A 55,034-nucleotide genomic window follows, 5' to 3' on the forward strand; every position below is an offset into this window, starting at 1 on the left:
TGCCGGGTTCGTGACGGGCAGCGTCACCAAGAACTGCGTCGTGCTGGTCGCAGAAGATCCGATGAGCCAGTCCGGCAAGGCGAAGACTGCCCGAGCCCACGGCATCCCGATCGTGACGGAGGCCGAGTTCATCACGGCGTTCGACGCGTTCATCCTGCAGCACGGCCTGGCAGCTGGATGAAACGCCCCGGTCCACAAGGCCGATCCGCGAACGTGACTTGTGCCAGGGTTAACGAACCCGGATATGAGTTCCTCACGCCGCTACAGACGTACCCGCTGAGGACGGTTCAGGAGATCGCACTATGAAGACCGATGTCGTCAAGCCTCAGGAGATCTTCTTCAATCCGACGCGGCTGCTCGTGCCTCTGTTTCAGCGGCCCTACGTGTGGTCGAAGGAGACTCAGTGGCAACCGCTCTGGGAAGACATCGTTCGGCTTATCGAGGTCATCTCGAAGCATGATGACGCGGCGACGCACTTCTTGGGAGCGATCGTCACTCAGCAGGTGCAGACCGGGTTAGGGAGCCTGCCCGCAGCGAACGTCATCGATGGGCAGCAGAGGCTGACGACGTTGCAGCTCCTTCTCGATGCCCTGCACGCCGAACTGGAGAGCCGCGGCTGGAAGGCGCTTGCGGGGCGGGTTCGTCCTCTCGTCGAGAATCCGGCCGACAGCTGCGAGACCGACGACGAGCGCTACAAGCTGTGGCCGACGAACAGGGACCGGGATGCCTTCACCGACGTGATGTCGGCGCCGACGCCGGTCGACTATGCGAATTTGCCGGCCTCGCGGCTGAGGGATGCCCACAGATTCTTTGCCGAGTCGATCGCCGAATGGCTCGGCCAGGGCGATGATGCTGAGGAGCGCGCGAGGGTGCTCGTGGCCGCCATCAAGGATCGGCTCGAGATCGCGAGCATCTCCCTCGACCGGAATGAAGATGCCCAGGCGATCTTCGAGACTCTGAACGCACGCGGGACGCCGCTCTCGGCCGCCGACCTCATCAAGAACTTCATCTTCCAGCAGGTCCCCGCTGCGGATGCGGAGCAGGCCTACACGTCGAACTGGGCGGAGTTCGAAACACCGTGGTGGGAGGCCGAGGTCACGCGCGGCCGTGTCACCCACACCAGGGCATCGTTGTTCCTCTGGCAGTGGCTGATCGCGCGCACCCTCACCGAGTTCCCCATCCGTGAAGTGTTCACGCAGTTCAAGCACTACGTGAACACGGTCGCGAAGGATGTCGTCGCGGTGCTCCCGCGGATCAGAGCAGCGGCTGATCGATACCGGGCGGTCATTGAGGGAGCTGAGCAGCCGAACGGCCAGCTCACCCGGCCGCAGCTTTTCGAATATCGGGTGGCCACCCTCGACTCCGAGGTCGCACGACCTGTTCTGATCTGGCTCGATGAACCCGAGCAGGCGGGCATTTCGTCGAATGAGCGAACTCGGTTCCTCGACATCCTGGAGAGTTGGTTCGTGCGCCGTGCCCTGGTCAAGGCATCGTCGAAGGGATCGAATCGGTTCGTCGTCGATCTGTTGGTGCACCTGAGCGAGCAGTCGAGCGAAGAGGTCGCGGACGCCCTGCAAGGATTCCTGGTAGCCAACGAATCCTCCGGCGGCTACTGGCCCGGCGATGACCAGGTCCGGGAAGCGCTCACGGGTGCCACGGCGTACTGGACCTACGTTCGCGCCCGGCTCCGCATGGTTCTCGAGGCGCTGGAGGACGACAAGCGCGGGTACCCCGACGGCAGGCGACTCGCAATGGGGCCGATCGTCCGAGGAAGGGCGACGATCGAGCACCTGATGCCGCAGGAGTGGCGCAAGCACTGGGACGCGGATCTCGATGAGGAACAACAGGCGCTGCGGCGACGAGCCGTGCAGCAGCAGGGCAATCTGACTATCGTCACACAGGCGCTCAACAGCCGCGTGTCGAATGGGTCCTGGGAGAAGAAGCGCGAGCACTTCCTACACTCCGATGACGTGCTGATCACCAAGGAAGCGCTGGCGATCGCGGGCGACGGCGAGTGGAGCGAAGTGACCATCGAGGCACGTACGGCCCAGATGATCGAGCAGATCACGCGTTTGTGGCCGGTGCCGGCAGGACACATCGGCGTGATCGCCGACCGTGCGGCGAAGAAGACTCCCTCGGTCACAGTGGATCTCGCCCAGCTGGTGTCATCCGGTTGGCTCACGGTGGGTGAGAGGCTGGTCTCGCGGAAGCGTGACGACGCGAGGACCGCCGCAGTCGCGCAGGACGGACGGATCTTCATCGGCGATGCGTCATACGAGACGCCCTCTGCCGCAGGCAAGGCCATCCTCGGAAGAGGCGTCAACGGATGGTGGTTCTGGCGGGTATCGGCCACGGGAAAGTCGCTCTATGAAATCCGTGATGAGTATGTGGCGGGCCTCGGTGAAGCCGAGACCGACTCGGACGAGGACCTGGTCGACGACGCATCCTTCGCGGAGGTCGGAGAGTGACCCCTACTCACGACCTCCCCACCCTCGCCACCCGTTGGCTCACAGCCCTCGACGCCGTGCTCCCCGCTGCGCGCGCCCTGCGCCGCGAGCTGCACGCCGACCCGCACGTGTCCGGTCACGAGGCCCCGACGCGCGACCGTCTGGTCGCGGCGATGAGCGACGTCACCTCGTTCACGCCGATGACGGATGCTGGGGCCGTGGGCCGCATCGGCCCGGCCGAAGGCCCGGCGATCGCGCTCCGCGCCGAACTCGACGCGCTGCCGGTGGCGGAGCAGACCGGGGCATCCTTCGCGTCGACCAACGGCACGATGCACGCCTGCGGACACGACGTGCATCAGGCCGCCCTCGTCGCACTGATGCGCGCCGCGCATCGTGTCGACCTTCCGTTCGGCCTGGTCGGACTGCTCCAGCCGCGGGAAGAGACGTCTCCTCCCGGCGCGCAGGAGATGGTCGAGGCCGGTGTCATCGAGCAGTACGGCATCGCCCACGTCATCGGAGCCCACGTGCACCCTGGCGTGACGCCCGGCGCGGTCGCAGCCGCCGGAGGCTTCGTCAACGCCGCAGCCGACGAGATCGACATCCGCATCGAGGGGCGAGGTGGGCACGGCGCCTACCCTCACCTCGCCAGTGATGCGGTCGCCGCGATCGCGCACATCGCCATCGGCATCCAAGAGGTCGTCCGCCGCACGATCACGCCGGTGCGTCCGGCGCTGATCACCGTCGGCACGATGAACGCGGGGCATGGCGTCGCCAACGTTCTTCCGGCACAGGCGCATATCCGGGCGACGATGCGCACCACGGACGTCCGCGATCGCACGGCCCTCTTCGAAGCGGTGCGCACCATGGCTGAGCGCACCGCTGAGGCGTACGGCACGACCGCGACGGCAACCCTCATTGACGGACAGCCGGCGCTCATCAACGATCACGACCTGGCACTCGGCATCAGCGGATGGCTCACGAGGCTCGGCATCCCCGGCGACGAGCCGATGCGCTCGCTCGGCGCCGACGACTTCGCCTACTTCTGCGAGGCGGTCCCCTCCGCCATGCTGTTCGTCGGCGTCGAGACCGCGGGGGAGGAGCCGCAGCCCACCCTGCACCACCCCCGGTTCCTACCTGACGAGAGCGCCGTCGACGTCACCGCGCACGCTCTGCTGGCCGGGTGTCTCGCCGCGGCCGAAAGGCTGCTGGCCGCCGAATAGGCGCTCACGCCTTCGGCGCGAGCACCAGCAGTTCCCCGACCTCGCACTCCAGCGCATCGCAGATCGCGCGCAGGGTCGAATAGCGGATGGCCCGCGCTCGGTCGTTCTTGAGCACCGACAGGTTCACCACGCTCACACCTACCCGCGCGCTCAGTTCGGTGAGCGTCATCCCGCGCGCTGCAAGCAGCTCGTCGAGGCGGCAGTGGATGCCGGTGTCCTCGTCATCCATCTCTGCGGGGCTCATACCAGCCCCTCCGTCTCTTTCTGCAGCCGTCGACCGTGCTGCAGAACCGCCGAGAAGGCGAACAGCGCGATCACGACCCCGAGCGGCCAGAACTCGAACGGCACGTAGGCCGTCGCCCCAGGAAAGACCAGGATCACAGCGGCGAGCAGCAGCATCACGGCCACCGCTCCGAGGTGGAACATGCTCATACGAGCCCCTCCGTCTCGCGCTGCAGTCGGTAGCCGTGCCGGAACACGGCGGCGAGCGCCGTCAGGACGAGTGCAGCGGCAAACGGCCAGACTTGCACACTCAACTCGAACATCGGCGGCCCGTACGCGTCGTCCTTCCCGAGGGCCGCACGCGCGGCGAGCGTCTGTCCGATCGGCGCCAGCAGATCGTGCAGGATGCCGAGCACGAGAACGATGATCGCGAGTATCCCGAGTGTCCGCGCCACTCGTGGGTCGAAGGGTTCACCTGCCTCGGCACGCCTGGCGATCTGCCATACGGCAACGCCGGGCACAGCCATCAGGATGAGACCGATCAGCGCTGTGAGGAGTAGCAGCGAGCGGAGCCCGGAAGGAAGCCCGGCGATCTGCAGGGTGGTGCCGTCGGACCAATTGCAGATCACCGTCGCCGTGTCGACGGCAGGGGCGCTGCCGTCACAAGGACCGAACTCCGACGGCCGAGAATCGGTGACGTTCGCACTGACGTCCACAATCGGCGCGAACAGGTTCTGATACCCGACGAAGATCACCCCGATGCCGCACAGCACGACCCATCCGAATGACACGGACGAGGCGATCGTGAGGGCGATCGCTCGGTTCCCGGATCTCCTTGCCCCGACTCCGACGACCGATGCGATGAAGCCGAGGATGACCAGCACGAGCAGGATCTGTGACAGCCCGGCCGCGAGGTCTTCAGTGCCGACGGTGAACATCAGACGAGCCCCTCCGTGTCCTTCTCGAGTGCCGCTCCGCGACGGAATGCGTATGTGATCAGGCTCAGCGCCGCGAAGATCGCGAACCCCATCCAATAGCTCAGCGGCGTCGATCCGCCCACCTCGCCGAGACCGACGGCGGAACGCACCCCGCGCCCGATCGCCGAGTCGAGCAAATAGCAGGCCACGGTGCCCAGCAGGACGATCGTGGCCATCCAGGTGAGCATCCGGATGGCCCGGCGGGAGAAGGTGCGACCGCGGGAGATCTCGGCAGTCAGCACGAAGTAACAGGCGATCGCGGCGATGCCTGCGAGCGCCGCGACGACGACGGTCATGACCATCAACGAGACGAGCCCCGCACTGGCATCCGTCACCTCCACGATCCCCTGCGTGACCTGCACGGACGCTCCGGACGGTGCCGAAGGGGAGTCGTAGCTCTCCGGAAGCGCCACTTGCCAGACGATGCCCGCTGGACCGAATGCGATCATCAACCTGGTCACGGCGACCGAAAGCACCCCCACGACTGCCAGCGCCGCGATGATCCCGGTCCACACGAGATTGGCCCCGCGGAACGACCGCTCGACAATGCTCATACCAGCCCCTCCGTCTCGCGCTGCAGCCGCGCCCCATGCCGGAAGATCGCCGCCATCGCGAAGCATCCGAGTGACACGAGCAACGGCCAGTACTCGAGTGAGAGATAGAACGGCACGCCCTCGTCGCTGCCGCCCGGCAGCTGCTGCACGGCGAGGTTCATCGCTAGCTGCTGCAGGATGCTGCCGATCAGACCTGCCCCGAGGACGATGAGGCCCGAGACGCCGAAGGTGCGCGCGACAGTGGGGTGGAAGGGTTCGCCTCCGATGGCCTGCGTCGCGGCGACGGCGATCGCCCATCCGATCGCGAGCGCGGCCGCGGCGACGAAGAGTGTTCCTGCCATGAGAGCCATGTGCACGCCGAGGGAGGCGCCGTAGACGGTGTTGTCGCAGAGGTAGACCGGGCCGGAGGGGGGTGCTGAGGGGGCCTCGCAGGCTGCGCCGCCGGTCGGCAGCTGATCGATCGACATGAGCACCGGATCCTGCAGCTCGATGAAGTCGGCGGAGAACGCTCTCACCACGGTGAGTATGGCCCCCAGCGACCACATGATCAGCCACAGCCGAGCCAGGATCAGTGTCGCCTTCACCGCGACCATCGTGTCGCCGCGCCGTCGCCCCCATACCGTGACGATCAGCACGATCGCTCCGATGACCGCCAGCACCAGCAGGACCACCGAGAGCGTTCCTGGCAGATCGCCTCCGCCGAAGGTCGTCAGCATCAGACGAGCCCCTCTGTCTCGCGCTGCAACCGGCGCCCCACCTCGAACGCGCTGACGATCAGCGCGAGCGCGATTCCCCAGCCGATCGGCGCAGGATCGAGCTGGTATAGCAGCGCCCAGAAGCTGCCGGTGACGGATGCCGGAAGGCTGTCGACGACCTGCGCCCGTGCTATCGCCCCGAGGAAGGGCCCGATCATCCCGGCGACGATCAGCGCGATGGCGGCAGTGGCCAGCACGGGCGCCATCGACCTGCGGAACGCGCGCTGCCGGATCAGCGACAGCCCCAGCCACCACAGCGACATGCACACGATCACCGTCGCGAGCGCCGGCAGAGCCTGCTCGCCGAACAGCAGCCATCGGGTACCGGCATCCAGCGTCTCGAACGACACGACCGACTCGGTGTACTCGGCAGATGCCACGCCCGCGACACCCGCGAGGGAGTCCATCGACGCATCATGCACCGGCAGCAAGACCGGAACGGGCGATCCGAAGATCTCGATCGACGCGTTGATCGCGCCCGTCAGCGCGGCGACGGCGATGCTCACGGCGCCGGTGGCGACCAGCCCGAGCGTGACGGCCTCGGCCATCGAGGGCCTTCCGGTGCGAGTGTTCATGATCAACTCCATAACGACTATCGTTGTTATCGACTTTCGTTAACATAACGACTCTCGATATGCGCGTCAACAGGTGCTCGGCTATGCCTACGGCGAACACGGGCTTACGGGCATCCGCTGGTCGTTACTCTCGGAGTACCGGCATCAGCAGGGGAGTAACCAGCATGTTCGAGAGATTCACGGACCGAGCCCGTCGAGTGGTCGTCCTCGCCCAAGAAGAGGCGAAGATGCTCAACCACAACTACATCGGCACCGAGCACATCCTGCTCGGTCTCATCCACGAGGGCGAGGGCGTCGCCGCCAAGGCTCTGGAGAGCCTCGGCATCTCGCTCGAATCCGTGCGCGAGCAGGTGCAGGACATCATCGGTCAGGGCCAGCAGCAGCCCACCGGTCACATCCCGTTCACCCCGCGTGCGAAGAAGGTTCTCGAGCTCAGCCTCCGCGAGGCTCTGCAGCTCGGGCACAACTACATCGGCACCGAGCACATCCTTCTCGGCCTCATCCGTGAGGGCGAGGGCGTCGCCGCTCAGGTGCTCGTCAAGCTCGGCGCCGACCTGAACAAGGTGCGCCAGCAGGTCATCCAGCTGCTCTCCGGCGCCCCGGGCCGCGAGCCCACCGCCGTCGGCGCCCCGGCGCACGAGAGCCAGCAGGCGCAAGGCGGCTCGCAGGTGCTCGACCAGTTCGGTCGCAACCTCACCCAGGCCGCGCGCGACAACAAACTCGACCCGGTGATCGGGCGCGAGAAGGAGATCGAGCGGGTCATGCAGATCCTCTCCCGCCGCTCCAAGAACAACCCGGTCCTGATCGGTGAACCCGGCGTCGGCAAGACCGCCGTCGTCGAGGGCCTCGCCCAGGCGATCGTCAAGGGCGACGTGCCCGAGACGCTGAAGGACAAGCAGCTCTACTCGCTCGACCTCGGCTCGCTGATCGCCGGCTCCCGCTACCGCGGTGACTTCGAGGAGCGCCTGAAGAAGGTCACCAAGGAGATCCGCACCCGCGGCGACATCATCGTCTTCATCGACGAGATCCACACCCTGGTCGGCGCGGGCGCTGCGGAGGGCGCGATCGACGCTGCCAGCATCCTCAAGCCGTTGCTCGCCCGCGGCGAGCTGCAGACCATCGGCGCGACCACGCTCGACGAGTACCGCAAGTACTTCGAGAAGGATGCCGCGCTCGAGCGCCGCTTCCAGCCGATCCAGGTGCAGGAGCCGAGCCTGCCGCACGCGATCAACATCCTGAAGGGCCTGCGGGACCGTTACGAGGCGCACCACAAGGTGCAGATCACCGACGGCGCCATCGTCGCCGCGGCGAACCTCGCAGACCGGTACGTCGCCGACCGCTTCCTGCCCGACAAGGCCATCGACCTGATCGACGAGGCCGGCGCCCGCCTGCGCCTGTCGATCCTGTCCAGTCCGCCCGAGCTGCGCGAGTTCGACGACAAGATCGCCGCCGTGCGCGAGGCCAAGGAGCTGGCGTCCGAGGAGCAGGACTTCGAGAAGGCCGCGTCGCTGCGCGACCAGGAGAAGGAGCTGCTCGGTGAGCGGCTGCGCCTCGAGAAGCAGTGGCGCTCGGGCGACGTGGCCACCAAGGCCGTCGTCGACGAGGGCCTGATCGCCGAGGTGCTCGCCCAGGCCACCGGCATCCCGGTGTTCAAGCTCACCGAGGAGGAGTCCTCGCGTCTCGTCTTCATGGAGAAGGCGCTGCACCAGCGCGTCATCGGACAGGAGGAGGCCATCGCGGCCCTCTCCCGCACGATCCGCCGCCAGCGCGCCGGCCTGAAGGACCCGAAGCGCCCCTCCGGCTCGTTCATCTTCGCCGGCCCCACCGGCGTCGGAAAGACCGAGCTGGCCAAGGCGCTCGCCGAGTTCCTGTTCGATGACGAGGCCGCGCTGATCTCGCTCGACATGTCCGAGTTCGGTGAGAAGCACACCGTCTCGCGGCTGTTCGGTGCCCCTCCCGGGTTCGTCGGCTTCGAAGAGGGTGGCCAGCTCACCGAGAAGGTGCGCCGCAAGCCGTTCAGCGTGGTGCTCTTCGACGAGATCGAGAAGGCCCACCCCGACATCTTCAACTCCCTGCTGCAGATCCTCGAAGAGGGTCGCCTGACCGACGGTCAGGGCCGCGTGGTCGACTTCAAGAACACCGTGATCATCATGACGACGAACCTCGGTTCGTCGGCGATCGCCGGTGGTCCGGTCGGCTTCCAGGTCGAGGGCAACTCGCAGACGACCTACGAGCGGATGAAGGGCAAGGTCGACGAGGAGCTCAAGCGCCACTTCAAGCCCGAGTTCCTGAACCGTGTCGACGACATCATCGTCTTCCCGCAGCTGGACAAGAGCGAGCTGCGCCAGATCGTCGGCCTGTTCACCAAGCAGCTCGGTGACCGCCTGCTCGACCGCGACATGACGGTGGAGCTGTCGGACGCCGCAAAGGACAAGCTCATCGAGATCGGCTTCGACCCGTCGCTCGGTGCACGTCCGCTGCGCCGCGCCATGCAGCGTGAGATCGAGGACATGCTGTCCGAGAAGATCCTGCACGGTGAGCTGAACCCCGGGGACCACGTGAAGGTGGACGCCGTCGACGGCAAGTTCACCTTCGACGCCGCTCCGCGCGGCGAGAAGGTCTCGGTCGGCGTCAACACCGGTGGCGGCATCACCGCCACGCCGGACCTGGCGGCCAGCTGAACTGACTGACGAAAGAGGACGGATGCTGCGGCATCCGTCCTCTTTCGCATATCCGGGGCTTTCGCAAATGATTGCCTGAGGCAACTAAACGGCGTAGAATGCCGGTATGAGCAGTCCGGAGCAGACCCTGCTGGCGTCGCTCACCCACCTGATGGCACGGTGGTCGTCCGCCGGCACACAGGCGGCCGTCGCCGCTGATGCAGGCGTGCAGATCGACCCCGTCGACCTGCCGCCGCTGTACATGCTCGGACTGGAGGGTCCTGCGCGCGCGAGCGATCTCGCCGCGGCTCTGCGCATCTCGCGCCCCACCGCGACCAAACAGCTGAACAGGCTCGCCGCCGCCGGGTACATCGAACGCGTCCCCGATCCCGATGACCGCAGAGCCAGCATCGTGCGCCTGTCCGCCCGGGGCGTGGAGGTGCACGCGCGCCTCGTCGATCAGGGCGTCGTGATGGTCTCCGCCGCGCTGGCCGGATGGCCGCAGGCCGACGCCGCAGCCTTCGCCGCACAGCTCGCACGATTCGTCGGCGCCCTGGGCGCTTCCGACTCCGGGCACGAACCCGTGCCCGGCCCAGCGCGATCCGCATCCGGATCGCAGAACGGAGAATGAACATGACCCGCACCTACGTCGTGACCGGCTCCGCCTCCGGCATCGGCGCGACCACCGCGCAGCTGCTGCGCGACCGCGGAGACCGTGTGATCGGCATCGACCTGCGCGGCGCCGACATCGAGGCCGACCTGTCGACGAAGCAGGGACGAGCGGATGCCGCGGCCGCGGCGATCGAACTCGCAGGCGGCACCATCGACGCCGTGATCGCCTGCGCCGGCATCTCGGCCCCGATCGCGAAGACGATCTCGGTGAACTACTTCGGTGTCACCGAACTGCTCGAGGCGCTGCTTCCCGCGCTGGCGAAGTCGGATGCGCCGCGCGCCGCCGTCGTGTCGTCGATGGCCTCTCTGCAGCCGAACTCGTCCGACATGGTCGAGGCCGCGCTTGCCGGAGACGAGGCGAAGGCGGTCGGGATCGCCGAGGGCCTCGCGGCACAGGGCCCCGAGATCGGGTACGCCGTGTATCCCTCTTCCAAGCGCGCGCTCGCGCGCTGGGTGCGCCGCGAGTCGATCACCCCGGCCTGGGCCGGCAACCACATCCCGCTGAACGCCGTCGCGCCGGGCACTGTGGTCACCCCGATGACCGCGCCGCTGCTCGCCACCGAGGAGGGGCGCGCGATGGTGGATGCCGCCGTGCCGATGCCGCTGAACAGCCACCAGCCGCCGGAGTCGATCGCGAACCTGCTGATCTGGCTGACCAGCGTCGAGAACACGCACATGGCGGGCCAGGTCATCTACGACGACGGCGGAGCGGATGCCACGCTGCGCGGCGACGACATCTGGTCCTGGAACGACCCGAGCTGATCCGGACGTGAGTGCGCATCTTCGGAGCGCACACCTTGAAACGCCGGGCGGATGCCGCATCCGCCCGGCGTTTCGTCTGCGGCATCCGAACTTCCGCACGGCGTACCCTGGATCCGTGAGTGATTACGCGGTCCGGTCGGCGCGCAGCGGCGACATCCTCGGCATCCATCGCCTGCTCGAGCCGCTCGTCGACCAGCGCATCCTTCTGGGCAAGGACCTCGCCGTGCTCTACGGCGCAGTGCAGGAGTTCGTCGTCGCCGAGGCCGACGGTGAACTCATCGGCTGCGGCGCACTGCATGTCATGTGGGAGGACCTCGGTGAGATCCGCACGCTGCTGGTCCGCGACGACTGGCTGCACCACGGCATCGGTCGCGGCCTGGTCGAGCAGCTCGAGGGGAAAGCCCGAGCGCTCGGGTTGTCGCGGCTGTTCTGCCTCACCTTCGAGACCGAGTTCTTCGCGCGGCGGGGCTTCGAACCCATCGGTGAGCAGGTCGTCGACGCCGACGTGTACTCGCAGCTGCTGCGCTCGGGCGATGCCGGTGTCGAGGAGTTCCTCGACCTCGCGCACGTGAAGCCCAACACGCTCGGCAACACGCGGATGCTGAAGCGGCTGAACTAGCCTGTAAGCATGCCTCGCCAATCCGCCGCCGTGTACCGGCGACGGCGCCTCGTCGTCATCACGCTGGTGCTCGTGCTGGTCCTCGCGATCGGCGGGGGAGTGTGGCTCGCGGTCGCGCAGCCATGGTCCGATCAGGCGGACGCCCCGGTGAAGACCGCCCCAGCGACCTCCCCGACGAAGAAGGGCGAGTCGCCTTCGGCGTCGCCGTCCGAGGATGCCCCGAAGGTCGAGCCCACGCCGAGCGACACGCCCGTCATCAGCGCCTGCACGGCGGCTGACGTCACCGTCGACGCGGTCACGGACGCCACGACCTATGCTGCAGGCAAGAATCCGCAGCTCTCGATCCGCCTGAAGAACACCGGCGCCAAGGACTGCACGATCAACGTCGGCTCCACGACGCAGAAGCTCACCGTCTCCAGCGGGAACGACGTCTGGTGGCGGTCCACGGACTGCCAGAAGGACCCCAGTGACATGATCGTCACGCTGAAGGCCGGGCAGACGGTGAACAGCGTGAAGCCTGTGGTCTGGGACCGCACCCGCTCGTCGGTGAAGACCTGCGGCGAGAAGAACCGCCCGCACGCCCCCGGCGGCGGGGCCTCGTACCACGTGACGGTGTCGATCGGCGGGTTCGACAGCGCCCAGACCGAGCAGATCCTGCTGTACTGATCGACTCGGGACTCCGTCCAGAAAGTACTCAAGATGGGGTGACGGCATCCGATGTTTGGGATACCATTAACCGTGGTCTTGAGATTCATTCAAGCCGGACATGCCATCCCCAGTGGCGTCGACATAAGTGTCCCCAGCGCTTCGACATCGGCTTGATCAAGACCGCGAGGGCCCTCTCGAGTACCCCAGTCCCCAATGGAGGATTCGAGAGGGCCCCACTTCTTCGTGCCGACGCCCTCGCCCATAAGCTGGATGCATGGCGAAGAAGGGTCGGAAGAAGCCGGCGCCCGAGGAGTTCCGCTCCGAGGCGCTCGCGCAGGCGCTCGAGAAGCAGGACATGGCCGCAGTGGCCCTCGCGCTGCGCAACGGCACGACGATCGTGCCGTTGATCAAGCCCGGTGCCAGGGACAACCCCCTCGACGGTGGCGAGGTGTGGACCTACCGCGACCCGAGCACGGGCGAGATCGCGCTGCTGCTGTTCAGCGACGCCCGCAACAAGCCCGTGAATCTGCCGCCCGGCGTCGGCATCTACTCGGCGGCCTGGCTGAAGGCGTTCCTGACCACGCATCGCGAGCGCATCACGACAGTGTTCCTCGACATCGCCGGTCCGCATCCCATGCAGGCTCCGCCCGAGGAGCTGCTCAAGGCGCTGAACGCATGACCTCGTACCGTGCGGTGTTCGACGCGGAGGTCACGTTCTCGAACGGCGGCGGCCTGCAGGCGCAGGGGTTCCGCGTCGACCTGCCGGGGCCTGACGCCACGCCAGAGCTGATCGGCGAACTGTTCGTCGCCTCGCTCGACCTGCTCATGACGGAGACGGTGAGCGTGCACGGCGTGCGCATCATCGAGGAGGAGCACAAGGGCACGCGTGGCGGACCGAGCGATCCGCGGGGCTGACGGCGTCAGAATGCGGGGATGTCGTCCTCGCTGCGGCGGGATGCCGCTCGTGAGCGGACGTCGGTCAGAGCGGCGCGCAGCGACTTCGATCTGTCATCGATGACCTGCTCGTAGCCCAGGCGCGCGGCCTCCGAGCGCCGCTGCGCGGCCTGTGTGACCGGGCGCACCTCTCCCGCGAGCGACAGCTCGCCGACGGCGGTGACGGTCCGCGGCACGGAGAACTGCTGGATCGACCCGGCCACGGCGATCGCTATCGCGAGGTCTGCGGCAGGCTCGGTGAAGCGCACTCCGCCGACCGTCGACACGTACACGTCGACCTCGCCGGCCTTGATGCCCGCGCGCCGCTCCAGGATCGCGAGCACCATCGCCACGCGTGAGGAGTCGAGGCCGTGCACGACACGACGCGGATTCGGGCCCTTCGCGGCGATGGTCAGCGCCTGCACCTCGACCGGCAGCGCACGGCGCCCCTCGAGCGAGATGGCCACGCAAGTGCCGGGTTCGGCCGCGCCCTGCGACAGGAAGAGGCCACTCGGGTCGGGGACCTCCGCGATGCCGGCGCCGGTCATCTCGAAACATCCGACCTCGTCTGTCGGACCGAACCGGTTCTTCAGGGCGCGGATGAACCGCAGCGACGTCTGCCGGTCGCCCTCGAAGTGACAGACGACGTCGACGAGGTGCTCCAGCATCCGCGGACCGGCGACCTGGCCGTCCTTCGTGACGTGCCCGACGATGACGATCGGCAGGTCGCGTTCCTTGGCGATGCGGATCAGAGTGGATGCCACCTCGCGCACCTGACCGGGCATGCCCGCCGCGCCGTCTGACAGCGACGATGACACGGTCTGCACGGAGTCGACGATCACCAGCTGCGGCTGCACCTCGTCGATGTGGCCGAGGATCGTCGCGAGATCGGTCTCGCTGGCCAGGTAGAGCTCGTCGTGCAGTGCACCGGTGCGCTCGGCGCGCAGCCGCACCTGCGCTGCGGACTCCTCGGCGCTGGCGTACAGCACGCGACGGCCGCCACGGGCAGCACGCGCGGCGACCTCGAGCAGCAGCGTCGACTTGCCCACGCCCGGCTCGCCGCTGAGCAGGATCGCCGCGCCGGGGACGATGCCGCCACCCAGCACCCGGTCGAACTCGCCGACGCCGCTGGACCTGCGCGGAGCATCCGTCGTCGTGATCTGCGTGATCGGGCGCGCAGCGCGCGACGCCGTCGGTGCGACGGCGTCGATCCGGCGCAGGATGCCGGTCTGCGCGGCCTGCTCGACCACAGTGCCCCACTGCTGGCACTCACCGCAGCGGCCCACCCACTTCGCCGTCGTCCACCCGCATTCCGTGCATGAGAAAGCAGGGGGAGCGGAGCGCTTGGATGCCATGTCGTAAGGCTATCCGGGGCATCGGACATGTCGGGGATCCGGGTCCTGAGCGAGGAGCGCAGCGACGAGACGAAGGGCGGAAGTCGGTCCGGGGGAGCGCGACGGGATGAGCGGGCCCGGGGTGCGGGACGGGATGAGCGGGTCCGGGGTGCGGGACGGGATGAGTGGGTCCGGGGTGCGGGACGGGATGATCCCTTCGCTCTCGCGGTGGGACCCTCCGTCAGGAGGGCCGGGCGAGCCCGCCCCTCCTGGCGGCCCCTCCCAAGGTTCGCTCCGGGATCATCCCGTCCCGCTGATGCGTCGGGGAAGGCGCGTGGCATCTGGGGAGGAAGGTATTGGGCGGGGGCTTCTGGAGCGCGAGAGCGTCTGGGCCGGGGGAACTGCGATCGCGAGATCAGGGTGATCTCGGGCGGTGTGCAACGATCGGGGGGAATCCGGGAATGACTGGGGTATGAACGACACCGAACTCGATGACCTGCTCGCGCGAGCGGCGCAGCCGCTGCCGATCGCGGCCGACAACCTCGCGGCGGCCGTCGCCGACGACATCGCGCGCGGGACTCGGGCGAGGCGGCGCAGGCGTTGGCTCATCCCGGTGGTGATCGCCGGAGCGTTCGCGCTCACCGCGGGTGCGAGCCTGACGGCGATCCAGCTCGCGGAGTGGCAGGGCGTGTCGATGCCCGAGGGGCACGTGCGCAGCACGGTGCCGATCCCGCTGGAATGGGTGACCGAGGACGGGCACGCCGAGCGGTGCGGTGCGTGGATCGAACTCAGCGACGCCGAGCCGGGCGACCAGGCGGCGCTGGACGACGCGATCCGGGCCCACGACTGGGCGGGCTTCGGGCAGCGACTGTACGATACCGGCGCTCCGGTCGCGGACGACCCCGACGGGTCGGGGCGGACCGATTCTCAACTCGGGCCGGAACTGCGCGCGTTCGCCGAGCAGGCGATCCCCGGTGTGGGCTGGATGGCAGAGGGCGCCGGCCGCACCGCCGTCGCCGCGTACGGGTTCCGCTGCACGACGGACGTGCCGTGAGCGACGACGTTCTGCGCGCCCGGGTCGCCGCGGCCACGCGCGTCCACGCGCCGGCTCTCTTGGCCTCACTCACGCGCCGCGTCGAGCAGCCTCAGGATGCCGCGGACCTGCTGTCCGACACCCTGCTGATCGTCTGGCGCAAGGCCGACCGGATGCCGGCATCCGATGGTGAGGTCCGCCCGTGGATGTTCGGGATCGCGCAGCGTGTGCTGCAGCATCACTGGCGCAGCCGCGCCCGGCGCAGCGCTGTCGTCGAGCGGCTGCGCGAGCAGCTGACAACGCAGTCGGGCTTCTCCGAGGGGCCGGACTTCGACGACCTGCACGCAGCCCTCCGCGAGCTGGATCCGGTCGATCATGAGATCATCGCGCTCGTGCACTGGGACGGCTTCTCGCTCATCGAGGTCGCGGGCATCCTGCGCATGAACGAGAGCACCGTGCGCAGCCGGCACCACCGCGCGCGTGCGCGCCTGCGTGGCATCCTCGCCCGCGAGCCGGCGACGCAGCACAGCACTCGCGCTTGACGGGTTTCTGCAGCTGAGTTCCGCACGAGACCTCGACCTCTTCGTGAGACCCGTGGGCAGAACATGGGTCTCACGGAGAACTCGGGGTCTCGCAGGGAACTCGCGTGGATCTCGCGGTCGGATACCGCGGGCGACCAACCGCCCCGCCTACTTCTTCTTGCCTACGTCCTTCAGCATGCCGGCGACGACCAGCGCGAACGCGCCGACCAGCACCAGGAACCACAGGCCCAGCTGGTACGAGTTCGTCTCGGCGTTGTACGTGGCGCCCATCACCAGCGGCGGGAAGTAGCCGCCCAGACCGCCCGCCGCGGCGACGACGCCGCTGACTGAACCGACCTTGTCCTTCGGCGTGGACGGTCCGATCCAGGCGAACACGGCGCCCATCCCGAGGCCCATGGCTGCCGCCATGAAGATGAACGTGGCACCCGTGACGATGCCCTCCGGCGGCTGCTGGCCCACCACGTACGCGAGGGTGACGATCCCCGCCAGCGAGGTCAGCGCGACCACCTTCGGTCCGAACCGGTCGGCCAGCACGCCGCCGATCGGCCGGGCGATCACCGCGGCGACGGCGAACAGCGCTGTGCGGGTGCCGGCGCCCACAGCGTCGACCTCGTCCGGGTAGATCGTGGTGAGGTACTTCGGCAGGAAGGTCGAGAACGCCACGAAGCCGCCGAACACGATGCCGTAGAGGAACGACATCTCCCAGGTCACCGGGAGTTTCAGCGCGCCGATCACCTTCGGGATCAGCTTCGCGTCGTTGGGCTGCCAGACCGGCGACTCGCGCAGGAAGAACCAGCTCAGCACGGCCATCACGAGCAGCAGCGCCGCGATGAGCAGGTGGGTGGGGAAGTAGCCGATCGCCTCGGCGAGGCGCGGGGTGAAGAACGCCGACACCGCCGTGCCGATCATGCCCATGCCGAACACGCCGTTCGCGAAACCCCTCCGCTCCGGCGGGAACCATGCACTCGAGAACGGCACGCCGACCGCGAAGATCGTGCCGGCGACGCCAAGGTAGAAGCCGGCGAGCAGCAGCAGCGGGAAGCTCTTGATCGATCCGGCCAGCGCTACCAGCAGCACCGCGGGGATCGACAGCAGCAACACGAACGTGAACATCTTGCGTCCGCCGAACCGGTCGGTCATCGCACCGACGACGATGCGGCCGAGAGCGCCGACGAGCACCGGGGTGGCGAGCATCAACGAGATCTGTCCCTCATCGAGACCCATCTGGGTGGCATAGGACTTCTGCAGCGGAGCGATCGCCATCCACGCCCAGAACCCGACGGTGGAGGCGAGCGTGGCGAGAATCACCTGGGTGAATCCGCCCTTGAGTGATGTGTCGGTGGACGGCGTCGCCGAGGATTGCACGCTCATCGAGGGGTCCCTTCCCGAGGTCTTGTGCCAGAGAGTAGCGGGGCGCGGCGGCGGGCACCACCACTTGCGCCGTGTCTAACCGAGGTGAAAGTTCGGGATGGGAATAAACCCGGCGAGCCCTTGCCCCGGTCCAGGGCCGCGGGCAGGATGCTGAGTACAGCGTGACCTCCCCGGGAGAAGGAGCAGCGATGACCCCCGCCATCCGCACTGAGAGCGAGCCGGCGACAGATGGGCCGCTCGCCGACGCCCTGTTGAACATGGGCCGGTTCCTCCGGCCGGGAGAGGTCTCGGAGGACTTGCGGGCGGTGTTCCTCGAGGGCGGCAGGTCGGGTGATGTGTTCTATCGAGATCGCTGGTCGCACGACAAGGTGGTGCGCTCCACGCACGGCGTGAACTGCACCGGGTCGTGTTCGTGGAAGGTGTACGTCAAGGACGGCATCATCACGTGGGAGGCGCAGCAGACCGACTATCCGAGCGTCGGCCCCGACTCCCCGGAGTACGAGCCTCGCGGCTGCCCTCGAGGCGCAGCGTTCAGCTGGTACACCTACTCGCCGACCAGGGTTCGGTATCCCTACATCCGCGACACGCTCGCCCAGCTGTACCGGCAGGCCAAGGCGCAGCATCCGGATCCTGTCGACGCCTGGGCGTCGATCGTCGAGGACCCGGAGCAGGCGCGCAAGTACAAGCGCGTCCGTGGCAAGGGCGGTCTCGTCCGCACCACGTGGGACGAGGTCATGGAGATCGCCGCCGCCGCGCACGTGCACACGGTCAAGAAGTACGGTCCCGACCGTGTCGCGGGCTTCTCGCCGATCCCGGCCATGTCGATGGTCTCGCACGGCGCGGGCTCGCGGTTCATGAACCTGATCGGCGGCACCATGCTGTCGTTCTATGACTGGTACGCCGACCTGCCGGTCGCAAGTCCCCAGGTGTTCGGCGACCAGACGGATGTCCCGGAGTCGGCTGACTGGTGGAATGCCGGCTACCTGATGATGTGGGGCTCGAACGTGCCGGTCACCCGCACGCCGGACGCGCACTTCATGACCGAGGCCCGCTACCGCGGCCAGAAGGTCGTCTCGGTCTCGCCGGACTACACCGACAACACGAAGTTCGCCGACGAGTGGATGGCGCCGCATCCCGGCACGGATGCCGCTCTCGCGCTGGCCATGGGCCACGTCATCCTGCGTGAGCACTTCGTCGAGAAGCGCACCGAGCGCTTCCAGGACTACATGCGCCGGTACACCGACGCGCCGTTCCTGGTGGAGCTCGAGGAGCGCGACGGCGGTCTGGTGCCGGGCAAATTCGTCACGGCCTCCGACCTCGGCGGCGAGGCCGCCGCGCAGTCGCGCGCCGATTTCAAGCCGGTGCTGATGGATGCCGCGGGCACTGCGGTGGTGCCGAACGGATCGCTCGGCCACCGCTTCAGCCCCGAGGACGAGGGACGCTGGAACCTCGACCTCGGCGACGTCGTGCCGCCGCTGTCGGTGACCGATCTGGCCGACTGGACGGGGGATGCCGCGGAGGTGCGGCTGCCCCGGTTCGATCTCGACCCGGAACCCGGGCAGGAGCACGCCGGCGGTTCCGGCGTGGTCGTCCGCGGCGTCCCGACCCGCCGGATCGCGGGCAAGACGGTCACCACGGTGTTCGACCTGATGCTCGCGCAGTACGGCGTGGGCCGTGAGGGCATCCCCGGCGACTGGCCGACGGGCTACGACGATGCGAACAGCCCCGGCACGCCGGCCTGGCAGGAGGAGCACACCTCGGTGCCCGCCGCGCAGGCGATCCGCGTGGCCCGCGAGTTCGCCGACAACGCCGACCGCTCCGGCGGCCGCTCGATGATCCTGATGGGTGCGGGAACCAACCACTGGTTCCACTCCGACACCATCTACCGCACCTTCCTCGCGCTGACCACGATGACCGGATGCCAGGGCGTGAACGGCGGCGGCTGGGCGCACTACGTCGGCCAGGAGAAGGTGCGTCCGATCACCGGCTACCAGCAGTACGCGGCCGCCGCCGACTGGGGCCGCCCGCCGCGGCACACCATCGGCACGGCGTTCTTCTACCTCGCCACCGACCAGTGGCGCTACGACGGACTGCCCGCCGACCAGCTGGCATCCCCGCTCGGAACCGGGCGTTTCGCAGACAAGACCACCGCCGACTGCCTGGTGGAGTCCGTGCAACGCGGCTGGATGCCGAGCTACCCCACCTTCGACCGCAACCCGCTCGACCTGGTCGACGAGGCGGAGGCAGCGGGCAAGGAGCCGGCCCAGCATGTCGTGGACAGCCTGAACGAGGGCTCGCTGCGTTTCGCCGTGGAGGATCCGGATGCCCCGGAGAACTTCCCGCGCATCATGAACATCTGGCGGGCGAACGTGCTCGGCTCGTCCGGTAAGGGCAACGAGTACTTCCTCAAGCATCTGCTCGGCACGGATGCCGCAGTCCGGGCGTCCGAGGCGGGGCCCGACTCCCGTCCGGTGAACATGACGTGGCGCGACAAGGCGCCCGAGGGCAAGCTCGACCTGCTGATGACGGCGGACTTCCGCATGACCAGCACCACGCTGTTCAGCGACATCGTGCTGCCGGCCGCTACCTGGTACGAGAAGTACGACCTGTCGTCGACGGACATGCATCCGTTCATCCACGCGTTCAACCCGGCCATCGCGCCGCCGTGGCAGACGAAGACCGACTTCGAGTACTTCCGCCTGCTGGCCGAGAAGTTCAGCGAGCTGGCGCGCACGCATCTCGGTGTGCGCAAGGACATCGTCGCGGCACCGCTGCAGCACGACACCCCCGACGTGATGGCCACGCCGCACGGCCGGGTGGAGGACCTGCCCCGGGTGCCGGGAGTGACGATGCCGAAGCTGGTCGTCGTCGAGCGCGACTACCCGAACCTCGCCGAGAAGTGGAAGTCGCTGGGTCCGCTGACCGAGAAGCTCGGTATGACCACCAAGGGCATCACCTATCACGCCGAGCCCGAGATCGAACGGCTGAAGCGCGTGAACGGCACAGTGGATTCCGGGCCGTACACCGGTTCGGTGCGACTGGACAGCGATCAGCGCGCCTGCGAGATGATCCTGGCGTTCTCGGGCACCAGCAACGGACGCCTGGCCGTGCAGGGGTTCAAGGCGCTGGAGAAGCACACCGGCCAGAAGATGGCCTTCCTCGCCGACGAGCACGAGGGCACCCACCTGACCTTCCAGGACGTGTCGGTGCAGCCGCGCAGCGTCATCACATCGCCGGAGTGGTCGGGTTCCGAGCACGGAGGTCGGCGCTACACGGCGTTCGCGATCAACGTCGAGCACCTCAAGCCCTGGCACACGCTCACCGGCCGGCAGCACTTCTACCTCGACCACGACTGGATGGATGAGCTGGGCGAGGCGCTGCCGATCTACCGGCCGCCACTGGACATGCACCGGCTGTTCGGCGACGTGGAGCCCGGCAAGAGCACCCACACCGAGGTGCACGTGCGCTACCTGACGCCGCACTCGAAGTGGTCGATCCACTCCGAGTACCAGGACAACCTGTTCATGCTGTCGCTCTCGCGCGGCGGCCCCACGATCTGGATGAGTCCGCAGGACGCCGCCAAGATCGGGGTGCGCGACAACGACTGGATCGAGTCGTACAACCGCAACGGCGTCGTGGTCGCGCGGGCGAACGTGTCGCACCGAATGCCGGAGGGCACGGTGTACATGTACCACGCGAAGGACCGCACGGTGGATGTGCCCATCAGTGAGATGAGCGGCCAGCGCGGCGGCATCCACAACTCGCTGACGAGGATCCTGCTCAAGCCGAGCCACCTCATCGGCGGGTACGCGCAGCTGGCCTGGGCGTTCAACTACCTCGGACCCACCGGCAACCAGCGTGACGAGGTGACGACCATCCGTCGCCGCAACCAGGAGGTGCAGTACCGATGAAGGTCATGGCGCAGATGTCGATGGTGATGAACCTCGACAAGTGCATCGGATGCCACACCTGCTCCGTCACCTGCAAGCAGGCCTGGACGAACCGAACCGGCGTCGAGTACGTGTGGTTCAACAACGTCGAGACGCGGCCCGGCCTCGGCTACCCGCGCGGGTACGAGGACCAGGACAAGTGGCAGGGCGGCTGGGTGCGCGACAAGCGCGGTCGGCTGCGGCTGCGCTCCGGCGGGCGCCTCGCGAAGATCGCCCGCATCTTCTCGAACCCGAAGCTGCCGGGCATGGACGACTACTACGAGCCGTGGACGTATGACTACGACATGCTCGTGAACGCCCCCAGCGGTGAGCAGCACACCCCGGTGGCCCGGCCGAAGAGCCTGATCACCGGCAAGGACATGAAGATCGAGTGGTCGGCGAACTGGGACGACGACCTCGGCGGGTCGGTCGAGACCATGCAGGACGACCCGATCCTGAAGAAGATGAGCCAGGAGGTCTCGGCCGAGTTCGAGAAGGCCTTCATGTTCTACCTTCCTCGTATCTGCGAGCACTGCCTGAATCCGTCCTGCGTTGCATCCTGCCCGTCCGGCGCGATGTACAAGCGGGCCGAGGACGGCATCGTGCTCGTCGATCAGGACGCCTGCCGCGGGTGGCGGATGTGCGTGAGCGGATGCCCCTACAAGAAGGTCTACTTCAACCACAAGACCGGCAAGGCCGAGAAGTGCACCATGTGCTATCCGCGCATCGAAGTGGGCCTGCCGACAGTGTGCTCCGAGACCTGCGTGGGCCGGCTGCGCTACCTGGGCCTGGTGCTGTACGACGCGGACCGCGTGGCGGAGGCGGCGTCGACCGAGAACGAGCACGACCTGCTCGAGGCGCAGCGTTCGGTGCTGCTCGATCCGAACGACCCGGCGGTCATCGAGGCCGCTCGGCGGGACGGCATCGCCGAAGACTGGATCACCGCCGCCCAGCGCAGCCCGATCTGGAAGCTCATCCAGAAGTACAAGGTCGCGCTGCCGCTGCATCCCGAGTACCGCACCATGCCGATGGTCTGGTACATCCCGCCGCTGTCGCCTGTGGTCGACGTGGTCACCGGGTCGGGCAACGACGGGGAAGACGCGCGCACGCTGTTCGCCGCGATCGAGAAGCTGCGCATCCCGATCGAGTACCTCGCAGAGCTGTTCACCGCGGGAGACGTCGCGCCGGTCGACTCCGCGCTGCGCAAACTGGCAGCCATGCGGTCGTACATGCGCGGGATCAGCATCGACGACGTGCGCGAGGAGTCCATCGCCGAGGCGGTCGGCATGACCGGGCCCGAGATCGAGGAGATGTACCGGCTGCTCGCGATCGCGAAGTACGAGGAGCGCTACGTCATCCCCGCCGCGCACGCCGAGCAGGCGCACGAGCTGGAGGAGATGGCCTGCTCGCTCGACTACGACGGCGGGCCCGGCATGGGCGGTGCGAGCAGCGGCCTCTTCGGCGCCGCCAGCGGCCAGGCCGTTCCGGTCGCGGTGGAGAACTTCCACGTGCTCGCTGATCGGCAGACCGCCGACCGGCCGTCGTCCGGAGGCAGGGTCAACCTGCTGAACTGGGACGGCAACGGGCATCCGGACGGGCTGTTCCCGCCGGATGACTCCCCGGGTCCTGAGCGAGGAGCGCAGCGACGAGACGAAGGGCGCCCATGAGCACCGTCCTCCCTCCCCGCGTAACACCGAGACGCCGGATGCCGGAGCAGGCACTCACTCCGGTCTCGCTGACCGGCGCGCAGCGCCGCACCGTGCACATGCTCGCCTCGCTGCTGCTCGACTACCCGGATGCTGCGTGGTTCGCGAGGCTCGGTGAGCTGCGCGGGCACGCCGCCGGTCTCCCGGCGGCGGTCGCCGCACCGCTGACGGACTTCATCGACCGGGCATCCGAAGCCGGGGCATCCGTCTGGCAGCGCGACTACGTGAACACGTTCGACCTCAAGCGGAAGTGCTCGCTCTATCTCAGCTACTTCGCGACCGGTGACACGCGCCGGCGCGGCACCGCGCTGGTGACCTTCCTCGACGCGTACCGTGCGGCGGGCTGGGAGTTCGACGCGGCCGAGCTTCCCGACTACCTGCCCGCAGTGCTGGAGTTCTCGGCGCGCTCGGACTCCGAGGTGGCGAGCGCCCTGCTCACCGCGCATCGCGAGGGCATCGAGGTGCTGCGCGCCGCGCTCGAGGGCATGGACAGCCCATGGGCGCTGGTGGTGCGCGCGGTGACGCTGTCGCTGCCGCAGGTGGACCAGCGCACCCAGGAGCGGGTGCTCGCGCTCGTGAACGAGGGCCCGCCGACCGAGACGGTCGGCCTCAGTCTGCCGATGCCTGTATTCCGGACGGGGGAGTGATCGTGACCACTGTGCAGATCCTGCTGTGGGTCGTGCTGCCGTACGTGTGCGCCGCGGTGTTCATCCTCGGCCACATCTGGCGCTACCGGTACGACAAGTTCGGCTGGACGACGCGTTCATCGCAGACCTACGAGAACAAGCTGCTGCAGTGGGGCTCGCCGATGTTCCACCTCGGGATCCTCATGGTGATCGCCGGGCATGCGGTCGGTCTGCTGATCCCGCGCGAGTGGCTGTACGCCATCGGGATCAACGAGGAGATGTACCACATCGGTGCGACGGTGCTCGGGACGGCTGCCGCGCTGCTCACGCTCGCGGGGCTGGCGATCCTGATCTTCCGACGGCGTACGGTGGCGGCGGTGTTCCTCGCCACCACGACCATGGACAAGGTGATGTACGTCTTCCTCGGAGCGACGCTGCTGTTCGGCACCGCCGCGACCGTCGTGCACCAGGTGTTCGGCGGCGGGTTCGCGTACCGCGAGACGATCTCGCCGTGGATCAGACAGATGATCATCTTCCGGCCCGATCCCGAACTGATGGTCGGCGTTCCGCTGCTGTTCCAGCTGCACGTGATCACGGCGTGCCTGCTGTTCGCGCTGTGGCCGTTCACTCGCCTGGTGCACGTGTTCTCGGCGCCGGTCGGATACCTGTTCCGGCCGTACATCGTGTACCGCTCACGCGACGAGCAGCGCGGAAGCCGGGCCCCGAAGCGCGGCTGGGACCCGGTGGCGGCTCCGGATCCGGCGCGGCTGCGCCGCCCGTGACGATCTCCCCGGGTCCTGAGCGAGCGAAGCGAGACGAAGGGCGCCTTCTGTCTTCGGGTCTTGGGCGAGGATCGCAGCGTGGAGACGCGGGGCGCCGCTTCTCTTCGAGTCCTGAGCGAGCGAAGCGTCGAGACGTGGGGCGCCGTCTGTCCTCGAGTCCTGAGCGAGCGAAGCGTCGAGACGTGGCGCGCTGTCTGTCCTCGGGTCTTGAGGGAGGATCACGGCGTGGAGACGTGGGACGCCGGTTCTCCTCGGGTCCTGAGCGCCCTTCGTCTCTTCGTCTCGCTGCGCTCGCTCAGCACGGCGCTCGTCGCTGCGCTCCTCGCTCAGGATCCGCGAAGCGAGACGAAGGGCGCCCCCGATGACACTCCGATCCGTGGAGGAGCAGCTTGCCCGTGTGCTCGCGGCTGTGCGGCCGCCGGCGGTCGAGCAGATGCCGCTGGACCAGGCATCCGGCCGTGTGCTCGCCGAGCCGGCGTCCGCGCGCAGCGCCGTCCCGCCGTTCGACAACTCCGCGATGGACGGCTTCGCCGTGCGGTTCGAGGATGTCGCGCACGCGGCGGCCGAGCATCCGGTGAGTCTTCGCGTCGTGGCCGACCTGCCGGCGGGCAGTGCACTCGACCCGGCGATCGGACCCGGTGAGGCCGCGCGGATCATGACCGGCGCGCCGGTGCCGACCGACGCCGACGCGATCATCCCGTTAGAGGACACCGCGGGCGGACTGGCCGACTCCTTGGCAACCGCCGTCGTGCTGTCTGCGCCCCGGCGACCCGGCGTGCACGTGCGCGCAGCAGGAGAGGACGCCGCCGCAGGGAGCCAAGTGCTGCCCGCCGGCATCCGACTCGGCGCCCGGCAGTTGTCCGCATTGGCCTCCGCGGGGATCGCGCAGGTCGTGGTCGCGCGGCGTCCGCGGGTGTTGGCCGTGGCGACCGGCAGCGAGCTCGTGCCGCCAGGGCAGCCGCTGACCCGCGGCACGATCCCGGAGTCGAACAGCCTGCTGATCGCGGGGCTGGTCGCCGAGACCGGGGCCGAGGTCATCGGGAGGCGGGTCGTCGACGACTCCGGTGACGGGCCGGCCGAGGCCGTCGCGCTCGCCGCGGATCTGGCTGCAGACCTGGTGATCTTCTCCGGTGGTGTCAGTGCCGGCGCCTACGAGGTCGTGCGGCAGAGCCTCGGCAACGCGATGGAGTTCACGAAGGTCGCCATGCAGCCCGGCAAACCCCAGGGCTTCGGCGTGACGGATGCCGGGCTGCTGCTGTTCGGGCTGCCGGGCAACCCGGTGAGCGCGGCGGTGTCGTTCGAGGTGTTCGTGCGGCCTGCGCTTCTGCGAATGCAGCTCGTGCCCGAGGATCCGCGGGCCGTGTGGCGGCTGCCCGCGGGCGAGCGGTGGCGCTCTGCGCCGGGGCGGCGGCAGTACCTGCCCGCGGTGATCGACCGCAGTGATCCGGCGCGGCCGGTCGTGCGGCCGGCCGGCCGCGGGGGCTCGGGATCGCACCTGGTCGTGGGGCTCGGAGGGGCGGAGGCCTACGCGATCGTGCCGGAGGCGGTGACGTCGGTCGAGGCGGGCGACCTCGTCGACGTGGTGCTTCTCGACCCCGGCCCCTGAGCGCCCTTCAGCACGACGCTCGCTTCGCGGATCCTGAGCGAGGAGCGCAGCGACGAGCGCCGTGCTGAGCGAGCGCAGCGAGACGAAGTGACGAAGGGCGCTCAGGACCCGCGAGAGGAAGGGCACATTTCGTCCGCCATCGAAACGATTCCGCCCCAGGATGAAGGCATGACGACACACACGTACTCCTCAGAATTGGACTGGACCGGCAGCACCGGCGGGGGCTACCGGACATATGGACGCGCGCACGCGGTGGGTCTCGGAGAGGCGGGCTCGCTGACGGTGAGTGCCGATCCGGCGTTCCGCGGCGACGCCGCACTGCCCAACCCCGAGCAGCTGCTGCTCGCGGCGGCGAGCTCGTGCCAGCTGCTGTCGTTCCTCGCGGTGGCCGCACTCGCGAAGGTCGACATCGTGGGCTACACCGACGAGGCGGAGGCCATCACGCCCGCCGACGCCGTGCCGATGCGGATCACCGAGATCACCCTGCACGTGGCGGTGACGGGGCGAGGCACGGATGAGTGGACGGTGCGCGAGCTGCTCGAGACCGCGCATGAGCAGTGCTGCATCGCGAACACGCTCGCGACGCCGGTCAGACTGGTCGCTGACGTGGAGATCGCCGAGACGGCGGAGGTGGCGGCATGACCATGTACGACATCAGCGTTCCCGCGCCCGACGGTGCGACGTCGCTCGCCCGGATCGGCGCGGTCCTGGGCGATGCCGGGATCTCGCTCGAGGGAGGAGGCATGTGGTCAGACGTCGCGCACTACCTCGTCGCCGAGGGGGATGCCGCTGTGCAGACTCTCCAGTCCGCCGGCATCCGTGGCGTGGAGCTGCGTCCGACGGTGATCGTGCCGCTCGATGCTGACATCCCGGGCGAGCTGGGCAGGATCATGACCCGCCTGGCGAATGCACGGGTGCGCCTGTTCGCGCAGTACAGCGACCATGGCAACCACAAGGTGCTGGTCGTGGACGACCCCGACGCGGCGAGGGCGGCGCTGGCGTGATGAGCGAGGTGCGGCTTCCGCTCGACGAGCTCGGGCGCGTGCTCGGCGAGCCAGCACGGCTGCGCATCCTGCACGAGCTGTTCGGTGGCACGCCGCTTCCCGCGGGTGCGCTGGCGACGCGGCTGGGGCTCGCGCCGTCGACGGTGAGCGCGCATCTCTCGAAGCTGCAGGCCGCCGGGCTGATCAGAGTCGAGCAGCAGGGGAGGGCGCGACTGGCCAGCCTCGCCGACCCCGCCGTCGCGACCGCGGTCGAGGCGCTGCTGCAGCTGTCCGGCGAGGCGAAGGTGAACTCCGCGACCACCTTCGACCGGCGCGAGGCGATGCGTGAGGCGCGCTCCTGCTACGACCACCTGGCCGGTCGTGCCGGGGTGTTCATTGCAGAACTCGCCGTGGAGCGCTCCTGGATCGCGGATGCGGAAGGCGCATGGATCCTGCCCGCCGGCGAGGATGTGACCGTCATCGGCGACGCCCTCGGGCTGGCACTGGGCTGGCAGCGCTCGCCGCGGCCCGCGGTGCGCTCGTGCGCGGACTGGACCGAGCGGGTGCCGCACATCGCCGGGAGGCTCGGGCCCAGCATCCTCGACGCGATGATCGACGACGGCTGGCTGCGCCGCCGCCGCGACGACCGCGCCCTGACGATCACGGCCCGCGGTCGGGAGCGCTTCGCGGCGCTGGGGCACACGGGGATGTGAGGTCCCCGGTCGTTGCGCGGGTGAGGAACGAGGGCGACGAAACGTTCCTGCCGGGCGTGCGCCATCTCGGAGATCAGCAGAATCGCGGATGCTGCAGGCGGAATGTCTCCGGAATTTCGCGGATCTCCGGGGTGTTGCCGCCGCGTGCGCGGTGAGCGAGCGGCGCGGGTCGTGGGGCCGTCGCTGCAAGATCTCGGAGATCTGCGGGGTTGGCGGATGCTGCGGGCCGGTTGTCTCCGGGAGTTCGCGGATCTCCGGGGTGCTGCTGCCGCGTGCGCGGTGAGCGAGCCGCGCGGGTTGCGGGCCGTCGCGCTGCAAGATCTCGGAGATCTGCAGAATCGCGGATGCTGCGGGTCGGTTGTCTCCGGGAATTCGCGGATCTCCGGGGTGCTGCTGCCGCGTGCGCGGTGAGCGAGCGGCGCAGGTTGCGGGGCCGTCGCTGCAAGATCTTGGAGATCTGCAGAATCGCGGATGCCGCAGGCGGAATGTCCCCGCTGAGCCCCGGCGTAGGCTGTCGCCGTGCCGCTCGCGATCTTCGACCTGGATGGGACGCTCGTCGATCAGGAGGGCGCGGCCCGCATCTGGGCGGAGCAGTTCGCCCAGGAATGGTCGCTCGGACCGGATGCCTGTGACGTGATCTCCGCCGCACTCGCGGAACGCCGTCCGAAGGGCGAGGTCTTCGCCGCACTGGTCCAGCGCTTCGCGCTGCCTGTCGCCGCGGACGAGGTCTGGGTCGGCTATCGCACGCAGATGCCGGAACTGGTCCGCTGCACCGATGAGGACCGTGCGGCTCTCGTCGATCTCCGCGCCGCCGGCTGGACCATCGGCATCGCGACCAACGGCATGGTCGACAACCAGGCGGGGAAGATCCGCGCGACCGGGCTCTCAGAGCTGGTCGACGGCTGGGTCGTGTCATCCGAGATCGGCGTCCGCAAGCCGGAGCCCGGGATCTTCCGGGAGCTTGCGCGACGCCTCGAGGCGCCGCTGGACGGCTGGATGATCGGAGACAGCATCGAGATGGATGTCGTCGGCGGTCAGAGCGTCGGCCTTCAGACGGTCTGGATCACGACGGCATCGGAGCAGGAACCAGTCCGGGCCGTCGCCGAGCCAGTGCCGACGTTCACCGCCGCGACGGTGGCCGACGCCGTCCGCCGGATCCTCGCCTGACGCGTCGCACCCCGGTCGTTGAGCGAGCGAAGCGAGACGAGAGGCTGTGGCCTGTCAGCGGATGTTGCGCGTTTCGTCACTTCGACTCGCTCCGCTCGCTCAGTACGACGCTCGCTCGTTCCTCGCTCGCTCAACGACCGGAGGCACCGGATGCTGGCATCGGCGGAGCCGTCCGGCAATAGTGGAGGCATGAGCGACCAGGATCCAGCGAGCCTCAGCGCGGTCGTGCTGGTCGGAGGACGCGCCTCGCGCATGGGCGGCGGCGACAAGCCGCTCCTCGACGTCGGCGGCACCACCCTGTTCGCGCGCACCGTGGGTGCGCTGCAGGATGCCGGCTGCCGTCCGATCGTCGCTGTGGGGCCCGAGCTCGACGCATGCGCTCCGGTGCTGTGGGTGCGTGAGGAGCCGCCGTTCGGCGGTCCTGTCGCGGCGCTCGCCGCGGCTCTCGACGGAGCGGATGCGGGGGAGTGGGTGGCGCTGCTCGCCGGTGACCTGCCGCGGGCCCACGAGGCCGTGCCGCTGCTGGTCGCGCATATCCCTGAGCGCTCCGATGGGGTGGTGTTCGTCGCGGACGGGCATCCGCAGTGGCTCGCCGGGGTGTACCGCACGGCGACTCTGCGGCGGCAGGTCGCGGAGCTCGGTGACCGCGTCGCCGGGGCATCCTGCCGCGCCCTGCTCGGCGAGCTCGACCTGGTTCTGCTGCCCGATGACGACGGGCTGACCGCCGACGTCGACACCCCTGAGGATCTGGCGCGAGCGCGCGGACGAGCCGGCGCGATAGCGTCGCAGATGACCGAGGAGACCACGCATGACTGACAAGAAGAACCCCCTGCCGCCCGAGGCACTCGAGGAATGGGCGTCCGCCCTGCGTGAGCGCTTCGACCTCTCCGCCGAGGACGTGCCGATCGCGCTGATCCTCGATCTGGCTCGCGACGTCGCGAACGGCGTCGCCCGCCCGGCCGCACCGTTCAGCGCCTTCGTGGTAGGTCTGGTCGCCGGCCGACAGGGCGGTTCCCCCGATGACATCCGAGCGGCCGTCGCCGCCGTGGTCGACCTCGCCGGCACCTGGCCGGAGCGCGACTCCTGATCTTTCCGCAGCTCCCGTCTCACCGGTTGCGGGTGTTGCCCGCCTGCAACCCGCAACGGTTGAGACCGGAGCCTGGGGCTGCCAGACGGCGTGGAGTCAGTGATCCGAGCCGTCGAGCTGTGCGATCACGTGCGCGGCGACGGAGAGGATCACGGGCATGCCGTCGCGCACGCCGCCGGGTGAGCCGGGCAGGTTGACGATGAGCGCGCCGCCGGCGACGCCGGCCAGCCCGCGCGTGAGCAGGGCGACAGGCTTCCGTGCCGCGCCGACGCGGCGCAGCTCCTCCGGGATGCCCGGCAACTCGCGCTCCAGTACCCGAGCGGTGCCCTCAGGAGTGGCATCCCGCGGCGCGACGCCGGTGCCTCCGCTGGTCACGATCAGCCGGGCGCCGTCGGCGACGGCCGCCTGGAGCGCCGCCTCCACTGCGTCGGCTCCGTCGGGAACGATGCTCGCGTCGTCGCAGGCGAAGCCCGCCGCGCGCAGCGCCTCGACCGCCACCGGGCCCGACCCGTCGGGCCGCAGGCCCGCCGCCGAACGGTCCGACACCGTAATCACCGCAGCCTGGAGCATGGCCCCAGCTTAGGGCCGGCCTTCTGAGCGGTATCCGCCAGTGCGGGGTGCATCCGCCGGTCCGAGCGACTGGTCCACGCACCCCGCGCCATTATTCACGGCCCCTTCTCCCGAGCCGTTCAGGACGCTGGGTCATACTGTTGGCATGGTGACCGCCAGGCCCGTCTGCGGGCCGATCTCGAGTTATTCACGGGTGCAGATCCTGCACCTGGTCCAGACGCGACCCGATCGCACGATCGCCGAGATCTGCGAGGAGACCGGCCTTCACCCGAACACGGTGCGTGAGCATCTGCAGCGTCTCGACGAGGGCGGCTACATCATCCAGAAGACCGAGCACCGCACCGTCCGCGGGCGCCCGCGCACGCTGTACAGCGCTGCGACCGGCGCCCCCGGTGCCTCCAGCCCGGTCGCCCGCGAGAAGGTCAATGAGGCCGCCCGCCGCGGCGACCTGATGCGCCGCGTGCTGCACACGGATGCCTCGGAGCTGGGGCGCGAGGCCACCTATCAGCTCGATGCGCTGGTGGAGCATCTCGAGGAGAGCGGCTTCGACCCGATCATCGACGAGCGCGGGATGACCGTCGAGCTCACGCCCTGCCCTCACGCCGCGGCATCGCCGGAGAACCGGCCGCTGCTGTGCCAGGTGCACCTCGGGCTGATGCAGGGCGTGCTCACCCAGGCCGGCGGACCGATCGCCGCCGAGTGCGTCCGTGCGGCGGCGAATCCCGCTGAGTGCACCGTACAGCTGCGGGTCGCGGCCGCCTAAGAGCAGGCGATTCCGCGAGAACAGGATGGATGCCCGGCATCCGTCCTGTCTAGGGTGGGCCACCTGCGCTGAGTGACGCGGTCAGACCTCGGCGGCCAGCAGCTCGGCCAGTTCGGCTGCGATCGCGGCGCGCAGGGCGTCGTGCCGGGCATCCAGAGCATGCGCCGGGTCGCTCCAGTGCGAACTGTCGTACAGCCAGACGGGCTTGTGGATGATGTCGGCGGGCTCCCACTCGTACCGCGGCCAGATGTGCGCGTGCACGAAGGCGTCCGTGTTGCCGAGGATCTCGATGTTCATCCGCCGGAATGCCGGGTCGTGCGCGCGGCAGGCGCGCTCCACGGCGGTCGCCAGCAGATCGACGTCGGCCAGGTACTGCACGCGCTCCGCACGCGGCAGTTCGGCCAGGGCGGTCGCCGAGGGGTTCCTGCTGAGCAGCACGCTGTACCCCGGCAGGAACTGCACATCGCCCATGACCGCATAGCCCGCCGTGGTCTCGCCGAGCACCGTCGGGTTCTCCCCGCGCGCAGCCGATCCGATCCTGTCCTCGCGCCATTCCATGCAACGACCTTACGGGGAGCTCGTCCGATCCGTAGCGTGGGGAGCATGACGAGAACAGATGAGGCGACCGCGACGATCGGCGCATCCTCGGTGCGCGTCTACAAGGCGCTGACCGATCCTGCAGCTCTGGAGCGCTGGCTTCCACCGGACGGGATGACCGGGCACGTCGAGCAGTACGACCTGCGCGAGGGCGGCGCCAGCCGCATCGTGCTGAGCTACGACGGTGACGAGACGGGCAAGACCGGTGACGGGACGGATGTCGTGGCGGGCACCTTCGTCGAGGTCGCTCCCGGGGTCCGCGTGGTGCAGGACTTCGATTTCGTCTCCGACGACCCCGCCTTCGCGGGGACGATGCGGATGACCTGGGAGGTCACTGCCCGTGGCGCGGCATCCGAGGTCGTCTTCCGTGCCGAGAACGTGCCCTCCGGCATCTCCGCGGAGGACCACAGAGCCGGCCTGGAGGCGTCACTTCGGAATCTGGCCGAGTACGTCGGCGGATAATGGAGGCATGACCCAGCCCCATGGCGCGCTGCTCGTCGGCAGCGTGAACTACGACGACGCCGAGAAGACGATCCGCACCGCCGCCGAGATGCTGGGCGGACTGCTCCGCCGCATCCCCGACGGCGAGGTCGGCAAGAGGTTCCACTGGATCATGTTCCAGCCCGATGTGCTGGGCGAGGCCGAAGGCATCGAACGGGTCGGCGAGAACCCGATCCCGTTCAAGGCGGGCATCGACGCGCGTCCTCTCCGCCTCGCCGACGGCGTGGATGCTGCCGTCATCGAACTCCCGCCGCTCGGCTACGCCGACGCCGCCCTGGAGTCGTACGAGGTCTTCCGCAGCCTGCGCGATGAGGGCGCCGTCGCCCAGGACGTGCGCTTCCAGGTGTCGCTGCCCACACCGCTGGCCGTCGTCTCGTCGTACTTCTCGGGCGATGACCGTGCCGCCATCGAGCCGGTCTACGCCGACGCGATGCTGCGCGAGCTCGACGAGATCCTCGCCGCGATCCCGCACGAAGACCTCGCGATCCAGTGGGACGTGGCCAGCGAGATGGGCATCATCGAGCGCGCGTCCGGCTACGGCAAGGTCATGGACGCCTGGTGGCCGGGCGATCCGTTCGACGGAGTGGTCTCGCGCCTGGTCGCGCTGATCGATGCCGTCCCCGCCGACGTCGAGGTCGGCGTGCACCTCTGCTACGGCGACGCAGGCGAGAAGCACTTCATCGAGCCGACGGATGCCGGGAACCTGGTGCGCTACGCGAACGCCGTGATCGCCGCCGCGGGCCGCGACCTCACCTGGTTGCATCTTCCGGTGCCGATCGATCGCGATGACGCGGCCTACTTCGCCCCGCTCGCGGGCCTCACCCCGGTGAACGAGCTGTACCTGGGCCTGGTGCACCGTGAGGACGGCGCCGAGGGTGCACGGCGGCGCATCGCCGCGGCGTCCGCCTTCGTGCCGGAATTCGGTGTCGCGACCGAGTGCGGAATCGGCCGCGCGCCGGCCGGCAGCACCGAGGGCATCCTGCAGACCCACGCGGACGTCGCCGCGGGCTGGTGACACGGGCCGCGGCGGTCGCGCGCGGTACCATATGCCACATGACCGACTATCGCCGTGGTGACCTGTGAGCGGCTTCGCCACCCTGCTGTCGCCGGCCGAGAGCCTGCGCGAGCAGGTCGAGGGGCAGCTGTCCTCCCGCATCGTCTCGGGTGAGATCCCCCCGGGCGAGGTGCTCACGGTGCCCACTCTGGCCGGCGAATTCGGCGTCAGCGCGACCCCGGTGCGCGAGGCGATGCTGAATCTCGCCCGCCGCGGATTCCTGCGCCCGATCCGCAACCGCGGATTCGAGGTCACCGAGGTTTCGCCCGAAGAGCTGCGTCACCTCAGCGAGGTGCGGATGCTGCTCGAGGCGCCGCCGATGGTCGTCGTCGCCGGCAACCTCGGCGACGAGACGGTCGCCGAGCTGCGCGTCATCGCCGACCGGATCGTCACCGCGGCACGCGAGGCCCGCTTCGACGAGTATCTGGCGGCCGACACCGAGTTCCACCTGCGCATCCTGGAGTGCACCGGAAACCCCAAGCTGGTCGAGACCGTGCGCGAACTGCGGCAGCAGACCCGTCTGGTCGGTCTCGTGCAGCTCGCCGAGTCCGACGCGCTGATCGCGACCTCGCTCGAGCATGCCCAACTGGTCGACCTGCTCGTCGCGGGCAAGGGACAGGATGCCGAGGCTCTGATGCGCCGGCACATCCGCCACGTGGGCGGGCTGTGGAGCGGCCAGGACGAGGGCTGAGCCGCGTCGTTTCCGGCTAGCTCTCCGACGCGAGATGTCCGGTGCGAGAGGGACTCGACGTTCCGCTCGAACTAGAGTAATATGTCACACGGTACAGCTAGACCGAGCGCGGAGGAGGCGAACGGATGCGGGTCATCGTGATCGGTGCGGGCGCCGTCGGCGCGGCCTGCGCCCTCGCGCTCACCGAAGCAGGAGCCGAGGTGATCGTGCTCGACCGCACCGGCGTCGCCGGCGAGACCTCGAGCCGCTGCGAGGGCAACATCCTCGTGTCCGACAAGGAGCCCGGAGCCGAGGCGCTGATGGCGATCGAGGCGAACCGCGCCTGGCGCGAGCTCGCCGAGCGGCTCGACTCCGACCGCGTGCCTGGTCAGCCCGCGACCGAGTTCGAGGCCAAAGGGGGCATCGTCGTGGCTTTCGCCGGTGGGGCATCCGCTCTTGAGGGTTTCGCCGAAGGACAGCGCGGCATCGGCATCCGTGCCGAGATGCTGGACGAGGCGGCTCTGCGTGCCGCCGAACCGCACCTCTCGCCCGAGGTCGCCCTCGGCGTGCACTACCCGGATGACGCGCAGGTGCAGCCCAGCCTCGCGACGCAGGCGATGCTCGCCCGCGCCCGGCACCTCGGCGCGCAGTTCCGCATCACCGAGGTCACCGGCGGACTCGTCGACGGCGACCGCGTGCGCGGCGTGCTCACGCCCGAGGGGCGGATCGACGCGGATGCCGTGGTCAACTGTGCCGGGCCGTGGTCGGGCGACGCCGCGGCGCTGTTCGACTCGGAGCTCGACATCCGTCCGCGCCGTGGCACGATCCTGGTCACGGTGCCGATGTCGCAGCGGGTGTTCCACAAGGTCTACGACGCCGACTACGTCGGCGCAGTCGGGTCGGGGGATGCCGCACTGCAGACCTCGACGGTCGTGGAGTCCACGCCGGGCGGCACCGTGCTGATCGGATCGAGCCGCGAGCGCGTCGGCTTCTCGGGTGAGGGGCTGCTGGAGCCGCTGGCCGAGATCGCCGACAAGGCGGCCCGGCTGTTCCCGTTCCTGCGCGACACCATGCTGCTGCGCACCTACTACGGCTTCCGGCCCTACGCGCCCGACCACCTCCCTGCGATCGGTGCGGATGCCCGCATCGCCGGGCTGTTCCACGCCGCGGGCCACGAGGGCGCGGGCATCGGCCTCGCGCCGACCACCGGCGCGCTCATCGCGCACGCCGTGCTCGGCACGCCCGCGCCGCTCGACCCGACGCCGTTCCTCCCCGGTCGGCCCACACTGCAGGGGGCTCCGGCATGACCGTGCAGATCAGCTTCGACGGCGAGCAGCTCGAGGGGCGCGACGGGCAGAGCATCGGCGGCGTCCTGCTGGCGAACGGCCACCGCACCTGGCGCGACGCGCAGGGCGGTGAGCGGGGCATCTTCTGCGGCATCGGCGTCTGCCAGGACTGCGTCGTCACCGTGAACGGCGTTGAGGGCGTCCGGGCCTGCCAGCGCACCGCCTGCGCAGGCGACATCGTCGAACGGGAGGCGCGGGCATGACGCGCATCGTCGTCATCGGTGCGGGCCCCGCGGGGCTCGCCGCCGCAGCATCCGCCGCCGACGCAGGCGCCGACGTCGTGCTCGTCGACGAGGGCGAGCGCGTCGGCGGGCAGTTCTGGCGCCACCATCCCGCCTTCACCGACCCGCGGATGCAGCATCAGCTGGCTCGTTTCGGCGCGCTGCAGGAGAGCCTCGCCGATGTGCGCGTGCTGTCGTCGACGAGCGTCTGGCGTGTGGAAGCAGGCGAGCCGCTGCGCGTGCACACCCTCACCGGCCCGGTCGACGACGCGCAGCGCCGTGCCGAGACCCTCGAAGCGGATGCCGTGGTGCTGGCGACGGGTGCGCATGACCGGGTGCTCCCTGTGCCGGGCTGGACACTGCCGGGAGTGACCTCCGCCGGTGCCGTGCAGGCGCTCGCCAAGCGCGACGGAGTGGCTCTCGGCACCAGGATGGTCGTCGCCGGTGCGGGTCCCTTCCTGCTGCCCGTCGCACAGAGCGCCGCACTGCTCGGCGTCGAGGTCGTCGAGGTGGTCGAGGCCGCCACCACCGGCACGCTCGTCAAAGGTTGGGGCCGCAAGCCCTGGGAGCTCACGGCCGCCGCGGGCAAGGCAGGCGAGCTGGGCTCGTACGCTGCATCCCTGCTGCGCGGCCGCACGCCGTACCGGCTCGGCAGCGGGGTCACGCGCATCCACGGCACCACCTCGGTCGAGGCCGTCACGATCTCGCGCATCGACAGCGACTGGCGTCCGATCGCGGGCACGGAGCGCATCGTCGAGTGCGATTCGGTCGCCCTCGGGCACGGCTTCACGCCGCGCCTCGAGGCCGCCATCCAGTTCGGCTGCGAGATCACCTCCGAGCGCTTCGTGAAGGTCGACGGGCAGCAGCTCACCAGCATCCCCGGCGTGCACGCGGCCGGCGAGATCACCGGCATCGGGGGAGCGGATGCTGCACTCGCCGAAGGCGCGATCGCCGGACTCGCCGCCGCCGGGGTCCCTGGCGCCGACCTGCGCTACTGCAAGCCGCTCGCCGCGCGCCGGCGGATGCGGGCGTTCGCACAGCGTCTGCGGACCCATGAGATCCGCCCCGGCTGGACCGCCTGGCTCGACGACGACACCGTCGTGTGCCGCTGCGAGGCGGCGACCGCGGCATCCCTCCGCGAGTACGCGGATGCGTCGAGCAGGGGCATGCGGCTCGCCACCCGTGCCGGCCTCGGCCCCTGCCAGGGCCGCACCTGCGGACGAAGCGTCGAGGACATCATCGGCGCAGCATCCGGTTTCGACCGCAGACCCGTCCTCTCCTCGGTGCGCATCGGCGAACTCGCCGCGCACCGGCACACCCACGAATGAAAGAGAACAGCATGACCGAGAAGAGCATGGACCTGGGTGGCGTCGTCGTCGCCACGACCCTCGCGTTCAAGGAGGACTCGTCGGCACCGGCCGGCCTGGCCGTCGACTACGACAAGTTCGGCGAGCACGTCGACTTCCTGATGTCGAACGGATGCCGCGGCGTCGGCCCGAACGGCTCGCTGGGCGAGTACTCCTCGCTGACCGAGGACGAGCGCCGCAAGGTGATCCAGGTCGCCGTGGAGGCCGTCGACGGCCGCGGCATCGTGATCGCCGGCGCGCACGGCGTGGGCAGCCACCAGGCCCGCCAGTGGGCCGAGTACGCCCGTGAGGACGGCGCCGACGGCGTGCTGCTGCTGCCGCCGACGCTGTACCGCGCCAACGAGGGCGAGGTCATCGCGCACTACGAGGAGGTCGCGAAGGCCGGCCTGCCGATCATGGCCTACAACAACCCGTTCGACACCAAGGTCGACCTGGTGCCCTCGCTGGTCGCCAAGCTCGCCGAGATCCCCGAGGTCGTCGCGATCAAGGAGTTCTCCGGCGACGTGCGCCGCGTGTACGAGATCAAGGAGCTCTGCGACATCGACATCATCGCCGGTGCCGACGACGTGCTCTTCGAGCTCATGGTCAACGGCGCCGTCGGCTGGTTCGCCGGCTACCCGAACGCATTCCCGCGTGAGGCCGTCGAGCTGTACAACCTGCTCACCGACGGCAAGTGGCACGAGGCGAAGGCGCTCTACGAGCAGCTGGTGGCCGTGTTCCGCTGGGATTCGCGCACTGAGTTCGTGCAGGCCATCAAGCTGTCGATGGACATCTGCGGCAACTCCTACGGCGGCCCGACCCGCCCGCCGCGTGGACCGCTGAGCGACGAGCAGCGGGCCCAGGTCACCGCCGACACCGAGCGCGCCCTGGCGGCGCTCGCTGCCCGTTCGGCCGTGCTCGCCTGACGCGTGTGATGATTCAGGGAGGGGATGCCGCAGTCCGGCATCCCCTCCCTCCCCACTTTTCACTTGGAGGCTGCTGATGCGCGCTCGCCGCACCATCCAGGCCGTCGACTCCCACACAGAGGGGATGCCGACGCGCGTCGTCACCGGGGGCGTCGGACGCATCCCCGGCGCGACGATGAACGACCGTCGCCTGTACGCGATGGAACATCTCGACGGGCTGCGCGGGTTCCTCATGAACGAGCCCCGTGGGCACGCGTCCATGTCGGGCGCGCTGCTGCAGCCGCCGGCACGGGACGACGCCGACTGGGGCGTCGTCTTCATAGAGGCATCCGGATTCCTGCCGATGTGCGGCCACGGCACGATCGGCGTCGCCACCGTGCTGGTCGAGACGGGCATGGTCGAGGTCACCGAGCCGGTGACCGAGATCCGTCTCGACGTGCCGGCCGGGCTCGTCATCGCCCGCGTGCGGGTGGAGGACGGCCGCGCCGTGGACGTCACCATCGAGAACGTGCCGAGCTTCGTCGACCGGCTCGACGAGCGCATCGACGTGCCCGGCATCGGCGAGATCACGTACTCGGTCGCGTTCGGCGGCAACTACTACGCCCTCGTCGACCTCGATCAGGTCGGGCTGCCGTTCGACCGCGCCCGCCAGGACGACATCATCGCCGCGGGCCTCGCGATCATGGACGCGATCAACGAGCAGGCCCCGCCCGTGCATCCCGTGCTCGAGGGCGCGAACCACGTGCACCACGTGGAGTTCATCGCGCCGGGGTCCGATGCGGTGCGCTCCCGGCACGCGATGGCGATCCACCCCGGCTGGTTCGACCGCTCGCCCTGCGGCACCGGCACCAGCGCGCGGATGGCTGAGCTGCACGCCCGCGGCGAACTGGCGCTGGACACCCCGTTCGTGAACGAGTCGTTCATCGGAACGGAGTTCACGGGGTGCCTGATCGGCGAGACCACGGTCGGCGACAGGCCCGCGGTCATCCCCACGATCACCGGCCGCGCCTGGGTCACCGGGTTCGGCCAGTACATGCTCGACGAGAACGACCCGTTCCCCGAGGGGTTCGTGTTCTGATGGCGGACGCTTCGTGCGGACATGTGCGCCGGTCGCGGGTCGGCGCGCAGCATCCGTCCGCGCGAAGCGCACAGCTCCGCGGTGGGCGCTCGCCTCGCCCCCGACCCTGACTGAGACCCGTGACTGAGACCGAGGAGAGCGACGTGACCGAGACCCCGACCGAGACCCCGACCGTAGACCAGGTCGCTGCCGCAGTATCCGCCGCGGCGCGCGCGTTCGCGCACACCAGCCCGCGTGACAGAGGGGCGGCGCTGGTCGCCGTCGCGGACGCGCTGGATGCCGCGGCATCCGACCTCATCGCGATCGCGATGCGGGAGACGGGCCTGAGCGAGGCGCGACTGACCGGCGAGGTGCGCCGCACCTCGTGGCAGCTGCGGCTGTTCGCCGACACGATCGTCGACGGTGCGTACCTGGATGCCCGCATCGACGCCCCCGACCCGGAGTACGTGATCGGCCCTCGTCCCGACCTGCGCCGGATGCTGGAGCCGGTCGGCCCGGTGCTGAACTTCGCCGCGTCGAACTTTCCGTTCGCGTTCTCGGTCGCAGGCGGTGACACGGCCGCCGCGCTCGCCGCGGGCTGCCCCGTCGTCGTGAAGGCGCACTCCGGGCATCCGGAACTGTCCCGCGCGACAGCCGCCGTCGTCATCGACGCGCTGCGCGGCGCCGGGATGCCGGAGGGCGTGTTCCAGTTGATCGAGGGCCAGCAGAACGGCGTCGACCTGCTGAAGGACGAGCGCATCCGCGCCGGCGCGTTCACCGGTTCGACGCACGTCGGACGGATGCTGGCCGACATCGCTGCCGCCCGCGAGGTGCCGATCCCGTTCTACGGCGAGCTCGGCAGCGTGAACCCCGCCTACGCGACATACGCCGACGAGGCCCTGCTGGACGGTTTCGTCACCTCGGTGTCGGGCTCGGCCGGGCAGCTCTGCACGAAGCCCGGATTCCTGTTCGTGCCGGAGGACTCCGATCTGGCATCCGTCTCGGGAACCGCGGGCGCCGTGGCCGAGCACCGGCTGCTGAACCCCGGCATCGGGCGCGCGTTCGCGCAGCGCCGTGAGGACGTGCTCGGCGCTTCCGGCGTCGAAGTCCTGTCGGCGGGGGAGACCCGCACCGATGAGGACGGCCAGACCTACGCGACCCCGACCGTCGTCGCGGTCGACGTCGACTCCCTGGTCGCCGCCGGCGACGCGCTGCTCGACGAGTCGTTCGGGCCGCTGTCGGTGATCGTGAGGTACTCCGACCTGTCCACGCTGCCGGCACTGCACGCCGGGCTCTTCCCCGGCAACCTCACGTCGACCGTGCACGCACGACCGGAGGAACTTGAGGACGGCTCGCTCGCCGAACTGGTCGAGGCGCTCGCCGAGACCAGCGGGCGCGTGCTGTTCGGCGGCTGGCCGACCGGCGTCTCGGTGACCCCCGCGATGCAGCACGGCGGCCCGTACCCGGCCACCACGAGCGACGGCACGAGCGTCGGCACGGCGGCGATCACCCGATTCCTGCGCGGCGTTTCGTACCAGAACGCGCCGCAGGCGCTGCTGCCCGAGCCGCTCCGCGACGACAACCCGTGGGGCGTGCCGCAGAGCCTCAGCGAGGCCGGACGCTCGACCGAGTGGGGCGCGTTCGCCCGCTGACGTTCCGCGTCGACAACTTTCGAGGCCTCTCCTGATCCATGTGGATCAGGAGAGGCCTCGGCCGAGGTTGACGGGACTCTCCGCGCACGCCTACACTGATACGTGACATATTACATGTCGCATCGCGCCAAACCCGGGCGGTCACCACGGTGTGACCGCCAGCACCAGAACCTCAACGATGAGGAAAGGGACCTGCAATGAAAAGAATCAAGACGAAGGCCGTCGGGGTAGGTCTCGCCGCGCTGCTCGTGCTGACGGGATGCTCCGCCGCGAACACCGACGGCGGATCCGCTTCGGGAGGCAAGGGCAGCTCACTCGACGACATGGGTTTCGCCGTCTACACGGGTGATCCGGCGAAGGGCGGCACGGTCACCGTGCTCAGCCCCACCGACTTCTCGCACCTCGACCCGGCAATGGGCAACGACGGCGGCGTGAACAACTTCTACCAGCTGATCTACCGGCAGCTGACCACCTACAAGGTGAAGCCCGGGGAGAAGACACCGGAGGTGGTCGGCGACCTGGCGACGGACGCCGGTACGCCGAACGCCGACTACACCGAATGGACGTTCACGCTCAAGGACGGGATCAAGTACCAGGACGGCACTGAGATCGTCGCGGCGGATGTCAAGTACGCCCTCGAGCGCTCCATGGACCCCGCGCTGCGCACCGGTAGCGACTTCCACATCCAGTACATCAAGGGCGCCAAGGACTACCAGGGCATTTACAAGGACCCCGCCGGGCTCGACTCGATCACCGTCGACGGCGACAAGAAGATCACCTTCGTGCTCTCGCAGCCGCTCACGAGCTTCAACCAGGTCGCGGCGATGCAGATGTTCACGCCGTTCCCCAAGGACAAGATCACCACGACCACCCAGTTGGATGAGACGCCGATCGCATCGGGCCCGTACCAGGTCGACTCCTACACGCGCGGCTCGAAGATGGAACTCGTCCGCAACAAGGAGTGGGACCAGAAGACCGATCCGGTGCGCGAGGCGAATCCTGACGGGTTCGAGTTCCAACTCGGTCTCGACCAGAACACGATCGACCAGCGACTGATCGCGGGACAGGGCAAGGACAAGAACGCGATCTCGTCGTCGTCGCTGCTCGCCGCCAACATCGCCAAGGTGCAGGCCGGAGACGTCAAGGGGCGCACCGTCCGCGACATCCCGAACTGCACGACCTACATGACGATGAACACCACCGCAGCGCCGTTCGACAAGCTCGAGGTGCGGCAGGCCGTCAACTACGCGATCGACAAGCAGAGCGTGATCACCGCCACGGGCGGCCCGGCACTGGCGACGGTTGCGTCCGACATGCTGCTGCCCTCCATCCCGGGCTGGGAGGAGTTCGACACCTACGCGACCAAGGACTCCAAGGGCGACGTGAAGAAGGCCAAGGAGATGCTCGCCGCGGCCGGCCTTCCCGACGGCTTCGAGGTGACCATGGACGTGCGTGCGCTGCCGAAGTGGCAGGCGCAGGCCGAGGCGGTGCAGGCGTCGCTCGCCAAGGTGGGCATCGACGTGAAGCTGAACATCATCGACGCGTCCACCTACTACGAGGTCATCTACACCCCGACCCAGGCCAACCCGATCGCGATCACCGGATGGTGCGGATCGTGGCTGAACGGCGACGGATTCCTCTCTCCGCTGTTCTCGGGCGACCGCATCTACGAGACCGGCAACTACAACAACTCGCAGCTCAACGATCCGAGCATCACCGACCGCCTCGCGAAGGCCAGCGTGATGACGGATCCGCAGGCGCAGGACGCGGAGTACCTGTCGATCGACAAGGCGATCATGGACCTCGCGCCGGTGGTCCCGCTGGTGCGTGACACCCCGCTGCAGATGACCGGCTCGAACGTCGCGGGGGCGTACTCCAACCCTGCGCAGACCGGCTACATCTACTACGCGAACCTCGGCCTCAAGGACGCCGGAGAGTAAGCATCGTGACCGCCCCGAACATCGCGGCGCAGCTCGATGTCGATGGCACGGGAACGGCGGGACCGCGGCGGGCACCGAAGGTGCTCGTCCGGTTCCGCCGGGCCATCGCCTCGACGCCTGCGACGATCGCCAGCGCCGTCTTCCTCGGACTGCTGGTGCTCGCCGCCGTCTTCGCCCCCCTTATCACCGGATGGCTCGGTGTCGACCCGTACTCGTTCAACGAGGATCTGATCGACCCGGCGCTCGGCGGCCTGCCGATCGGTCCGCTGGGCGGCATCAGCCCGCAGCATCCGTTCGGCGTCGAGCCGCTGAACGGTCGCGACCTGTTCGCGCGCGTACTGTTCGGTGCCCGCACCTCGCTGCTCATCGCCGCGATCGCGACCGTCCTGACTGCGACGATCGGGGTGCTGCTCGGAGTGCTGTCGGGCTACTTCGGGAAGAGCACCGACATGGTGATCTCACGTGTCACGGACTTCATCATGGCGTTCCCGGCGCTGATCTTCATGATCGCGATCCTCTCGGCGGTGCCCGAGGTGAACCGCATGGTCATGCTCATCGTCGTGCTGAGCCTGTTCGGCTGGCCGGCGATCGCACGCGTCGTCCGCGGGCAGGTCATGTCTGTGAAGAACCGCGAGTTCGTCGAGGCGGCCACCGCCTCCGGCGCGTCCCGGGGATCGATCATCTTCCGTGAGGTGCTGCCGAACGTCTCCGGCACGATCATCGTGATGGTCACGCTGATGATCCCGAGCTTCATCGCGACCGAGGCCGGCCTGAGCTTCCTCGGGGTCGGCGTCCGTCCGCCGGAGCCGTCCTGGGGCCAGATGATCTTCTCGGCTGTGCCGTGGTTCTCCACCTCGCCGATGTTCTTCATCATCCCCGGCACGTTCCTGACTCTGACCGTGCTGTCGTGCATGATCATCGGCGACGAACTGGAGCGCCAGCTCGGAAAGACGGTGGCGACGTGAACGTCTGGTATCTGCTGCGCCGCGTCGGGTTCGCCGCCCTGACGCTGGTCCTGGTGATCTTCTTCACCTTCGCCATCTTCTTCTGGCTCTCGCCCGACCCGGCGACCCTGATCTGCGGGCAGACCTGCACGCCGGAGCGCATCGAGGAGATCCGCGACCAGCTCGGACTCTCCCAGCCCTTCCTCGTGCAGTTCCTCACCTTCCTGTCCGGTCTCTTCGTGGGCCGCACCATGCAGAGCGGCAGCACGACCATCGAGTGCGCGGCGCCGTGCCTGGGGTACAGCTTCCAGACCGGCCAAGAGGTCAAGGTCATGATGCTCGACCGGTTCCCGACCTCGTTCACGCTGGCGATCGGCGCCTGTATCCTCTGGCTGCTCATCGGGGTGGTCAGCGGTATCGTCGCCGCGCTGCGGCAGGGCACGGCGTGGGACTCCACCATCAGGATGGGGTCGCTTCTCGGCGTCGCGCTGCCGAACTACTTCGTGGCGCTGCTGCTGCAGTTCGTCCTGGTGGTGCAGTTGAAGGTGCTGCCGTTCCCGCAGAACGTCACGTTCCAAGAGGATCCGCTGCTGTGGTTCCAGTCCTTCCTGATGCCCTGGATCGTGCTCGCCCTGATGTACGCGGCGATCTACACCCGCATCACCCGTTCCAACGTGATCGACACCCTCAGCGAGAACTACGTGCGCACCGCCCGGGCCAAGGGACTCACCGAGCGGGTCGTGGTGGGTAAGCATGCGCTGCGACCGGCGCTCACGCCGCTGGTCACCCTCGTCGGCATGGACTTCGCCGCACTGCTCGGCGGCGCGCTGATCACCGAGACCGTGTTCGGCCTGAACGGCATCGGCAAGATGGCCCGCGACGCGATCGCCACCAATGATCAACCGGTGATCATGGGCTTCACCCTGGTGGCCGCCGCCCTGGTGGTCGTCGCCAACCTCGCGGTCGACGTGGTGTACTCCCTTCTCGACCCTCGGATCCGAACAGGAGCCGGCGCATGACCGACGCAGTCCAGACCGAGAAGTCCCCGCTGCTGCGGGTCACCGACCTGCGCATCTCGGTGCCGCAGGCGCGCAAGCAGCTCGCCGAGATCACCCACGGCGTCAGCTTTGAGATCGCCAAGGGCGGCACAGTCGGACTCGTGGGCGAATCAGGGTCGGGAAAGTCGATGACCTCGCTGGCGATCATGGGTCTGCTGCCGAAGGGCGCGAAGACAGAGGGGTCCGTGCAGTTCAAGGGCGAGGAGCTGCTCACCGCGAGCACGGGCGCGATGCGCAGGATCCGCGGTTCGGAGATCGCGATGATCTTCCAGGACCCGCTGTCCAGCCTCAACCCGTACTACACGGTCGGCAACCAGATCATCGAGGCGTACCGTGCGCACAATCCTGCGACCCGCTCCGAAGCACGGGACCTGACGCTGCAGGCGATGGAGCGGGTCGGCATCCCGAACGTGAAGGAGCGCATCGGGCAGTTCCCGCACCAGTTCTCGGGCGGGATGCGGCAGCGCATCATGATCGCGATGGCGCTGGTGTGCCAGCCGGCGCTGGTCATCGCCGACGAGCCGACCACCGCGCTCGACGTCACCGTGCAGGCGCGGGTGCTCGACCTGATCCGCGAGCTGCAGGATCTCACCGGAGCCGGCCTGCTCTTCATCACGCACGACCTCGCCGTGGTCAGCAACATGACCGAAGACGTCGTGGTGCTCAGGGACGGCGACGTGCAGGAGCAGGGGCCGACCAGAGCGGTCTTCACCAGACCGCGGTCGGACTACACCCGGATGCTGCTCAAGGCGACCCCGCGACTGGCAGACGACCGGCTCTCCCCGGAGACCACCACCAGCATCCCCGTTCCCGGCTCGCGGAGCAGGGACCCGTGGGAAGGAGCGAAGTTCTGATGACCGAGGCATCCACCCCCCTCCTCGAGACGCGGTCGCTGCGCAAGGAGTTCCCGGTCGGCAGGGGACTGCGGAAGTCCTCCTTCGCGGCGGTCGACGACGTCTCGATCACCGTCGGCCGTGGCTCGACCCTCGCCGTGGTCGGCGAGTCGGGATCGGGCAAGTCGACGCTGGCGCGGATGTGCGGGATGCTGCTGGAGCCGACCTCCGGCAGTGTGCATCTCGCCGGCGAGGAGTACACGGCGTCCGCCGCGCCCGCCCGGATGAAGCACTTCCGGAAGAACGTGCAGTTCGTGTTCCAGGACCCGTACTCGAGCCTGAACCCGCGGCACACCGTGGAGGAGATCATCACCGCGCCGCTGCGCTATCAGTCGCTGAACCCCGGACGGGACCTGCGCGGGTTCGCGCAGGACCTGATGGACAGGGTCGGTCTGAATCCGGATCACATCGACAGGCTGCCCTCGCAGTTCTCCGGAGGGCAGGCGCAGCGCATCGGCATCGCCCGGGCGATCGCCTGCAGGCCGGAGCTCGTCATCTGCGACGAGGCGGTCTCGGCTCTCGACGTCTCGGTGCAGGCCCAGGTGCTGCGCCTGCTGGTCGACCTGCAGCTCGACTACGGACTCAGCTACATCTTCATCACCCACGACCTCTCGGTCGTGCGGCTGATCGCCACCGACATCGTCGTGATGCGTCAAGGGCATCTCGAGGAGACGGGCACCGCAGAGCAGGTGCTCGACCGTCCGGAGGCGCAGTACACGAAGGATCTCATCGCGGCGGCGCCGGAGTTCCCGGCAGATTGGAACATGTCATGACCTCGCCTTCCGGCATACAGCAGACCGACGCCGATCGGCGTGTCCGAGCGCTGGCAGAGGAGGAATGGACCTGGCGCAAGGCGGAGTTCGGCAGTGCGATCAGCTGGATCGACGACGAGGTCGCCGATCGCCTTCCGTCCGTCGCCCCCGCGGCGCAGGAGGCGCGGGCCGAGCACTGGCGGGCGTTCCGCGCGCAGCTCGATGAGATCCCGCGCTCCGAGCTGTCCGCCGTCGGCCGGGCGGACCTCGACGTCCTCGCGTACCAGACCAGAATCGGTCTCGACCAGATCAAGCATCGGCAGCACGAGGCGCCGGCGAACTCGGACAGCTCGCCCTGGAACGAGCTCATCGACGGCGCGCGGCGCGACTACGCCACGCTCGAGCAGGCCGACGCCTATCTGTCCCTTCTCGACGGCATCCCGCAGTACCTCGACGAGATCATCGCGAACATGCGGGCCGGCATCGCCCGCGGATTCGGGCCGACCCGCGTCACCATGGTGGGCCGGGACGCCACCGCGCGCTCCGTCGCGGACGACGAACCGGGCAACGCCTTCCGCCGGATCTTCGCGACCCTGCCGGCGCGGCTGGGTGCGGAGGCGGTGGCGGAACGCCGAGCCGCAGCGCAGCGGATCGTCGACGACGCGATCATCCCGGCGTACGCGAAGCTCGCCGACTTCCTCGCGGAGGAGTACCTGCCGAACCTGCCGGAGGAGGTCTCGAGCGTCGCCCGCTACGGCGAGGAGTACTACGCCGACCAGCTCTACGAGTTCACCACCACGACGCTCACGCCGCAGGAGATCCACGAGCGGGGACTGGCGGCCGTCGCCGGCATCCTCGCCGAGATGCGGGAGATCTCGCACCGGCTCGGTCACGGTGACGACCTCGACGGCCTGTTCGCCTTCCTGCGCACGGACCCGCAGTTCTACGCGCGGACCCCGCAGGAGCTGCTGAACGAGGCGGCCTGGCAGGCGAAGATGTTCGACGGCGTCGTGGGCAAGTGGTTCGGCGTGATCCCGCGATCCCGGTTCCGCATCGAGGAGCCGCCGGCGGACCTCGCGCCGTTCTACACCTTCGGGCGCGGTGGGCTCGGCCTCTACGTGCTCAACACCTACCCGCTCGACCAGCGGCCGCTGTACTCGCTGATGGCCCTGACCCTGCACGAGGCGGCGCCGGGGCACGCGTTCCAGGTGGCGCACGCGCTGGAGAACCCGGGGCTCGCCGACTTCCGGAAGAAGTCGTACATCTCGGCGTTCGGCGAGGGGTGGGCGCTGTACACCGAGCGGCTCGGCGTCGAGATGGGCATGTACCGCAGCGACTTCGAGCTGCTGGGGATGCTGTCGTTCCAGATGTGGCGGGCGGTGCGGATGGTGATCGACCCCGGGCTGCACGCGCTGGGCTGGACGCGCGAACAGGCGATCGCCTACCTGCGCGATCACACCGCGATCGGCGAGCACGAGGTCGTCACCGAGGTCGATCGTTACATCGCCTGGCCCGGGCAGGCGCCTTCCTACGCGCTCGGTCAGGCTCTCATCGAACAGCTTCGCCACGAGGCGGAGCAGGCGCTGGGGGAGGACTTCAGCCCTGCGGACTTCCACGACGCCGTGCTCGATCTCGGCAGCGTTCCGCTCGAGGTGCTCGAGCGCGAGATCCGGGTCTGGATCGATCAGCGCTCGGCGGCGAAGGCGGATGCCCGATGACCGCGCCGATCGTCGTCATCGAGGACGTGCTCGTCGTGGACGCCTCGCATCCGGCGGGGGAGCGCGCGACCGTCGAGATCCGGGGCGAGCTGATCTTCGAGGTCCGTGCCCCCGGTGGCGACGTCCCCGACGGGGCGACCGTGATCGACGGGCGAGGGCGCACGCTGGTGCCCGGCCTCATCGACGCGCACTTCCACGCCTACGCCTCGGAGTTCGACGGTTTCGGCATCGACTCGAGCCCGACGAGCTTCGTCGCGCTGCAGGCAGGGCGCAAGCTGGGCGACGCGCTCCGTCGCGGGTTCACGACCGTGCGAGACGTGGCCGGCGGAGACCACGGACTCCGCCGCGCGATCGAGAGGGGGGTGTTCGACGCCCCGGACTATTTCTACACCGGCCCGGCGCTCAGCCAGACCGGCGGGCACGGCGACAGCCATCACCCCGGCGTCGAGGCCTGCGCGGGGCACCAGCACATGGGTGTCGTCGTCGACGGCCCGGTCGAGATCCGCCGCACCATCCGCTCGCACCTGCGCGACGGTGCGCACGCGATCAAGGTGATGGCGTCGGGCGGGGTCGCCTCGCACTCCGACCCGCTGCATGTCTCGCAGTTCTCGCACGAGGAACTGGCGGCGGCGGTCGACGAGGCGCAGCGGTTCGGCACCTACGTCACCGCGCACGCGTACACCTCGGATGCCGTGCAGCGGGCGATCGCGGCCGGCATCGCAGGCATCGAGCACGGCAACCTGATCGACGCCGAGACCATCGACCTGATGGTCGAGGCGGACACCACTCTGGTGCCGACCCTGATCGCCTACGAGGCGATGGATCGCCGTGGTGCGCGCGTCGGGATGTCGGACGATAACCGGCGCAAGAACGCCGTCGTGCTGGAGAAAGGTCGTGCGGCCACACGGCTCGCCGCCGACCGGGGAGTCAGGGTGGGCTTCGGCACCGACCTGATGGGCGATCTGGACGACGAGCAGCTCGCCGGGTTCCGGATCCACGTCGAGGTGCTCGGCGTCGCGCGGGCGATCGTGTCGGCGACAGCCGTGAATGCCGGGATCATGGGGCTCGACGACCGCGGGCGCGTAGAGCCGGGGCTGCGTGCGGACCTCGTGCTGCGCGAGGGGAACGTCCTGGAGCATCCCGAGGTGATGTGGACCGAGGACGCGGAGCGTGTCGTGCTGCGCGCAGGACGCGACATCCGCACGACGGGACCGGAGTACCAGCGGACCGGATGACGCAGTCTCCCTCGCGAGGCGCCCCGACGGTGCGCCTCGCGAGGGAGCGCAGCGGACGAGACGAAACGATTCAGGTCCGCCAGTGACGTCACGACGTCTCGCCTCGCCTCCGGCTCCTGAGCGAGCGGATCGGAAGGGCGCTCAACGACCGGGGAAAGTCAGACCACGAGCCCGCCGCGCACCACCGCGACGCGCGCGTTCTGCTCCCAGAGCGCGGAACCCTCCAGCGGGTCGGATGCCAGCAGCACGGCGTCTCCGTAGGCGCCGACGTCCAGATGCCCGAGCGCCTCATCGCCGATCAGCTCGGCGTTCACGGCGGTCATCGAGCGCAGCGTCGCGGCGGCGCCGGATGCTTCGACCTGCAGCCGCACGCCGGCGAGCTGGTCGTCCTCGAGGTCGCCCATCAGGTCGCTGCCGAAGCCGACGCGCACGCCGGCCTCGTGCGCGAGGCGCACGGCGTCCTGTCCCTTCGTCAGCACCTCGGTGTTCTTCGTGAGCGAGGTCGCGTTCAGGCCGATGGATGCTCCGCGACGGTCCATCGCGTCGTAGGCGGCGAGCGTGGGAACAAGGAAGGCCCCGGCATCCGCCATCAGCCCGGCGGTCTCGCTGTCGATGAGGTTGCCGTGCTCGATCGAGCGGATGCCGGCGGCGATCGCGTGCTGAACGGCCTCGGACGAGTAGGCGTGCGCGCAGACGTAGCTGCCGCGGCGGGTGGCCTCCTCGACGACGGCACGCAGCTCCTCCTGCGAGTACTGCGGCACTCGGATCGGGTCGGTCAGCGAGAACACTCCGCCGGAGGCCATGACCTTGATCGCGTGGGCGCCGGTGCGCAGCCGGTTCCGCACAGCGAGTCGAAGGGCATCCACGCCGTCGACGACCTCGCACATGTGTCCGTGTGAGAAGCAGACGTCCACATGGGCGGCGCGCGGGTCGCCGTGGCCACCGGTCTGGCTGAGTGCAGGGCCGGTGAAGTGGTACCGGGGCGACGGGAACAGGTCGGCGTCGATCGCCTGCGCGAGCCCGATGTCGCCGCCGGCGACGTCGCGCACGGTCGTGAAGCCGCGATGCAGAGCCTTGGTCAGCCGGGCGGCGCCGTTGATGGCGGCGTAACTGAGCGGGCCCCGCTCGTTCTCGAAGCCGTCCATGCTCGTCGCGTAGGCGTGGAAGTGGGCGTCGATGAGTCCGGGGACGAGCCAGCGTCCGCTGCCGTCCAGCGTCGCGGCATCCGCTGCCGGGACCGCCGTGACGCGCCCGTCGGTGATGTGCACGTCCCGGGGCGCGAAGCCCGCGCCGTCCCAGACCTGTGCTCCGGTGATGGTGATCGATCCTGTGCGCATGATGCTGCCTTTCAACGCAGGCTGAAGCCGTCGGCGACCGGGTCGCCCTCGTCGAGTTCGAAAGTCGACGCACCCACACGGTACGCGTTGCCACGGACCTCGGGGATGACCCCGTCGGCCGTGTGCTCGGCGATCGTGGCGAGGAACCGGGTGCCGATGATCGAGTCGTGCGTCAACGTCTCGCCCTCGCCGAGCTCGCCGGTGGCGGCCAGCAGCGCGACGCGCGCGGCGGTGCCGGAGCCGCACGGGCTGCGGTCGACCTCGCCGTCGGCGAAGACGGTGACGTTGCGCTGGTGCGGTCCGGCGAGGGTGCTGCCGAGGTCGTCGAACAGGATGGTCCCGTAGACGCCCGAGAGCCGGGCATCCGCCAGCTGTGCCGACGGGTGCTCGTTGAGCGCCCACTTGATCTCGCGGCCGATCGCGATCAGCTCCGCCGTGTTCTCCGGCGTCACCGACAGGCCGACGGCGGATGCCGGCAGCGTGGCGTACACGGCACCCCCGAACACCAGATCGACGGTCACGTCGCCTCGCGACGTCACCAACGGAATCCCGCGCGAGAGCACGCGTGACTCGACGTTGCGGAACACGATCTCCTCGATCCGCCCGCCGCTCTGCCGCACGCGTGCCTGCACGCGCCCGCTGGGCACGTCGATGGTCACGACGGTCTCGCCGTCGGGATCGGATGCCACGAGCCCGGTGCGCACGGCCCACGCGCCGAGCGCGATCGTGCCGTGCCCGCAGGCGGTCGAGAAGCCGTCCTTGTGCCAGAACAGCACGCCGAAGTCGGCACCCTCGTCGTCGGGCGGCGTGATGAACCCGCCGTACATGTCGTCGTGGCCGCGCGGCTCCAGACAGAGGAAGCGACGGATGCCGTCGGCCTCGCCGGTGATCGCCTCGACGCGGCGCTCGGCGACGGTCGTGCCGTGCGTGGGCACGTCCCGCACGATGCGGAACGGCTCGCCGGCGGTGTGCCAGTCCTCGGTGCTCCAGCGCATGGGGTCTCCTTCTCAGACGGCCAGCCGGGCGACGGCCAGGTCTTGCCAGCCCATGCCGCAGGTCTTCACGATGCGCGGGCGATCGGATGCCGCGGACACGGCCCCCGTGAACAACTCATGCTGCGTCACGAGGTCACCCTCGTGCAGGTCGCCGGTCGCGATCGCGCGGATCACGTCGCCCGCTTCGGCCAGGCCGACGCGGCGACTCTCCACGACGACCTGCGAGCGGCCGACCAGCGCGGGGTCGAGTTCCGCCTTCTGCGGCTCGTGCGATCCGATCGCGACCAGGGTCGCGTCGTCGCGGACCAGCTCGGCAGCGAACAGCGGTTCGGATGCCGTGGTCGCGCAGACCACCAGATCGGCCGAGCGCACGTCGGTCACCTCGCCGGCTTCGATCTGAGCCTCCGGTGCGAGCAGCCGTGCGGCCCGGACAGCCGCCATCGTGCGGTCTGTGTCGCGCCCGATCATCCGCACGGAGCGCAGCGGGCGGATCGCCTGCAGTGCTTCGACGTGCCGCACGGCCTGCGGCCCGGTGCCGAAGACGACCAGGTCTCCGGCATCCTTCTCTGCGAGCAGGTCGACGACGGCGGCCGACATGGCCGGAGTGCGCAGCGAGGTGAGCGCGGTGCCGTCGAGCACGGCGGTGGGGGCGAGGGTCTCACCGTCGAGAAGGATGTACAGTGCCTGGATGCGCTCCAGCCCGCGTGCCGGGTTGCCCGGCGCGACCGTGGCGAACTTCTGTCCTGCTGCGCCGTCGATGGCGGCGGGCATGAGCAGCAGCTGGCCGTGCGGCACGTCCTGGATGGTGCGGGGGAGGTCGCTCTCCGGGTCGTATCCGTCGCGCAGCACGTTCTGCAGAGCACGGATCGCGGCGGACATGCTCACGCGTTCTTCGATCTGCGCGGCAGCCACCAGAGTGAGGTCGGCGATGACATCGGGCATGGCATCCATCATAAGGGTAATATGTCACGTATTGCGCGGCGACGACGCCGTTCGCACCTCTTTCGAAGGGACAGCCGATGACTCTCGACCACGCGCACGCTCCGGCGGCGTCCTCCATGCCGGTACCTGCAGAGCGCGACCCGCGGATGCCGCGGCTCACGCTCTCGCCCGGATTCATCCGGTCGATGCAGAGCGGGTGGGGCGAAGCGGATCGCGCACCGCGGCTCACCCCTGGCACGGCGCAGGCCGCCGCCGCGCATCGAGACCGCCTGTCCGCCGCGCTGCCCGGGAAGCGGATCGCGGTGGCCGCGGGGCGCGCTCCGATGCGCGCGAACGACTCGGCGTACGAGTTCCGCGCCGACAGCGACTTCCTGTGGCTCGTGGGCGCGGCGATCGAGGATGCCGTGATCGTGCTGGACCCGGCGTCGGGCGGGCACCTGGCCACGCTGTACCTGCCCGCGCCGTTCCGGCCGGGCGACGACGGATTCTTCGGTTCGGCGCTGCACGGCGAGCTGTGGGTCGGGCCGATGCCGGGTCTGGCTGAGTACGCGGAGGCGCTGGACGTGCGCACCCGGCCGATCGAGGAGCTGGAGGTGGATGTCGCGACGCTGCGCGCCGGTGTCTCCGTCCTGGACCTGCCCCGCTCGGAGGAGCTGGCGCGCACGCTGTCCGAACTGCGCATGTTCAAGGACGAGTGGGAGATCGCCGAACTGCGCGCTGCGATCGACGGCACCGTCGACGGGTTCGCCGCGACCGTGGCCGAGATCCCGTCGGCCGTGCGCTGGGGCGGCGAGCGCTGGCTGCAGGGAACCTTCGACCGGCACGCCCGCACCGTCGGCAACGGGGTGGGGTACACGACCATCGTCGGGTCGGGCGCGCACGCGCCGATCCTGCACTGGGTGCGGGCCGACGGGGCGGTCGATCCCGAGGCGCTGCTGCTGCTGGACATGGGGGTGGAGCGGAACTCCGGGTACACCGCCGATGTGACGCGCACGTTCCCGGCATCCGGTTCCTTCACCGCTGTGCAGCGGCAGGTGCACGACCTCGTCGAGAGATCGCACCGCGCGGGCCTCGCTGCCGTCGGACCGGGCCGGCCGTGGAGCGACTTCCACGTCGCGTCGATGGAGGTGCTCGCTCAGGGCCTGCACGACTGGGGTGTGCTGGACGTGTCGGTCGATGAGGCGATGTCGCCCGACGGACAGCAGCACCGCCGGTACATCGTGTGCGGCGTGGGTCATCACCTCGGCATCGATGTGCACGACTGCTCGGCGTCGTCCTATGCGGCGTATCAGGGTGCGCAGATGCAGGAGGGGATGGTGCTGACTGTCGAACCCGGCCTGTACTTCCACTCCTTCGATGAGACCCTTCCGCCCGAGCTGCGCGGAATCGGCGTGCGGCTCGAGGACGACCTGCTGGTCACGGCGACGGGCAGCGAGGTGCTGTCGGACGGCATCCCGATCGACGCCGACGGCATCGAGGAGTGGATGAAGGGCGCGGCGGCGCGCTGAGGATCAGCGGCCGGCGCCGGTGATCGTGTTGAACGACAGCACGATGATCATCGCGTTCATGAAGAAGCTGAGCACGGAGTGCACGGTCACCAGCCAGCGAGTGCGGGTGCCGAGCACGCTCACGTCGGATGCGGCGAACGTCGTGCCGACGGTGAACGCGAAGTAGACGTACTCGACGAGGCCGGGGCTCGGTGTCTCCGGGAAGCTCAGGGTGCAGTGCGAGGAGCGCAGCTGCTGGTTGAGGTACAGCTGGGCGAAGCCCCAGTGCAGGAAGCCCCAGGCCAGCAGCATCGCCCAGACGCCGACGAGCTTGACGTACCAGCCGAGCTCCGAGTCGGAGCCCAGCACGATCACGTTCAGAGCTGCGGTCATGCCGATGAGCGTCGGGATGATCGTGAGGACGACGATGACAGGGCCGCGCGCCTGTTCGAACCAGCGCGGGGTGTCGTCCTCGTCCGAGGCGGATCGCGGGGCGCGCGAGCGGACGGCGAGGTAGACGACCGTGCCGAGGGCGTAGAGCGTGCCGAAGACGCACCACCAGCTGAGCAGATCCATGCTGACGTCGACGAGCCCCGCGACGCCGATGCCGGCCAGGACCAGTTGCCATCCCCAGTTCGCCACCCAGGACCACGCGGAGGTCAGGGTGCGGCGCCTCGGCCGGGCCTTCCTCGGTACGGACGACATGGCATCACCCTAGTGCGGGGCGACCGCTCGATTCGCGCGCAGCCCGCACAGTGTCGTAAGCTTGTCCGCGGTGACGTGTCCGAGCGGCCGAAGGTGCAACTCTCGAAAAGTTGTGTAGGGTAACCCCCTACCGTGGGTTCAAATCCCACCGTCACCGCCAGATGATCAGGACTCCCGAGACGCTGTCTCGGGAGTCCTGATCGCTTAACGGCGATGTCAGCCGCGAGGGACTCAACTCCCCTCGTGACGTGTGCGCCGGGCCAGGCTCGCGAGGGACCCGAACGGTCGTTCAGGCTCCGATGCAAGAATGGCATCGTGACCTCGCCCCGCTATGTTGCCGTTGATTCCGTCTTGGCCGGGTTCGAGCAGTATCTGGAGCTCGAACAGGGTGACGACGGACTG

Annotated in this window: 56 protein-coding genes and 1 tRNA gene (2 of these 57 only partly in view); 43 read left to right on the forward strand and 14 right to left on the reverse strand. The window is 69.1% G+C overall.

Annotated features, from left to right (window positions below; translation table 11 throughout):
* From ACFVDO_RS10605 to ACFVDO_RS10615, 3 genes are all read left to right on the forward strand, one after another.
* A protein-coding gene (locus tag ACFVDO_RS10605; protein WP_378855935.1) for an exonuclease domain-containing protein crosses the window boundary here: on the forward strand, positions 1-181 show its end. The gene continues 1,097 nt to the left of window position 1, outside the view; 181 of the gene's 1,278 nt are visible here — the last part of the coding sequence; the start codon falls outside the window, past its left edge; it ends in the stop codon at positions 179-181.
* A 121-nt stretch (positions 182-302) separates the two neighbouring features.
* Positions 303-2,468 carry a DUF262 domain-containing protein gene (locus tag ACFVDO_RS10610; RefSeq protein WP_378855933.1) on the forward strand — a complete coding sequence of 722 codons (2,166 nt, stop codon included), beginning with the start codon at positions 303-305 and terminating at the stop codon, positions 2,466-2,468.
* On the forward strand, positions 2,465-3,667 hold the full coding sequence (locus ACFVDO_RS10615; RefSeq protein WP_378855931.1) for a M20 family metallopeptidase: 1,203 nt from the start codon (positions 2,465-2,467) through the stop codon (positions 3,665-3,667). The genes ACFVDO_RS10610 and ACFVDO_RS10615 overlap by 4 nt, the downstream gene beginning before the upstream one ends.
* Before the next feature lie 4 nt (positions 3,668-3,671).
* Here ACFVDO_RS10615 and ACFVDO_RS10620 read toward each other — a convergent pair whose 3' ends face one another.
* From ACFVDO_RS10620 to ACFVDO_RS10645, 6 genes are read right to left on the reverse strand one after another with little or no spacing between them, the layout of a single operon-like run.
* The gene (locus tag ACFVDO_RS10620) at positions 3,672-3,911 is read right to left on the reverse strand and encodes a helix-turn-helix domain-containing protein (protein WP_378855929.1); all 240 of its coding nucleotides are present in this window, start codon (positions 3,909-3,911) and stop codon (positions 3,672-3,674) included.
* The gene (locus ACFVDO_RS10625) at positions 3,908-4,099 is read right to left on the reverse strand and encodes a hypothetical protein (RefSeq protein WP_378855927.1); all 192 of its coding nucleotides are present in this window, start codon (positions 4,097-4,099) and stop codon (positions 3,908-3,910) included. Before ACFVDO_RS10625 ends, ACFVDO_RS10620 begins: the two co-directional genes overlap by 4 nt.
* Complete coding sequence (locus tag ACFVDO_RS10630; protein WP_378855925.1) at positions 4,096-4,827, reverse strand: DUF2975 domain-containing protein; 732 nt, start codon at positions 4,825-4,827, stop codon at positions 4,096-4,098. The genes ACFVDO_RS10625 and ACFVDO_RS10630 overlap by 4 nt, the downstream gene beginning before the upstream one ends.
* Positions 4,827-5,420 (reverse strand): hypothetical protein, encoded by a 594-nt coding sequence (locus tag ACFVDO_RS10635; protein WP_378855923.1) that lies wholly within the window; start codon positions 5,418-5,420, stop codon positions 4,827-4,829. The genes ACFVDO_RS10630 and ACFVDO_RS10635 overlap by 1 nt, the downstream gene beginning before the upstream one ends.
* A complete protein-coding gene (locus ACFVDO_RS10640; RefSeq protein ID WP_378855921.1) occupies positions 5,417-6,136 on the reverse strand; it encodes a hypothetical protein in 720 nt (239 codons plus the stop codon). The genes ACFVDO_RS10635 and ACFVDO_RS10640 overlap by 4 nt, the downstream gene beginning before the upstream one ends.
* Positions 6,136-6,750 carry a hypothetical protein gene (locus ACFVDO_RS10645; RefSeq protein WP_378855919.1) on the reverse strand — a complete coding sequence of 205 codons (615 nt, stop codon included), beginning with the start codon at positions 6,748-6,750 and terminating at the stop codon, positions 6,136-6,138. The genes ACFVDO_RS10640 and ACFVDO_RS10645 overlap by 1 nt, the downstream gene beginning before the upstream one ends.
* A 164-nt stretch (positions 6,751-6,914) precedes the next feature.
* Here ACFVDO_RS10645 and ACFVDO_RS10650 point away from each other — a divergent pair, with 164 nt between their 5' ends.
* The 7 genes from ACFVDO_RS10650 (at position 6,915) to ACFVDO_RS10680 (ending at position 13,026) form a co-directional block, all read left to right on the forward strand.
* Positions 6,915-9,431 (forward strand): ATP-dependent Clp protease ATP-binding subunit, encoded by a 2,517-nt coding sequence (locus ACFVDO_RS10650; protein ID WP_378855917.1) that lies wholly within the window; start codon positions 6,915-6,917, stop codon positions 9,429-9,431.
* A gap of 106 nt (positions 9,432-9,537) precedes the next feature.
* Positions 9,538-10,041: a MarR family winged helix-turn-helix transcriptional regulator gene (locus ACFVDO_RS10655; RefSeq protein WP_378855915.1), complete on the forward strand. Its 504-nt coding sequence runs from the start codon at positions 9,538-9,540 to the stop codon at positions 10,039-10,041.
* A gap of 2 nt (positions 10,042-10,043) precedes the next feature.
* A complete protein-coding gene (locus ACFVDO_RS10660; RefSeq protein ID WP_378855913.1) occupies positions 10,044-10,844 on the forward strand; it encodes an SDR family NAD(P)-dependent oxidoreductase in 801 nt (266 codons plus the stop codon).
* 115 nt (positions 10,845-10,959) lie between these two features.
* Positions 10,960-11,463, forward strand: coding sequence for an amino-acid N-acetyltransferase (locus tag ACFVDO_RS10665; RefSeq protein WP_378855911.1), 504 nt, complete (start codon positions 10,960-10,962; stop codon positions 11,461-11,463).
* A gap of 9 nt (positions 11,464-11,472) precedes the next feature.
* The gene (locus ACFVDO_RS10670; protein WP_378855909.1) at positions 11,473-12,129 is read left to right on the forward strand and encodes a hypothetical protein; all 657 of its coding nucleotides are present in this window, start codon (positions 11,473-11,475) and stop codon (positions 12,127-12,129) included.
* Between the two features lie 256 nt (positions 12,130-12,385).
* Complete coding sequence (locus ACFVDO_RS10675; protein ID WP_378855907.1) at positions 12,386-12,790, forward strand: dehydrogenase; 405 nt, start codon at positions 12,386-12,388, stop codon at positions 12,788-12,790.
* Positions 12,787-13,026, forward strand: coding sequence for a hypothetical protein (locus ACFVDO_RS10680; protein WP_378855905.1), 240 nt, complete (start codon positions 12,787-12,789; stop codon positions 13,024-13,026). Before ACFVDO_RS10675 ends, ACFVDO_RS10680 begins: the two co-directional genes overlap by 4 nt.
* 5 nt (positions 13,027-13,031) lie before the next feature.
* On the opposite strand, the gene radA is transcribed toward ACFVDO_RS10680, so the two are convergent.
* On the reverse strand, positions 13,032-14,399 hold the full coding sequence (gene radA / locus ACFVDO_RS10685; RefSeq protein ID WP_378855903.1) for a DNA repair protein RadA: 1,368 nt from the start codon (positions 14,397-14,399) through the stop codon (positions 13,032-13,034).
* A gap of 451 nt (positions 14,400-14,850) precedes the next feature.
* Here radA and ACFVDO_RS10690 point away from each other — a divergent pair, with 451 nt between their 5' ends.
* Both ACFVDO_RS10690 and ACFVDO_RS10695 read left to right on the forward strand, forming a co-directional pair.
* On the forward strand, positions 14,851-15,432 hold the full coding sequence (locus ACFVDO_RS10690) for a hypothetical protein (protein WP_378855901.1): 582 nt from the start codon (positions 14,851-14,853) through the stop codon (positions 15,430-15,432).
* Positions 15,429-15,953 carry an RNA polymerase sigma factor gene (locus tag ACFVDO_RS10695; RefSeq protein WP_378855899.1) on the forward strand — a complete coding sequence of 175 codons (525 nt, stop codon included), beginning with the start codon at positions 15,429-15,431 and terminating at the stop codon, positions 15,951-15,953. Before ACFVDO_RS10690 ends, ACFVDO_RS10695 begins: the two co-directional genes overlap by 4 nt.
* A gap of 147 nt (positions 15,954-16,100) precedes the next feature.
* Here ACFVDO_RS10695 and ACFVDO_RS10700 read toward each other — a convergent pair whose 3' ends face one another.
* Complete coding sequence (locus ACFVDO_RS10700) at positions 16,101-17,324, reverse strand: nitrate/nitrite transporter (protein ID WP_378855897.1); 1,224 nt, start codon at positions 17,322-17,324, stop codon at positions 16,101-16,103.
* A 188-nt stretch (positions 17,325-17,512) separates the two neighbouring features.
* Between ACFVDO_RS10700 and ACFVDO_RS10705 the strand changes: the two genes are divergently transcribed.
* The 11 genes from ACFVDO_RS10705 to ACFVDO_RS10755 all read left to right on the forward strand — a co-directional run bounded on the left by ACFVDO_RS10705 (position 17,513) and on the right by ACFVDO_RS10755 (position 29,923).
* A complete protein-coding gene (locus ACFVDO_RS10705) occupies positions 17,513-21,235 on the forward strand; it encodes a nitrate reductase subunit alpha (RefSeq protein WP_378855895.1) in 3,723 nt (1,240 codons plus the stop codon).
* On the forward strand, positions 21,232-22,920 hold the full coding sequence (gene narH / locus ACFVDO_RS10710) for a nitrate reductase subunit beta (protein WP_378855893.1): 1,689 nt from the start codon (positions 21,232-21,234) through the stop codon (positions 22,918-22,920). Before ACFVDO_RS10705 ends, narH begins: the two co-directional genes overlap by 4 nt.
* Before the next feature lie 38 nt (positions 22,921-22,958).
* The gene (narJ, locus tag ACFVDO_RS10715) at positions 22,959-23,606 is read left to right on the forward strand and encodes a nitrate reductase molybdenum cofactor assembly chaperone (protein WP_378886858.1); all 648 of its coding nucleotides are present in this window, start codon (positions 22,959-22,961) and stop codon (positions 23,604-23,606) included.
* Between the two features lie 11 nt (positions 23,607-23,617).
* Positions 23,618-24,367, forward strand: a complete 750-nt coding sequence (gene narI / locus ACFVDO_RS10720) for a respiratory nitrate reductase subunit gamma (RefSeq protein ID WP_378856126.1) — start codon at positions 23,618-23,620, stop codon at positions 24,365-24,367.
* 361 nt (positions 24,368-24,728) lie between these two features.
* Positions 24,729-25,973, forward strand: coding sequence for a gephyrin-like molybdotransferase Glp (gene glp, locus ACFVDO_RS10725; RefSeq protein ID WP_378855889.1), 1,245 nt, complete (start codon positions 24,729-24,731; stop codon positions 25,971-25,973).
* Positions 25,974-26,141: 168 nt separating this feature from the next.
* Positions 26,142-26,615, forward strand: coding sequence for an OsmC family protein (locus ACFVDO_RS10730; RefSeq protein ID WP_378855887.1), 474 nt, complete (start codon positions 26,142-26,144; stop codon positions 26,613-26,615).
* Complete coding sequence (locus ACFVDO_RS10735) at positions 26,612-26,977, forward strand: hypothetical protein (protein ID WP_378855885.1); 366 nt, start codon at positions 26,612-26,614, stop codon at positions 26,975-26,977. The genes ACFVDO_RS10730 and ACFVDO_RS10735 overlap by 4 nt, the downstream gene beginning before the upstream one ends.
* Positions 26,977-27,669 carry an ArsR/SmtB family transcription factor gene (locus ACFVDO_RS10740; protein ID WP_378855883.1) on the forward strand — a complete coding sequence of 231 codons (693 nt, stop codon included), beginning with the start codon at positions 26,977-26,979 and terminating at the stop codon, positions 27,667-27,669. Before ACFVDO_RS10735 ends, ACFVDO_RS10740 begins: the two co-directional genes overlap by 1 nt.
* A 519-nt stretch (positions 27,670-28,188) precedes the next feature.
* Positions 28,189-28,836, forward strand: a complete 648-nt coding sequence (locus tag ACFVDO_RS10745; protein ID WP_378855881.1) for an HAD family hydrolase — start codon at positions 28,189-28,191, stop codon at positions 28,834-28,836.
* Between the two features lie 189 nt (positions 28,837-29,025).
* Positions 29,026-29,652, forward strand: coding sequence for a molybdenum cofactor guanylyltransferase (locus ACFVDO_RS10750; RefSeq protein WP_378855879.1), 627 nt, complete (start codon positions 29,026-29,028; stop codon positions 29,650-29,652).
* The gene (locus tag ACFVDO_RS10755; protein WP_378855877.1) at positions 29,645-29,923 is read left to right on the forward strand and encodes a DUF6457 domain-containing protein; all 279 of its coding nucleotides are present in this window, start codon (positions 29,645-29,647) and stop codon (positions 29,921-29,923) included. Before ACFVDO_RS10750 ends, ACFVDO_RS10755 begins: the two co-directional genes overlap by 8 nt.
* Before the next feature lie 96 nt (positions 29,924-30,019).
* Here ACFVDO_RS10755 and ACFVDO_RS10760 read toward each other — a convergent pair whose 3' ends face one another.
* Positions 30,020-30,493 carry a molybdenum cofactor biosynthesis protein B gene (locus ACFVDO_RS10760; protein ID WP_378855875.1) on the reverse strand — a complete coding sequence of 158 codons (474 nt, stop codon included), beginning with the start codon at positions 30,491-30,493 and terminating at the stop codon, positions 30,020-30,022.
* Positions 30,494-30,638: 145 nt separating this feature from the next.
* Here ACFVDO_RS10760 and ACFVDO_RS10765 point away from each other — a divergent pair, with 145 nt between their 5' ends.
* A complete protein-coding gene (locus tag ACFVDO_RS10765) occupies positions 30,639-31,256 on the forward strand; it encodes a helix-turn-helix transcriptional regulator (protein ID WP_378855873.1) in 618 nt (205 codons plus the stop codon).
* An 81-nt stretch (positions 31,257-31,337) separates the two neighbouring features.
* Here the strand turns inward: ACFVDO_RS10765 and ACFVDO_RS10770 are convergent, their stop codons facing one another.
* Positions 31,338-31,814: an HIT family protein gene (locus ACFVDO_RS10770; protein ID WP_378855871.1), complete on the reverse strand. Its 477-nt coding sequence runs from the start codon at positions 31,812-31,814 to the stop codon at positions 31,338-31,340.
* 45 nt (positions 31,815-31,859) lie between these two features.
* Between ACFVDO_RS10770 and ACFVDO_RS10775 the strand changes: the two genes are divergently transcribed.
* The 16 genes from ACFVDO_RS10775 (at position 31,860) to ACFVDO_RS10850 (ending at position 49,166) form a co-directional block, all read left to right on the forward strand.
* A complete protein-coding gene (locus ACFVDO_RS10775) occupies positions 31,860-32,315 on the forward strand; it encodes an SRPBCC domain-containing protein (protein WP_378855869.1) in 456 nt (151 codons plus the stop codon).
* 7 nt (positions 32,316-32,322) lie between these two features.
* Positions 32,323-33,369, forward strand: coding sequence for a hypothetical protein (locus tag ACFVDO_RS10780; RefSeq protein ID WP_378855867.1), 1,047 nt, complete (start codon positions 32,323-32,325; stop codon positions 33,367-33,369).
* Positions 33,370-33,433: 64 nt separating this feature from the next.
* The gene (locus tag ACFVDO_RS10785) at positions 33,434-34,099 is read left to right on the forward strand and encodes a GntR family transcriptional regulator (RefSeq protein WP_378855865.1); all 666 of its coding nucleotides are present in this window, start codon (positions 33,434-33,436) and stop codon (positions 34,097-34,099) included.
* A 125-nt stretch (positions 34,100-34,224) separates the two neighbouring features.
* Entirely contained in the window at positions 34,225-35,385 is a 1,161-nt protein-coding gene (locus ACFVDO_RS10790) for an NAD(P)/FAD-dependent oxidoreductase (RefSeq protein WP_378855863.1), read from the forward strand.
* Positions 35,382-35,627, forward strand: a complete 246-nt coding sequence (locus ACFVDO_RS10795) for a (2Fe-2S)-binding protein (RefSeq protein ID WP_378855861.1) — start codon at positions 35,382-35,384, stop codon at positions 35,625-35,627. Before ACFVDO_RS10790 ends, ACFVDO_RS10795 begins: the two co-directional genes overlap by 4 nt.
* A complete protein-coding gene (locus ACFVDO_RS10800; protein ID WP_378855859.1) occupies positions 35,624-36,973 on the forward strand; it encodes an FAD-dependent oxidoreductase in 1,350 nt (449 codons plus the stop codon). Before ACFVDO_RS10795 ends, ACFVDO_RS10800 begins: the two co-directional genes overlap by 4 nt.
* Positions 36,974-36,984: 11 nt before the next feature.
* Positions 36,985-37,917, forward strand: coding sequence for a dihydrodipicolinate synthase family protein (locus ACFVDO_RS10805; RefSeq protein ID WP_378855857.1), 933 nt, complete (start codon positions 36,985-36,987; stop codon positions 37,915-37,917).
* 76 nt (positions 37,918-37,993) lie between these two features.
* On the forward strand, positions 37,994-38,995 hold the full coding sequence (locus ACFVDO_RS10810; protein ID WP_378855855.1) for a proline racemase family protein: 1,002 nt from the start codon (positions 37,994-37,996) through the stop codon (positions 38,993-38,995).
* A gap of 143 nt (positions 38,996-39,138) precedes the next feature.
* Complete coding sequence (locus ACFVDO_RS10815; RefSeq protein WP_378855853.1) at positions 39,139-40,626, forward strand: aldehyde dehydrogenase (NADP(+)); 1,488 nt, start codon at positions 39,139-39,141, stop codon at positions 40,624-40,626.
* Positions 40,627-40,823: 197 nt separating this feature from the next.
* Positions 40,824-42,566 carry an ABC transporter substrate-binding protein gene (locus ACFVDO_RS10820; RefSeq protein ID WP_378855851.1) on the forward strand — a complete coding sequence of 581 codons (1,743 nt, stop codon included), beginning with the start codon at positions 40,824-40,826 and terminating at the stop codon, positions 42,564-42,566.
* Positions 42,567-42,571: 5 nt separating this feature from the next.
* On the forward strand, positions 42,572-43,531 hold the full coding sequence (locus ACFVDO_RS10825) for an ABC transporter permease (protein WP_378855849.1): 960 nt from the start codon (positions 42,572-42,574) through the stop codon (positions 43,529-43,531).
* Positions 43,528-44,529, forward strand: coding sequence for an ABC transporter permease (locus ACFVDO_RS10830; protein WP_378855847.1), 1,002 nt, complete (start codon positions 43,528-43,530; stop codon positions 44,527-44,529). The genes ACFVDO_RS10825 and ACFVDO_RS10830 overlap by 4 nt, the downstream gene beginning before the upstream one ends.
* Positions 44,526-45,422, forward strand: coding sequence for an ABC transporter ATP-binding protein (locus ACFVDO_RS10835; RefSeq protein ID WP_378855845.1), 897 nt, complete (start codon positions 44,526-44,528; stop codon positions 45,420-45,422). The genes ACFVDO_RS10830 and ACFVDO_RS10835 overlap by 4 nt, the downstream gene beginning before the upstream one ends.
* Complete coding sequence (locus ACFVDO_RS10840; protein ID WP_378855843.1) at positions 45,422-46,234, forward strand: ATP-binding cassette domain-containing protein; 813 nt, start codon at positions 45,422-45,424, stop codon at positions 46,232-46,234. Before ACFVDO_RS10835 ends, ACFVDO_RS10840 begins: the two co-directional genes overlap by 1 nt.
* A complete protein-coding gene (locus ACFVDO_RS10845; protein ID WP_378855841.1) occupies positions 46,231-47,931 on the forward strand; it encodes a DUF885 domain-containing protein in 1,701 nt (566 codons plus the stop codon). The genes ACFVDO_RS10840 and ACFVDO_RS10845 overlap by 4 nt, the downstream gene beginning before the upstream one ends.
* The gene (locus tag ACFVDO_RS10850; RefSeq protein WP_378855839.1) at positions 47,928-49,166 is read left to right on the forward strand and encodes an amidohydrolase family protein; all 1,239 of its coding nucleotides are present in this window, start codon (positions 47,928-47,930) and stop codon (positions 49,164-49,166) included. The genes ACFVDO_RS10845 and ACFVDO_RS10850 overlap by 4 nt, the downstream gene beginning before the upstream one ends.
* Before the next feature lie 158 nt (positions 49,167-49,324).
* Here the strand turns inward: ACFVDO_RS10850 and ACFVDO_RS10855 are convergent, their stop codons facing one another.
* Genes ACFVDO_RS10855 through ACFVDO_RS10865 form a run of 3 tightly spaced genes read right to left on the reverse strand, consistent with a single transcriptional unit; the run spans position 49,325 to position 52,440 of the window.
* On the reverse strand, positions 49,325-50,503 hold the full coding sequence (locus ACFVDO_RS10855) for an amidohydrolase family protein (protein WP_378855837.1): 1,179 nt from the start codon (positions 50,501-50,503) through the stop codon (positions 49,325-49,327).
* 11 nt (positions 50,504-50,514) lie between these two features.
* Entirely contained in the window at positions 50,515-51,498 is a 984-nt protein-coding gene (locus ACFVDO_RS10860) for a proline racemase family protein (RefSeq protein ID WP_378855835.1), read from the reverse strand.
* A gap of 12 nt (positions 51,499-51,510) precedes the next feature.
* A complete protein-coding gene (locus ACFVDO_RS10865) occupies positions 51,511-52,440 on the reverse strand; it encodes an ornithine cyclodeaminase family protein (protein ID WP_378855833.1) in 930 nt (309 codons plus the stop codon).
* A gap of 77 nt (positions 52,441-52,517) precedes the next feature.
* Here ACFVDO_RS10865 and ACFVDO_RS10870 point away from each other — a divergent pair, with 77 nt between their 5' ends.
* Positions 52,518-53,948, forward strand: coding sequence for an aminopeptidase P family protein (locus ACFVDO_RS10870; protein ID WP_378855831.1), 1,431 nt, complete (start codon positions 52,518-52,520; stop codon positions 53,946-53,948).
* Positions 53,949-53,951: 3 nt separating this feature from the next.
* Here the strand turns inward: ACFVDO_RS10870 and ACFVDO_RS10875 are convergent, their stop codons facing one another.
* Entirely contained in the window at positions 53,952-54,632 is a 681-nt protein-coding gene (locus tag ACFVDO_RS10875) for a DUF1345 domain-containing protein (RefSeq protein ID WP_378855829.1), read from the reverse strand.
* Between the two features lie 69 nt (positions 54,633-54,701).
* On the opposite strand from ACFVDO_RS10875, the gene ACFVDO_RS10880 reads away from it, so the two are divergent.
* A tRNA-Ser gene (locus ACFVDO_RS10880) sits at positions 54,702-54,792 on the forward strand.
* Between the two features lie 155 nt (positions 54,793-54,947).
* A protein-coding gene (locus ACFVDO_RS10885) for a hypothetical protein (protein WP_378855827.1) crosses the window boundary here: on the forward strand, positions 54,948-55,034 show its beginning. The gene runs 195 nt beyond the window's last position; only the first 87 of its 282 coding nucleotides appear in the window; its start codon is at positions 54,948-54,950; its stop codon lies beyond the right edge, outside the window.

The organism is Microbacterium sp. NPDC057741 (genome assembly GCF_042798735.1).
Taxonomy (GTDB): Bacteria; Actinomycetota; Actinomycetes; order Actinomycetales; family Microbacteriaceae; genus Microbacterium.

What these genes read in the sequence shown, in the direction of transcription:
- ACFVDO_RS10610 (WP_378855933.1), top strand. Translation starts at nt 303, where the DNA reads ATGAAGACCGATGTCGTCAAGCCTCAGGAGATCTTCTTCAATCCGACG.
- ACFVDO_RS10620 (WP_378855929.1), bottom strand. Translation starts at nt 3,911, where the DNA reads ATGAGCCCCGCAGAGATGGATGACGAGGACACCGGCATCCACTGCCGC.
- ACFVDO_RS10625 (WP_378855927.1), bottom strand. Translation starts at nt 4,099, where the DNA reads ATGAGCATGTTCCACCTCGGAGCGGTGGCCGTGATGCTGCTGCTCGCC.
- ACFVDO_RS10630 (WP_378855925.1), bottom strand. Translation starts at nt 4,827, where the DNA reads ATGTTCACCGTCGGCACTGAAGACCTCGCGGCCGGGCTGTCACAGATC.
- ACFVDO_RS10635 (WP_378855923.1), bottom strand. Translation starts at nt 5,420, where the DNA reads ATGAGCATTGTCGAGCGGTCGTTCCGCGGGGCCAATCTCGTGTGGACC.
- ACFVDO_RS10640 (WP_378855921.1), bottom strand. Translation starts at nt 6,136, where the DNA reads ATGCTGACGACCTTCGGCGGAGGCGATCTGCCAGGAACGCTCTCGGTG.
- ACFVDO_RS10645 (WP_378855919.1), bottom strand. Translation starts at nt 6,750, where the DNA reads ATGAACACTCGCACCGGAAGGCCCTCGATGGCCGAGGCCGTCACGCTC.
- ACFVDO_RS10650 (WP_378855917.1), top strand. Translation starts at nt 6,915, where the DNA reads ATGTTCGAGAGATTCACGGACCGAGCCCGTCGAGTGGTCGTCCTCGCC.
- ACFVDO_RS10655 (WP_378855915.1), top strand. Translation starts at nt 9,538, where the DNA reads ATGAGCAGTCCGGAGCAGACCCTGCTGGCGTCGCTCACCCACCTGATG.
- ACFVDO_RS10660 (WP_378855913.1), top strand. Translation starts at nt 10,044, where the DNA reads ATGACCCGCACCTACGTCGTGACCGGCTCCGCCTCCGGCATCGGCGCG.
- ACFVDO_RS10670 (WP_378855909.1), top strand. Translation starts at nt 11,473, where the DNA reads ATGCCTCGCCAATCCGCCGCCGTGTACCGGCGACGGCGCCTCGTCGTC.
- ACFVDO_RS10675 (WP_378855907.1), top strand. Translation starts at nt 12,386, where the DNA reads ATGGCGAAGAAGGGTCGGAAGAAGCCGGCGCCCGAGGAGTTCCGCTCC.
- ACFVDO_RS10680 (WP_378855905.1), top strand. Translation starts at nt 12,787, where the DNA reads ATGACCTCGTACCGTGCGGTGTTCGACGCGGAGGTCACGTTCTCGAAC.
- radA (WP_378855903.1), bottom strand. Translation starts at nt 14,399, where the DNA reads ATGGCATCCAAGCGCTCCGCTCCCCCTGCTTTCTCATGCACGGAATGC.
- ACFVDO_RS10690 (WP_378855901.1), top strand. Translation starts at nt 14,851, where the DNA reads ATGAACGACACCGAACTCGATGACCTGCTCGCGCGAGCGGCGCAGCCG.
- ACFVDO_RS10700 (WP_378855897.1), bottom strand. Translation starts at nt 17,324, where the DNA reads ATGAGCGTGCAATCCTCGGCGACGCCGTCCACCGACACATCACTCAAG.
- ACFVDO_RS10705 (WP_378855895.1), top strand. Translation starts at nt 17,513, where the DNA reads ATGACCCCCGCCATCCGCACTGAGAGCGAGCCGGCGACAGATGGGCCG.
- narH (WP_378855893.1), top strand. Translation starts at nt 21,232, where the DNA reads ATGAAGGTCATGGCGCAGATGTCGATGGTGATGAACCTCGACAAGTGC.
- narJ (WP_378886858.1), top strand. Translation starts at nt 22,959, where the DNA reads ATGCCGGAGCAGGCACTCACTCCGGTCTCGCTGACCGGCGCGCAGCGC.
- glp (WP_378855889.1), top strand. Translation starts at nt 24,729, where the DNA reads ATGACACTCCGATCCGTGGAGGAGCAGCTTGCCCGTGTGCTCGCGGCT.
- ACFVDO_RS10730 (WP_378855887.1), top strand. Translation starts at nt 26,142, where the DNA reads ATGACGACACACACGTACTCCTCAGAATTGGACTGGACCGGCAGCACC.
- ACFVDO_RS10735 (WP_378855885.1), top strand. Translation starts at nt 26,612, where the DNA reads ATGACCATGTACGACATCAGCGTTCCCGCGCCCGACGGTGCGACGTCG.
- ACFVDO_RS10740 (WP_378855883.1), top strand. Translation starts at nt 26,977, where the DNA reads ATGAGCGAGGTGCGGCTTCCGCTCGACGAGCTCGGGCGCGTGCTCGGC.
- ACFVDO_RS10750 (WP_378855879.1), top strand. Translation starts at nt 29,026, where the DNA reads ATGAGCGACCAGGATCCAGCGAGCCTCAGCGCGGTCGTGCTGGTCGGA.
- ACFVDO_RS10755 (WP_378855877.1), top strand. Translation starts at nt 29,645, where the DNA reads ATGACTGACAAGAAGAACCCCCTGCCGCCCGAGGCACTCGAGGAATGG.
- ACFVDO_RS10760 (WP_378855875.1), bottom strand. Translation starts at nt 30,493, where the DNA reads ATGCTCCAGGCTGCGGTGATTACGGTGTCGGACCGTTCGGCGGCGGGC.
- ACFVDO_RS10765 (WP_378855873.1), top strand. Translation starts at nt 30,639, where the DNA reads ATGGTGACCGCCAGGCCCGTCTGCGGGCCGATCTCGAGTTATTCACGG.
- ACFVDO_RS10770 (WP_378855871.1), bottom strand. Translation starts at nt 31,814, where the DNA reads ATGGAATGGCGCGAGGACAGGATCGGATCGGCTGCGCGCGGGGAGAAC.
- ACFVDO_RS10775 (WP_378855869.1), top strand. Translation starts at nt 31,860, where the DNA reads ATGACGAGAACAGATGAGGCGACCGCGACGATCGGCGCATCCTCGGTG.
- ACFVDO_RS10780 (WP_378855867.1), top strand. Translation starts at nt 32,323, where the DNA reads ATGACCCAGCCCCATGGCGCGCTGCTCGTCGGCAGCGTGAACTACGAC.
- ACFVDO_RS10790 (WP_378855863.1), top strand. Translation starts at nt 34,225, where the DNA reads ATGCGGGTCATCGTGATCGGTGCGGGCGCCGTCGGCGCGGCCTGCGCC.
- ACFVDO_RS10795 (WP_378855861.1), top strand. Translation starts at nt 35,382, where the DNA reads ATGACCGTGCAGATCAGCTTCGACGGCGAGCAGCTCGAGGGGCGCGAC.
- ACFVDO_RS10800 (WP_378855859.1), top strand. Translation starts at nt 35,624, where the DNA reads ATGACGCGCATCGTCGTCATCGGTGCGGGCCCCGCGGGGCTCGCCGCC.
- ACFVDO_RS10805 (WP_378855857.1), top strand. Translation starts at nt 36,985, where the DNA reads ATGACCGAGAAGAGCATGGACCTGGGTGGCGTCGTCGTCGCCACGACC.
- ACFVDO_RS10810 (WP_378855855.1), top strand. Translation starts at nt 37,994, where the DNA reads ATGCGCGCTCGCCGCACCATCCAGGCCGTCGACTCCCACACAGAGGGG.
- ACFVDO_RS10820 (WP_378855851.1), top strand. Translation starts at nt 40,824, where the DNA reads ATGAAAAGAATCAAGACGAAGGCCGTCGGGGTAGGTCTCGCCGCGCTG.
- ACFVDO_RS10835 (WP_378855845.1), top strand. Translation starts at nt 44,526, where the DNA reads ATGACCGACGCAGTCCAGACCGAGAAGTCCCCGCTGCTGCGGGTCACC.
- ACFVDO_RS10840 (WP_378855843.1), top strand. Translation starts at nt 45,422, where the DNA reads ATGACCGAGGCATCCACCCCCCTCCTCGAGACGCGGTCGCTGCGCAAG.
- ACFVDO_RS10845 (WP_378855841.1), top strand. Translation starts at nt 46,231, where the DNA reads ATGACCTCGCCTTCCGGCATACAGCAGACCGACGCCGATCGGCGTGTC.
- ACFVDO_RS10850 (WP_378855839.1), top strand. Translation starts at nt 47,928, where the DNA reads ATGACCGCGCCGATCGTCGTCATCGAGGACGTGCTCGTCGTGGACGCC.
- ACFVDO_RS10855 (WP_378855837.1), bottom strand. Translation starts at nt 50,503, where the DNA reads ATGCGCACAGGATCGATCACCATCACCGGAGCACAGGTCTGGGACGGC.
- ACFVDO_RS10860 (WP_378855835.1), bottom strand. Translation starts at nt 51,498, where the DNA reads ATGCGCTGGAGCACCGAGGACTGGCACACCGCCGGCGAGCCGTTCCGC.
- ACFVDO_RS10865 (WP_378855833.1), bottom strand. Translation starts at nt 52,440, where the DNA reads ATGCCCGATGTCATCGCCGACCTCACTCTGGTGGCTGCCGCGCAGATC.
- ACFVDO_RS10870 (WP_378855831.1), top strand. Translation starts at nt 52,518, where the DNA reads ATGACTCTCGACCACGCGCACGCTCCGGCGGCGTCCTCCATGCCGGTA.
- ACFVDO_RS10875 (WP_378855829.1), bottom strand. Translation starts at nt 54,632, where the DNA reads ATGTCGTCCGTACCGAGGAAGGCCCGGCCGAGGCGCCGCACCCTGACC.